Annotated in this window: 56 protein-coding genes (1 of these 56 running past the window's edge); 30 read left to right on the top strand and 26 right to left on the bottom strand. The window is 41.5% G+C overall.

The window, feature by feature from the left end:
• Both PHR02_RS02225 and PHR02_RS02220 read left to right on the top strand, forming a co-directional pair.
• Positions 1–1095 carry the 3' portion of a sulfate adenylyltransferase gene (locus tag PHR02_RS02225; RefSeq protein WP_299988309.1) on the top strand. Its footprint begins 96 nt before the window's first position, so only the last 1095 of its 1191 coding nucleotides appear in the window; the start codon falls outside the window, past its left edge; the stop codon is at positions 1093–1095.
• 8 nt (positions 1096–1103) lie between these two features.
• On the top strand, positions 1104–1613 hold the full coding sequence (locus tag PHR02_RS02220; protein WP_299988307.1) for a phosphatidylglycerophosphatase A: 510 nt from the start codon (positions 1104–1106) through the stop codon (positions 1611–1613).
• Here the strand turns inward: PHR02_RS02220 and PHR02_RS02215 are convergent.
• The 10 genes from PHR02_RS02215 to PHR02_RS02170 form a co-directional block, all read right to left on the bottom strand.
• A complete protein-coding gene (locus tag PHR02_RS02215; protein ID WP_299988304.1) occupies positions 1610–2104 on the bottom strand; it encodes a hypothetical protein in 495 nt (164 codons plus the stop codon). The two genes, PHR02_RS02220 and PHR02_RS02215, sit on opposite strands and share 4 nt — an antisense overlap.
• 1 nt (position 2105) lies before the next feature.
• Positions 2106–2543, bottom strand: a complete 438-nt coding sequence (locus PHR02_RS02210; RefSeq protein ID WP_299988301.1) for a hypothetical protein — start codon at positions 2541–2543, stop codon at positions 2106–2108.
• Positions 2540–3637 carry a 4Fe-4S binding protein gene (locus tag PHR02_RS02205; RefSeq protein ID WP_299988299.1) on the bottom strand — a complete coding sequence of 366 codons (1098 nt, stop codon included), beginning with the start codon at positions 3635–3637 and terminating at the stop codon, positions 2540–2542. Before PHR02_RS02205 ends, PHR02_RS02210 begins: the two co-directional genes overlap by 4 nt.
• Positions 3634–4251, bottom strand: coding sequence for a molecular chaperone TorD family protein (locus tag PHR02_RS02200; protein WP_299988297.1), 618 nt, complete (start codon positions 4249–4251; stop codon positions 3634–3636). The genes PHR02_RS02205 and PHR02_RS02200 overlap by 4 nt, the downstream gene beginning before the upstream one ends.
• A gap of 92 nt (positions 4252–4343) precedes the next feature.
• Positions 4344–7733: a molybdopterin-dependent oxidoreductase gene (locus tag PHR02_RS02195; RefSeq protein WP_299988355.1), complete on the bottom strand. Its 3390-nt coding sequence runs from the start codon at positions 7731–7733 to the stop codon at positions 4344–4346.
• 15 nt (positions 7734–7748) lie between these two features.
• A complete protein-coding gene (nrfD, locus tag PHR02_RS02190; RefSeq protein ID WP_299988294.1) occupies positions 7749–8648 on the bottom strand; it encodes an NrfD/PsrC family molybdoenzyme membrane anchor subunit in 900 nt (299 codons plus the stop codon).
• Positions 8648–9283, bottom strand: coding sequence for a 4Fe-4S dicluster domain-containing protein (locus PHR02_RS02185; protein ID WP_299988291.1), 636 nt, complete (start codon positions 9281–9283; stop codon positions 8648–8650). The genes nrfD and PHR02_RS02185 overlap by 1 nt, the downstream gene beginning before the upstream one ends.
• A 229-nt stretch (positions 9284–9512) precedes the next feature.
• A complete protein-coding gene (gene hisD / locus PHR02_RS02180; RefSeq protein ID WP_299988287.1) occupies positions 9513–10805 on the bottom strand; it encodes a histidinol dehydrogenase in 1293 nt (430 codons plus the stop codon).
• 11 nt (positions 10806–10816) lie between these two features.
• On the bottom strand, positions 10817–11236 hold the full coding sequence (locus tag PHR02_RS02175) for a thioredoxin family protein (protein ID WP_299988284.1): 420 nt from the start codon (positions 11234–11236) through the stop codon (positions 10817–10819).
• 1 nt (position 11237) lies between these two features.
• Positions 11238–11744 (bottom strand): shikimate kinase, encoded by a 507-nt coding sequence (locus PHR02_RS02170; protein ID WP_299988281.1) that lies wholly within the window; start codon positions 11742–11744, stop codon positions 11238–11240.
• A gap of 62 nt (positions 11745–11806) precedes the next feature.
• Here PHR02_RS02170 and PHR02_RS02165 point away from each other — a divergent pair, with 62 nt between their 5' ends.
• Positions 11807–12115 (top strand): cupin domain-containing protein, encoded by a 309-nt coding sequence (locus PHR02_RS02165; protein ID WP_299988279.1) that lies wholly within the window; start codon positions 11807–11809, stop codon positions 12113–12115.
• Here the strand turns inward: PHR02_RS02165 and PHR02_RS02160 are convergent.
• Positions 12105–13691, bottom strand: a complete 1587-nt coding sequence (locus PHR02_RS02160; protein WP_299988275.1) for a methyl-accepting chemotaxis protein — start codon at positions 13689–13691, stop codon at positions 12105–12107. The two genes, PHR02_RS02165 and PHR02_RS02160, sit on opposite strands and share 11 nt — an antisense overlap.
• A 30-nt stretch (positions 13692–13721) precedes the next feature.
• On the bottom strand, positions 13722–14915 hold the full coding sequence (locus PHR02_RS02155; RefSeq protein WP_299988352.1) for a M23 family metallopeptidase: 1194 nt from the start codon (positions 14913–14915) through the stop codon (positions 13722–13724).
• Between the two features lie 259 nt (positions 14916–15174).
• Between PHR02_RS02155 and fbaA the strand changes: the two genes are divergently transcribed.
• The gene (gene fbaA, locus PHR02_RS02150; RefSeq protein WP_299988273.1) at positions 15175–16257 is read left to right on the top strand and encodes a class II fructose-bisphosphate aldolase; all 1083 of its coding nucleotides are present in this window, start codon (positions 15175–15177) and stop codon (positions 16255–16257) included.
• Between the two features lie 9 nt (positions 16258–16266).
• Here the strand turns inward: fbaA and PHR02_RS02145 are convergent, their stop codons facing one another.
• Both PHR02_RS02145 and PHR02_RS02140 read right to left on the bottom strand, forming a co-directional pair.
• The gene (locus PHR02_RS02145; RefSeq protein WP_299988269.1) at positions 16267–17367 is read right to left on the bottom strand and encodes a methyl-accepting chemotaxis protein; all 1101 of its coding nucleotides are present in this window, start codon (positions 17365–17367) and stop codon (positions 16267–16269) included.
• Positions 17368–17381: 14 nt separating this feature from the next.
• The gene (locus tag PHR02_RS02140; RefSeq protein ID WP_299988267.1) at positions 17382–17768 is read right to left on the bottom strand and encodes a PAS domain-containing protein; all 387 of its coding nucleotides are present in this window, start codon (positions 17766–17768) and stop codon (positions 17382–17384) included.
• 342 nt (positions 17769–18110) lie between these two features.
• Here PHR02_RS02140 and PHR02_RS02135 point away from each other — a divergent pair, with 342 nt between their 5' ends.
• The 3 genes from PHR02_RS02135 to PHR02_RS02125 all read left to right on the top strand — a co-directional run bounded on the left by PHR02_RS02135 (position 18111) and on the right by PHR02_RS02125 (position 24762).
• Positions 18111–18809: a response regulator transcription factor gene (locus PHR02_RS02135; protein ID WP_299988264.1), complete on the top strand. Its 699-nt coding sequence runs from the start codon at positions 18111–18113 to the stop codon at positions 18807–18809.
• 38 nt (positions 18810–18847) lie between these two features.
• Positions 18848–21316: a PAS domain S-box protein gene (locus PHR02_RS02130; protein WP_299988261.1), complete on the top strand. Its 2469-nt coding sequence runs from the start codon at positions 18848–18850 to the stop codon at positions 21314–21316.
• A 242-nt stretch (positions 21317–21558) separates the two neighbouring features.
• Positions 21559–24762, top strand: coding sequence for an EAL domain-containing protein (locus tag PHR02_RS02125; protein WP_299988258.1), 3204 nt, complete (start codon positions 21559–21561; stop codon positions 24760–24762).
• A 48-nt stretch (positions 24763–24810) separates the two neighbouring features.
• On the opposite strand, the gene PHR02_RS02120 is transcribed toward PHR02_RS02125, so the two are convergent.
• From PHR02_RS02120 to PHR02_RS02110, 3 genes are all read right to left on the bottom strand, one after another.
• Positions 24811–25653 (bottom strand): peptidylprolyl isomerase, encoded by an 843-nt coding sequence (locus PHR02_RS02120; protein ID WP_299988254.1) that lies wholly within the window; start codon positions 25651–25653, stop codon positions 24811–24813.
• Between the two features lie 92 nt (positions 25654–25745).
• Entirely contained in the window at positions 25746–27662 is a 1917-nt protein-coding gene (locus PHR02_RS02115) for a response regulator (RefSeq protein WP_299988252.1), read from the bottom strand.
• A gap of 9 nt (positions 27663–27671) precedes the next feature.
• Positions 27672–29618, bottom strand: coding sequence for a response regulator (locus PHR02_RS02110; protein WP_299988249.1), 1947 nt, complete (start codon positions 29616–29618; stop codon positions 27672–27674).
• A 111-nt stretch (positions 29619–29729) separates the two neighbouring features.
• Between PHR02_RS02110 and nth the strand changes: the two genes are divergently transcribed.
• Together nth and PHR02_RS02100 are read left to right on the top strand one after the other, a co-directional pair.
• Positions 29730–30377, top strand: a complete 648-nt coding sequence (gene nth / locus PHR02_RS02105) for an endonuclease III (RefSeq protein ID WP_299988246.1) — start codon at positions 29730–29732, stop codon at positions 30375–30377.
• Between the two features lie 14 nt (positions 30378–30391).
• Positions 30392–30607 carry a hypothetical protein gene (locus tag PHR02_RS02100; RefSeq protein ID WP_299988243.1) on the top strand — a complete coding sequence of 72 codons (216 nt, stop codon included), beginning with the start codon at positions 30392–30394 and terminating at the stop codon, positions 30605–30607.
• Positions 30608–30610: 3 nt separating this feature from the next.
• Here PHR02_RS02100 and cmoA read toward each other — a convergent pair whose 3' ends face one another.
• Positions 30611–31327 (bottom strand): carboxy-S-adenosyl-L-methionine synthase CmoA, encoded by a 717-nt coding sequence (gene cmoA, locus PHR02_RS02095; protein ID WP_299988241.1) that lies wholly within the window; start codon positions 31325–31327, stop codon positions 30611–30613.
• 123 nt (positions 31328–31450) lie between these two features.
• On the bottom strand, positions 31451–32947 hold the full coding sequence (gene pyk / locus PHR02_RS02090; protein ID WP_299988239.1) for a pyruvate kinase: 1497 nt from the start codon (positions 32945–32947) through the stop codon (positions 31451–31453).
• 140 nt (positions 32948–33087) lie between these two features.
• On the opposite strand from pyk, the gene PHR02_RS02085 reads away from it, so the two are divergent.
• From PHR02_RS02085 to PHR02_RS02030, 12 genes are all read left to right on the top strand, one after another.
• Positions 33088–33741 (top strand): hypothetical protein, encoded by a 654-nt coding sequence (locus tag PHR02_RS02085; RefSeq protein ID WP_299988237.1) that lies wholly within the window; start codon positions 33088–33090, stop codon positions 33739–33741.
• A gap of 136 nt (positions 33742–33877) precedes the next feature.
• Positions 33878–34540, top strand: a complete 663-nt coding sequence (locus PHR02_RS02080; protein WP_299988234.1) for a hypothetical protein — start codon at positions 33878–33880, stop codon at positions 34538–34540.
• Positions 34541–34855: 315 nt separating this feature from the next.
• Positions 34856–35095 carry a helix-turn-helix transcriptional regulator gene (locus PHR02_RS02075; protein ID WP_299988349.1) on the top strand — a complete coding sequence of 80 codons (240 nt, stop codon included), beginning with the start codon at positions 34856–34858 and terminating at the stop codon, positions 35093–35095.
• Between the two features lie 357 nt (positions 35096–35452).
• Entirely contained in the window at positions 35453–35737 is a 285-nt protein-coding gene (locus PHR02_RS02070) for an HU family DNA-binding protein (protein ID WP_299988231.1), read from the top strand.
• Positions 35738–35882: 145 nt separating this feature from the next.
• Complete coding sequence (locus PHR02_RS02065) at positions 35883–37334, top strand: hypothetical protein (protein ID WP_299988228.1); 1452 nt, start codon at positions 35883–35885, stop codon at positions 37332–37334.
• A complete protein-coding gene (gene msrB, locus PHR02_RS02060) occupies positions 37312–37716 on the top strand; it encodes a peptide-methionine (R)-S-oxide reductase MsrB (protein ID WP_299988225.1) in 405 nt (134 codons plus the stop codon). The genes PHR02_RS02065 and msrB overlap by 23 nt, the downstream gene beginning before the upstream one ends.
• Positions 37716–38249, top strand: a complete 534-nt coding sequence (locus PHR02_RS02055) for a peptidylprolyl isomerase (protein ID WP_299988222.1) — start codon at positions 37716–37718, stop codon at positions 38247–38249. The genes msrB and PHR02_RS02055 overlap by 1 nt, the downstream gene beginning before the upstream one ends.
• 111 nt (positions 38250–38360) lie before the next feature.
• Positions 38361–39842, top strand: a complete 1482-nt coding sequence (locus tag PHR02_RS02050) for an inorganic phosphate transporter (protein WP_299988219.1) — start codon at positions 38361–38363, stop codon at positions 39840–39842.
• 298 nt (positions 39843–40140) lie between these two features.
• The gene (locus PHR02_RS02045; RefSeq protein ID WP_299988216.1) at positions 40141–41160 is read left to right on the top strand and encodes an ATP-binding protein; all 1020 of its coding nucleotides are present in this window, start codon (positions 40141–40143) and stop codon (positions 41158–41160) included.
• Positions 41157–41861 carry a response regulator transcription factor gene (locus PHR02_RS02040; RefSeq protein ID WP_299988214.1) on the top strand — a complete coding sequence of 235 codons (705 nt, stop codon included), beginning with the start codon at positions 41157–41159 and terminating at the stop codon, positions 41859–41861. The genes PHR02_RS02045 and PHR02_RS02040 overlap by 4 nt, the downstream gene beginning before the upstream one ends.
• Before the next feature lie 18 nt (positions 41862–41879).
• On the top strand, positions 41880–43187 hold the full coding sequence (locus PHR02_RS02035; protein ID WP_299988212.1) for a TrkH family potassium uptake protein: 1308 nt from the start codon (positions 41880–41882) through the stop codon (positions 43185–43187).
• Entirely contained in the window at positions 43184–43837 is a 654-nt protein-coding gene (locus PHR02_RS02030) for a TrkA family potassium uptake protein (RefSeq protein ID WP_299988209.1), read from the top strand. The genes PHR02_RS02035 and PHR02_RS02030 overlap by 4 nt, the downstream gene beginning before the upstream one ends.
• Before the next feature lie 3 nt (positions 43838–43840).
• On the opposite strand, the gene PHR02_RS02025 is transcribed toward PHR02_RS02030, so the two are convergent.
• Genes PHR02_RS02025 through PHR02_RS02000 form a run of 6 tightly spaced genes read right to left on the bottom strand, consistent with a single transcriptional unit; the run spans position 43841 to position 48971 of the window.
• Entirely contained in the window at positions 43841–45001 is a 1161-nt protein-coding gene (locus PHR02_RS02025; RefSeq protein WP_299988206.1) for a cation:proton antiporter, read from the bottom strand.
• 1 nt (position 45002) lies between these two features.
• A complete protein-coding gene (folP, locus tag PHR02_RS02020; RefSeq protein ID WP_299988203.1) occupies positions 45003–46142 on the bottom strand; it encodes a dihydropteroate synthase in 1140 nt (379 codons plus the stop codon).
• Positions 46132–46755 carry a DNA polymerase III subunit delta' gene (locus PHR02_RS02015; protein WP_299988200.1) on the bottom strand — a complete coding sequence of 208 codons (624 nt, stop codon included), beginning with the start codon at positions 46753–46755 and terminating at the stop codon, positions 46132–46134. The genes folP and PHR02_RS02015 overlap by 11 nt, the downstream gene beginning before the upstream one ends.
• A complete protein-coding gene (locus PHR02_RS02010; protein ID WP_299988197.1) occupies positions 46742–47290 on the bottom strand; it encodes a HobA family DNA replication regulator in 549 nt (182 codons plus the stop codon). The genes PHR02_RS02015 and PHR02_RS02010 overlap by 14 nt, the downstream gene beginning before the upstream one ends.
• The gene (locus PHR02_RS02005) at positions 47290–48501 is read right to left on the bottom strand and encodes an aspartate kinase (RefSeq protein WP_299988195.1); all 1212 of its coding nucleotides are present in this window, start codon (positions 48499–48501) and stop codon (positions 47290–47292) included. The genes PHR02_RS02010 and PHR02_RS02005 overlap by 1 nt, the downstream gene beginning before the upstream one ends.
• Positions 48501–48971, bottom strand: a complete 471-nt coding sequence (locus PHR02_RS02000; RefSeq protein ID WP_299988193.1) for an RNA pyrophosphohydrolase — start codon at positions 48969–48971, stop codon at positions 48501–48503. The genes PHR02_RS02005 and PHR02_RS02000 overlap by 1 nt, the downstream gene beginning before the upstream one ends.
• Before the next feature lie 190 nt (positions 48972–49161).
• Here PHR02_RS02000 and hemW point away from each other — a divergent pair, with 190 nt between their 5' ends.
• Genes hemW through PHR02_RS01970 form a run of 6 tightly spaced genes read left to right on the top strand, consistent with a single transcriptional unit; the run spans position 49162 to position 54085 of the window.
• Positions 49162–50223, top strand: coding sequence for a radical SAM family heme chaperone HemW (hemW, locus tag PHR02_RS01995; RefSeq protein ID WP_299988191.1), 1062 nt, complete (start codon positions 49162–49164; stop codon positions 50221–50223).
• Between the two features lie 55 nt (positions 50224–50278).
• Positions 50279–50686, top strand: coding sequence for a Sec-independent protein translocase protein TatB (gene tatB, locus PHR02_RS01990; protein ID WP_299988188.1), 408 nt, complete (start codon positions 50279–50281; stop codon positions 50684–50686).
• Positions 50686–51468, top strand: a complete 783-nt coding sequence (gene tatC, locus PHR02_RS01985) for a twin-arginine translocase subunit TatC (RefSeq protein WP_299988185.1) — start codon at positions 50686–50688, stop codon at positions 51466–51468. The genes tatB and tatC overlap by 1 nt, the downstream gene beginning before the upstream one ends.
• On the top strand, positions 51461–52489 hold the full coding sequence (gene queA / locus PHR02_RS01980; RefSeq protein ID WP_299988182.1) for a tRNA preQ1(34) S-adenosylmethionine ribosyltransferase-isomerase QueA: 1029 nt from the start codon (positions 51461–51463) through the stop codon (positions 52487–52489). Before tatC ends, queA begins: the two co-directional genes overlap by 8 nt.
• Positions 52490–52540: 51 nt before the next feature.
• Positions 52541–53761, top strand: a complete 1221-nt coding sequence (locus PHR02_RS01975; RefSeq protein WP_299988179.1) for a molybdopterin-dependent oxidoreductase — start codon at positions 52541–52543, stop codon at positions 53759–53761.
• Between the two features lie 9 nt (positions 53762–53770).
• Positions 53771–54085, top strand: a complete 315-nt coding sequence (locus PHR02_RS01970) for a sulfite:cytochrome C oxidoreductase subunit B (RefSeq protein WP_299988176.1) — start codon at positions 53771–53773, stop codon at positions 54083–54085.
• Between the two features lie 7 nt (positions 54086–54092).
• Here the strand turns inward: PHR02_RS01970 and PHR02_RS01965 are convergent, their stop codons facing one another.
• Positions 54093–54707: a DNA-processing protein DprA gene (locus PHR02_RS01965; protein ID WP_299988173.1), complete on the bottom strand. Its 615-nt coding sequence runs from the start codon at positions 54705–54707 to the stop codon at positions 54093–54095.
• Positions 54708–54902: 195 nt separating this feature from the next.
• On the opposite strand from PHR02_RS01965, the gene PHR02_RS01960 reads away from it, so the two are divergent.
• The 3 genes from PHR02_RS01960 to PHR02_RS01950 all read left to right on the top strand — a co-directional run.
• Entirely contained in the window at positions 54903–55550 is a 648-nt protein-coding gene (locus tag PHR02_RS01960; protein ID WP_299988170.1) for a TnsA endonuclease N-terminal domain-containing protein, read from the top strand.
• A complete protein-coding gene (locus PHR02_RS01955) occupies positions 55538–57406 on the top strand; it encodes a Mu transposase C-terminal domain-containing protein (RefSeq protein WP_299988167.1) in 1869 nt (622 codons plus the stop codon). The genes PHR02_RS01960 and PHR02_RS01955 overlap by 13 nt, the downstream gene beginning before the upstream one ends.
• A partial coding sequence (locus tag PHR02_RS01950; protein ID WP_299988164.1) for a TniB family NTP-binding protein occupies positions 57403–57671 on the top strand: 269 nt, incomplete at its 3' end. The genes PHR02_RS01955 and PHR02_RS01950, both read left to right, overlap by 4 nt.

Genomic DNA, 57671 nt, shown 5'->3' with positions numbered 1-57671 from the left:
GCACTCATGAATGAAAAGCAAAGCAAAGAAGTTCTTAGCAGTGGCATGTTTATGGGAAAAACCTTCCCTTTTCCCCTCATTCTTTCCCCCAATGGAAAAGTAAATGAAACTATTCTTACGACCGCATATAAAGGGGAAATCCTTGATCTGATTTGCGACAATATCCTCGTTGGTGAACTGTGTGTGGATGAAGTTTACCCCATCGATCCACGTGAACGCTTGCATCAAATTTACGGTACAGAAGACCTTTCTCACCCGGGGGTAAATGCGACCCATAAACGACTCGGAAAATATGCTATCTGCGGTGATTATTCGATTAATTTAAGCAGTGTGCAATCCATACAATCGATGATTAAAGAAGCCAAAGAACAAATTGGGGCAACGCATGTAACCGCTTTGTTTATGGCGGCAAATCCACTTCATCGTGCCCATGAACGCCTTATTCGTCAAAGCTTAGAACGTACCGATTTAATCATTATTTTCCTCCTAAAACCCTACAATAATGCGGATCTCAAATACGATCTCCGCTACCAAACGCTGGAATTTTTTGTGGAGAACTATCTCCCTCAAAATCGTGTTGTCATCGTCCCTTTGGAGAGCAGCTATATTTTTGCCGGAAGTAATGAAGTCATCCTCGATGCTATCGTTGCCAAAAACTATGGGTGTAATCGTCTCATGATCGGCCAAAATCATGCCGGAATCGGGATGTATTACGACCACAATGCCAATAAATCGATTATCGATAGACTTGTCGGGATTGATATCGAAGTGGGGATTTCGAGTGAATACGTTTACTGTAATCAGTGTAAAACATTAGTGAGTATACAAACCTGTCCACACGGACACCATCACCACATCTCGTACCATTCCGAATCAATTTTAGAACTGATGCAACAAGGACTTCTTCCTCCAGCAGTGTTGGTACGTAAAGAGATATCATCTATGATTGTCGCGTCACTTTACCCGAACCGATTTAAAAATCTCGCGAAGCTCTATTATGACATCATGCCCGTCAACGGTCTCCTCGAAGAGCACACCGAAAAAGATTTTTACGTCGAACTTATGCGCTTATACCAAACTACCTCTTTAACGTAAGGCTCTTTATGAATTGGTTTTTTCTTACCGTCGGATACAGCGGACTTTCTCCCAAAGCACCCGGAACAATGGGAACCCTTGCATCCCTCCCATTAGGAGTGGCAATCCTCTTATATCTCGGTCCCCAAACCCTCTTCTTGGCTGCATTACTCATCACCCTCATCGCGATTAAAAGTATCAATGCCTATGAAGCTTCCTCTGGAAATCATGATGATCAGAGGATTGTTATCGATGAACTCGTCGGATTATGGTTCGCCCTCTCTATCGCTCCGGGGATCGGATTTGACATGGCGACACTGATGCAGTGGAATAACGGTATCGCGTTCCAAATAGTTCTTAGCTTTATCTTTTTTCGCATTTATGATATCAAAAAACCCTCAATTATCGGCCGAATCGATCGTGAAGCCAAAGGGGGATTGGGTGTGATGGGAGATGACATCATCGCCGGATTCGCCGCAGGTATCACTTCCGCAATACTCTGGCAGTTAGTTTTAAAATCAGGATTGCTTTCTATTTAAATCATCATCGGCTCATCAGTGGGTTCGATCTCTTCGAAATCCTCTACAATCTGATCAAGCATTTTTTGTGTCTTTTTAATTTTAGCGATATTCTCATCAAAGAGTGTTTTTGAGGCTGGAAACGCTTCAGAGAGCTCTTGATAGATCAAAATACGACCGCCGAAATGACGATTAAACTCATCAAACGCCGAGCGTAAATACCCTTTTGATGTCGTGTGACGAAAGAGTGCTTTGATCATTTTTTTACGCTCTTTGATCGGAATCGACTCATCGACTGCCTCGGCAACGCGCTTGATATCAAGGCGTGAAAAATAGACTCCGCTATGATAAGGGGCTAAGAGCTTATCGGAGAGTTCATCCACAAAACTCGGGACTGGTTCATCATCAGGATTATTCTCTTCTGTTGATGTATCACAGCTTCCGCTATCACATTTTCCCCGCACAAATTCATCAAATTCAGCCTTTAAATCGCTAAAATCGTTTGCTTTCATTTTATTCTCCTGTAGTTAAATCATAAAAATAGTGACACTGTGAGCGCATCGCGACATCATCCACAAAATCGTCTCGATCGGCATAGCGTTCTAATGCTCTCGGCATGATCAAATCACCGATCAATTTCCCCTCACGTATCATAATAGAGTCGCAATAGCCCCCCTCTAAAGCCTCACTAGAGGCTTCATCGACCAATGATAGTGCCTCTTCTTGGTACTCACTCCCTATTAGGGCACCGTTCAGTTTAGAACTGCGCATTTGGGATATTGTAAAGGTAACATCATCGCTACGTATATTCATCGGAATCATCATTGCGTCAATCCCGGTCTCTTTATAAAGCTTATTCAGAGTAACTGAGAAGCGACTGCTATGTGCATTTTCGGCAATATACCCATAAAGTTTCGTCATTACTGTAATTGAGTTATCGTTGTTCATCATTTATTCAATCCCCACAATTCTAAAGCTTCTTCCTCTTCGAGTTGACAACGACGGCAAATTTTTTCACCGCCTACTGAGCTAAAAAGAGCATCACACTCATCGCATCGACGCACCAAAAAGGTGATGAGATTTTGCACCTTTGGTTCAAACCACTCGGTGAGATTATACGAGGTTGAGACACTGATCGCATCACTTTCACAGACGTCATGGCACAAATGGCATTTGACACATAAAAACGGGTCAAAATCGATTCGAGAGTTGCGCATATCCGACGTTAGTGCCGCCGTAGGGCAAACACGATAACACATCTGACAGGCGGTGCATTTAGCCTCATCCATGATTTTCTGAGAGGTAAAAGAGATCATGGCTCCATCAACGACATGAAACTGCGATGGTTTATCTACCCGCTTCAATGCCGTAAAAAAGAGTTTTCGACGATCCGTAATCTTTTTCGTCCGTAGCTCTTGGGTATGAGAACTCTCTATCCTCATTTCGACAAATTCATCGGTCGTGCTTTGTACCTCTTTGTCAAAATCATGTTTGGCTTTCGCCATCCCACGCAGATGAAACGTTTTGAAAAAATCTCTCCGATCTTTATGCTCATCTACCTCGCTACTACGATAGCCGATATCTTCAGAGACAACGCGGCTCTCTACCTCTATCGCTTCGAGGAGATAATTTGCACTCTGGATTCTCTCCTCCATCACTTCTAGCACTTTGGTACCGATGTCACAACCACTGCAATGACCTATATCAAGAAGCAACCCTTTTTTAAGGCTGCACAATGATATCAAATGCTCACATGAAAGAGCAGCGATACAAGGGAGATTTTTTTGGCACGATACCAGATTCCCCTCTTCCGAGGCGAAGCTAAAGAAAAACTCCGTCGGATTAAAATCATCCAATACCAGCGCTTCACTCGGACATACGCTAACACACCCTGAACATCCGACACAGAGAGATTGGTTGATCGAGGGGAGGCGTCCGCCTAATGCAATGGCATTTGTAGGACAAACATCTGCACATAGCGAGCAGAGTGAGTTTACACTCAAGGCGCGGACGCATCGTGCGGGTGATAGCTCTAGTAGACTCACGCAGCTACCAGAGCACTCAATGTTTCGTTATCAGAGAGGATAAATTCCAATGCCATCTCAGCCGTATCATAATACAGAGGTGTACGGGATTCGTATTTCATGTTGATCAGATACATTGGTGCCCATTTCAACAAATGGGAGTTTAAAAAGTTATACTGAACATTGATCAATTCTTGTACTGCTTCATGATCGGCTTGTTCGAATGCTTTTACCTGTGCTTCACACAAATGGTGCATAAACTCCATTTCGATACCGATATGATCCGAAGAGACAACACGTGCTACTTCATAATCAACGAGAAAATCATACGCGCTATAGATGTCGGTAACGGGGTTAGCACCACCTGTCTCGATCATTTGGTCACTTCGTGTATAAAAAGTCTCATACGGGACCAAATGGAGCAAAGAGAGGTTCGTAAAATCAGGATTCAAATACTCTTCTAAAAGCTGTTGCGCTTCGATATTTTTACGAGGTTCCCAATCACGCCAATGGGGCATAAATTCTAAAACTGTTTCGTCATTTCGTAAAATTTCCAAACGCTCCACATCCAACTCTTGGAGTAATATTCGTGATAACAACGCGTATAAATTACTGCGTGCGATAATTTCATCCATAAAAATGACCTTTAATAAAGTAAACGTGATTGTAGCTTATACCGCTGAAAAGCGCATAAGAGGTGGAGATTATAAGGGGTGGATATCAAGCCTTACGACTTGATACTGACCTCATAAACCGATGGATCGAGATTGACCCATGGGCGTTTGATGTGGCGAGGACGACGAAGGGTTGAATTTGCATCCAATCCGCGAGTCAATGTATCTCTCCATGCTTGATAGACTTTAAAGTTATTATCGTAGTTTACGAAAATATCCCCGATTTTATCACCCGCCTGAGCCGGCTCTAGTAGAACTTTATGGTGCCAGCAGTGCATACCTGAAACCGGGTCTGGATGTGGAGCTGCAACGGCATTTTGCCATGAACCGCTCAAACCATCCCACCAGATATTGCCCGAATCTCGGTTGTAATCGGCAAAACGTTCTGTATGGAAGGGTTTGATCCCCTCAACATATTTGAGTTTACCTACTTTGCCATCCATTTGGATCTCAGCGACCGGAACACCGAAGCTATTAAGCCCCGTAGTCCCCTCATAATTATCGATAATGCTTTGTCCACCTGCTTTACCGACATTCGCCGGAGATTCAGCAAGGAACTCTTTGTTGTTCAAATCACGAGGAGCTACACCCGGTGCCACTTTTCCATCGCTAACGCCATTTGGAATCGTAACCGCATTGGTAAGTTTCCAGCGTCCGCCGTGGTGTGAACACGCGAGTGTACCCGGAAGAACACCCTCAGTAGGAACCGCCATTGCAACGAAATGTCCACCCTCTAACCCTGAAACGGTATCGACGATACGGACACGGATTGCATCACCGCGTTTGAATCCGAGACGCTGTGCATCTTTAGTCGAAATCCAGATTGGGTCATGGTTTTGGCTAATCTCCATAAGATGTTTCGAGTTTGCTGAACGGGTATGAATGTTATACGGCAAACGGAATACCGTATTGAGCGCAAATGAGTTCTCTTCCGTCATATATTTGTGGTTGACATGAGAAACCAAGTGAACGTACTCATTTTTCTCCTCATCATTACGCGGATAGAACGGCATAGCGTACTCTCTCCACTTCCAATCGGTCGCCCATTGAGTATAGAACTCTAATTTTTTGGTTAGAGTTGCAAATCCTTCCATTTTCTTACCGTCGATTTCGATACCGATTTTTTTCTCTTTGCCGTTGTGATCTTGTGCAGAGATAACACCGCCTGCACCGACACTCATTGTGTGTGCTGCAAATTTATGACCGTGTGAAACTACTTCACCGTCTTCAAATTTAAGTTCACGTTCTTGTGCGTTGAAGATTTTATCCTCTTCCATCCACACACCGTAATCACGGAGATACGAGTAAACCGGGAACTCTTCGTTCATATAACGTGGATCATTGGTTGCCGTCTCTTTGAGTTTTGGCAAGTTATCCCCGAACGCCGCATCGTACCACTCAGCGATGGTAACAGTTTTGCCCGGATGGCGCTTGGATTCCCACATTTTTCGGACACCGAGAGAACCGTCTGGATCGATATAATCGGTACACAATTGGAACCAGAACTCATTCTCTTCCCATACTTCACCAAGGCCTGCTTTAATGTGCGCTTCAAGAGTTGCACGAGCCGGATTTTTCGGTTTCCAACCCGATTTTTCCAATGCTACACGCAGTACCGGTTGACGGAAACTTGTCCATCGTGCCGGCATCGTTGCTTCAGAGTGTTGGTCATGACGCTCACCCGCAAGTCCGACAGGGAGAACATAGTCCATGTACCAGTTTGTCTCCGACCATACCGGCGAGAGATTCATGGTAAGTTCCATTTTTGACTCATCTTTGAGTACTTCGATCCAACGGAATCCGTCCGGATTAATCCACACCGGATTGTACATACGAGGAATCCATACCGCAAGTTTACTTGGTACTGTTAAGCCGCGATCATTCCATTTTTTCTGCCACGCCGTATCACTCAAAAGATGGGGGAGAAGATATGAAAGTTCATACGTTGACAACGGCCATTCCGGTGGCCATGTAAGCTCATTATAAGCTTGAACTTTCGGTACATCGGCACCGGAAATCCCTTGACCTACGGTAGAGCTACCCCCTTTACCGGAAACGGAAATAACGTGCCAGTGGTGGAAGAAGGTTCCTCCCTCAGTTCCGATAGCTCCGCGAAGACCGATACAGAAATAGGCCGCACGTCCACCCATCCATGCACCACGGTTACCCGCAGCCGCTGCACGCCAGATATACGTAGAGATCGCATCGCCAGCCCAAATAAACATCTCATAGAGTTTTTCAAGTTTATACGCCGGAACATGGGTCTCTTTTACCGCATAATCAAGGGTATAGGGAGCATACATGTCTTTGAGCAATTCCATATAACTTTCAAAACTGCGATCTGCTGGAAGCTTGGTGATTTGACCTTTTTCAAGCATAAAGTTAAGATGCTCAGAATCGTTCATCAACGTTTCCCAGTTGAACCATTTTTTGACAAACTTTTTGTCGGTCATATTTTCATTGAGAATACGGTTTGCCAAATAGAGATAAATTGCCGCTTCCGTCCCAGGCCATGCCGCAATCCACAAATCCGACATCCCCGCAGAGTTTGACATACGAGGGTCCATAACAACAAGTCTGGCACCTTTTTTACGGGCATCCGCAATAAAACTAGCCGATTGTTGAAAGTAGTGACCCGCGTCCGCTGCATGAGAAGAGTTCAAGAAAATTAATTTCGCATTTGCCCAGTCTGGACTGGTTCGGTCATCATTTGCTGTCCAAATCGTCGGAGTACGACCATTGGAAGAACAGATGTTGGTATGGGAGTTGTACGAGTCAAGACCTAATGTTTCCCAAATTTGTGGAACAAATCCATTCTCATTCGGGCGACCGACATGGTACATCACCGATTTTTTAGAGAGTAGATCCCCTTTTCGGATAGTATCGGCCATTTTTTTACCGATAGTGCTCATCGCCTCATCCCACGTTGTACGGATCCATTTTCCCTCACCACGCTTAGAGCCCGGTGCACGTTTCAATGGAAACGGGATACGATCCGGATCGTACATTTGCGATTGAACCGCGTACCCTTTGGCACAGTTACGACCGCGTGAGCCGGGGTGAAGCGGGTTACCCATATATTTTTTAACGGTAAAGGTCTTTTTGTCAATCCATGCCGTAAGTCCGCATGCCGCTTCACAGTTTGAACACGCTGTCGGAACAATCATAAAATCGTTGACGTAGATACCGTCTGGATTATTTTCACTTTGAACACCGTGACGATCGATACCGCCACGTTTCCAGTCTACCCCGCTAAGTTCTTGGAAGTGATTCCATTGATCTTGTGGAGGATAGAACGAAAGAGTATCCGGTGTATTGGTAAATTTGCTCTCTTTTACCGATTCAGCCGCCGCATCAACGGTAAAAACCCCTTTAGCGATTGCGGCACCCGCTACGGTGAGTGCGGTCCCTTTTAAAAATGTTCTTCTACTTTCTAAATACATCATAGTTAATCCTCTTTAGCTCATTGGTAACAATTGTGGAATAACGAGCCAAACGTGTTTGCTCACCCACAAGCCGATCAATGCTGATACCGCAGCAATTTTCAGCAAATAATACGATTGATTTTTGAGGCTTAGACATACTAAAGCCATTGGAACCAAGAATGCCATCACTTGACCGATCCAGAACATAACGGTGTATTCGCCGCCTTTGATGTAATGGAGAACCGCTGCAACCTCTTCAGCTTTCATAGGACCAAAAATGATCTCTGCCATATAAAGGATAAATGCCGCCGCAGCGCTAAGTCCCAAAACAATCGCCAAATCTTTTTTCACTGCGTCAGAGAATTTATTTCCGCCGAGGAGAATCATCGTAGCCGATCCCGCTAAAAGTGCCGCTAATATCATTTGCGCCGATTCTGTCGGCATTTGCCACAACTCACGCGCTGTTGATTGTGCCATAAGTCCCGCAGTATACAACGTTACCGGAATAGCTAAAAGTACGGTCCATCCGAGGAGCTTATCATACATCGCTTCATCTTTTTTCATATAGATGGAGTACGCCATTGCAAGGAGCAATCCTACGAAACCTGTTGCCATCCATGCACCGATCGTAATCGCCGATGTCAAATGTGGATAGAAGAAAATATGCCAGAAGCGGAACATTTGGTGCAAATCGATGACCGTAAAGAACAAGAAAATATGGATAAATACGATCGAAATCGCCACTACGGGAAAACGGATAAATCCGGTTTGCTCAGGGTGTTTTTTAAGCAAATAAAATCCGAGGAAAATAATCCCCGTACCGATACTTTTTGCCCACATGTTCATGGTAATAATCCAACCCCAAACGATTCCCGGAAGAGCAACGTCAAGAGTTACAACCGCGTTTGTTGCCGCTATTGTTTCGTGTACCATTAGTGCCCTCCTATAGGGAGATGTTTAAGATTATTGAAGAGATTGTGCCCCTCGCCTCTGAACGATGCTAGCGGGTTCAACGTTACGTTACCGCCACCGACGTAATAATGGTGAGGGAATGTACCTTTTTCCGGTTTACGCACTTGTACGTTCCCTTGATGAGATTGAATGTATTTACTGATGTTTGACATCGGATCATCCAAATCACCGAAAATATTCGCCTCTACCGGACACGCTACAACACATGATGGCATCATTGAACTGGCAACACGGTGTGCACAATAGGTACATTTATCAGCTGTTTGGGTTTGAGGATCGATGTAGATCGCACCGTATGGGCACGCCAGAACACACCCTGCACATCCGATACAGCGCTCTTTATCGATATTAACGATGCCATTTTCAAGATAGTGCAACGCACTAACCGGGCAAATACGTTCACACGGTGCATTGGCACAATGATTACAGCGAAGCGGTGTAAATGTCCGCTTGGTCTCTGGGAATGTTCCCACATCAACATATTTGACACGTAGACGCCATGTACTTAGTGGAACTTCGTTTTCCACCTTACATGCGATCTCACAGCCCTTACACCCCATACATAGGCGAAGGTCTACCAAGAAACCCAATTGCATATATTCTCCTTATTCCTAACTCACGTTGCTGCCATTCATGTCATAAGATACATGAATAATCTTTATTTGATGCCGTGATTACAGGCATTTGACGGCATTTCTGCTGGGTTGATAGTAGCTAAATAAGCTTTAACCGAAACTAAAAGCAAACCCGTTTTTGCTATAACTTTTTGATATGTAACCGTTTGGAAATGTTTCCCGCAAAGGGGAATGATAGAATGAGAAAGGTTTATTTATCTAATCTGCAGCGAACCGATGCTTCATGGGCACCAAGCCCTTCGGTATGGGCTATAAGTGCACACGCTTCACCAATCTCATTGATCGCTTGGCGTGAAAAAGAGATAATAGAGGATTTTTTCATAAAGTTCTCAACCCCAAGCGGTGAATAGAACTTCGCTGTCCCTCCGGTAGGGAGGGTGTGATTCGGTCCTGCAACGTAATCACCGATCGCTTCGGGAGTGTAGTGACCCAAGAATATCGCCCCTGCATGTTTGATCGAAGGGAGAAGTGCAAAAGGGTTGTCGGTCGCTACTTCGAGATGTTCAGGGGCGATCTCGTTCATCAGAGCTACCGCCTCTTCCATCGTCTCGGTTACGATAATCGCAGCACGCTCTTCAATCGATTTGCGGGCGATCTCTTCACGCGGAAGTTTTTTGAGCCAATTTTCAATCTCGACCGCACACGCATCCGCAAATTTTTGAGACGGTGTGATCAAAATAGAGCTTGCCATCTCATCGTGTTCCGCCTGAGAAAGCAAATCAATAGCAATATGTACAGGATTCGCCGAATCATCTGCGAGCACACCAATCTCACTCGGTCCTGCTATCATGTCGATATTAACCTCTCCGAATACCATTTTTTTAGCCGTTGCGACGAAAATATTTCCCGGTCCTGTGATAACATCCACTTTTGGGATCGTTTCTGTGCCATACGCCATCGCCGCAATCGCGCTCGCTCCTCCGACTTTAAACACTTCAGTTACACCGCACAAATGACACGCCGCCAGTAACAGTTCATTCGGCTCATTATCAGGAGTAGGTGTAGTAACCACAATGTGTTCGACCCCTGCGACTTGAGCGGGGATCACATTCATAAGCAAAGAACTAGGATAGGCCGCTTTTCCTCCGGGGATATAAAGACCCGCACGATCCACCGGAGTCACTTTTTGCCCTAAAATCGTTCCGTTTGCCTCGGTATCAAACCAGCTTTTCGGAAGCTGTTTTTCGTGATAAACGCGGATGCGGTCATACGCCAAATGCAATGATGCTTTGAGTGTCGGTTCGAGTGCATCATACGCACGTTTCATATCCGCCGTATCAATACGCAATTCTGCACCGGATGAGGGGTTCCATCGATCGAATTTCGAGATATGCCGTATCAATGCGGCATCATCATCAGCACGAATCTCATCGATAAGCCCTTTAACAATGGTGGATACATGTTCCATATCCATTTTTCCACGCCCTAAAAGCTCACTGAAAACAGATTTAAAATTGGGTTCATTGGTATGAATTAGGGTCATTAACTATCCTTTTACTTACTCGTTGTACTTTTTTTGAATTCTTGCTTAACGGTATCGAGTGCACCTACAAATTGCTCACTCTCAACAGCTCCCATGATAGGTTCATACATCGGTTCACCATCCGATTTTAAAAACCATGTTCCCGGTGTTCCTGGAACATTTAAATGGCGCGGAAAAATGGGATTTTCATCTATGTATACGATTGCACTGATAAAATCGGAATTGAGTTTTTGAACAACTTTTGGATTTTTCAACGTCGTACTTTCGAACTGAACACAAAAACGACAATGATGATTAGAAACAACAAACATCACCGGTTTCTTGAGCGCTTTTGCTTTAGTGATTGCGGTAGAATAATCTTTTTCCCACTTAATCTCAGCACTTAACACGATGCTTACACACATCAGTAGCATTAAAACTATTTTTTTCATCTCATTTCACCTTTTTTAAAATCTCTTTGGCGATGTCAGGAATATCTTTATTACTCACATCAATAACAATGTCCGCCACTTTCTTATACATAGCAGAGCGTTCATCATACAGTTTGATCGCTTTATCGATATCTTGAAACAAAGGGCGTTTGCGTAATTTTTTTGCAGCATCAGGATGAGCTAAAATGCGATTATGTATCGTCTCAAACGGAGCTGAAAGATAAATAACCGTACCGATTTTTTTCAAATTCGGTACTTTAAAAAAACCGCCTCCGGTAGAGATTAATGTTCCTCTGACCTCTTTTTGGAGCCACTGAGCAACTTTGCGTTCTAACTCACGAAAATACTCTTCGCCCTCTTCGGCAAAGATTTTTTTGATGCGGCGGTTTTCCATACTCTCGATGATATCATCTGTATCCAGAGCAACCAAATTGGATTGTTTCACAATCTCACGTGCTACCGAGCCTTTACCGACCCCCATAAAACCGATTAAGACAACGTTTTTCATAAATTCTCTGATGTTGGTTTATAATGGTGACATCATATCACGCGTTAACTTAGGAGACTTTCTTGATCACTCTAAACAACCTTTATCGCACTGAAACTCCAGTTTCCAACAGTGAAATCTTTACCCCTCTTTTTCAAAACAAAACACTCAAAATAGAATCAATCCGCTCATGGCTCAAAGCACCCGGAGAAATCTACGATCAGCAAGAAGATGAATGGGTAGTATTGTTAATCGGAGAAGCCTCGCTCGAAGTTAATGAGCAGAGGCTGACTCTGTCTGCAGGAGATTATTGTTTTATCCCTGCTCACACCAAGCATCAGGTTTTATCAACCTCTAGTGATGCCCTTTGGCTCGGAGTTTTTAGCTCTTGAATTCGTTAATACGAGCTGAAAGTGAGTTAGCAACTTCGAGCAATTGTTTTGAGTCACTTTCAATCTGTTCAACACTGTGACGATTTGATTCTGAGACATCATTAATCTGGGAAATTTTATCAATAATCCATTCGATATGACCCACCACTTCAACCGAGTCATTGTATGATCTCTCTGCTACCAAGACGGAGCGTTCCATCTCAGATGAGGTTGCCGATATTTTCTCTTCGACTTCGTTAGAGATAACGGTTAGATCATTCATGTTACGGGCATTTTCACCCATTCTATCACTCACATCATTAATCGCCTGAACGATAGTTCCGACACTGATTTCGATCTCAGTTAAACTTTTTTGGGTCCGTTCTGCCAGTTTTCGTACCTCATCGGCGACTACCGCAAACCCTCGTCCGTGTTCACCTGCACGCGCTGCTTCAATCGCTGCATTGAGCGCTAATAGGTTGGTTTGATCGGCAATATCTTTAATAACACCTAATACGCTTTTCACTTGATCTGCATCGTGACGGAGAGATACCAACTGCGAAGACATCTCATGTTCGTTTTCAATGTACCCTTCTACCTCGCCGACAAGACGGTACAAGGCATCTTTTGCCGTAACTAGCTCACCGTTTGCATTAGCAACATTACGTTGTGTCTGTTCTGATACCGAAATCGCTCCGGAAAGAATCTCTTTAATCGAATGACTTTTTTGTGTTGTTGCTTCGACGATGAGACGTTCTTGTTCTACTCCAGCTGAAATTGCACGCGTCGCATCGGTAATGGTCATCGCTATGGTCGAGTTTTGTTTTCCTAAATCTTTAACTTCATTGACCGTCTCTTGAACCATGGAGACAAAATTATTAACAGCCAATGCAGCTTGTGAGAACTCATCTTTTTTTGATACTTCAAGACGCTTGGTCAAATCTTTATCACCGCTTACCAGTGCACGGATTCTATTTCTAAGCCCCTCAAGCGGAATAAGCACTTCTCTTCCAAAAAAGATATTAAGTACACTGACAAAAACGACGACGACAACACTCAATGCAATCAACAAAATCGTTTCTGTTTTACTGATCTCATCGTCATTTTTTTCTAACGAAATCACTAAATCCATAACACCTAAAATATCTCCTGTTTGCACATTACCATGACAAGAAAGACATCGTTCCTCAGCAATGAGCGGTTGCAATAAACGTATTGTGTGCGTTCCATTAGTATTTTCAATCACTTTAGGCATTTTATTTTTAAAAATTTCACGAATCAGCGGTTCTTCGGTAAATTTGGATTCAGGTGAGAGCAAATCGATTACCGCTTGTGATTTTTCTACTTTTAACGCTTCAATGCCATCTATTTTTTGCGCATTGGCTATCGCTTCGGCGACAACTGCCGGATCACCCGCCAACATACTTCCTGAGAGGGTTTGAAAAATGGATTGGCTCAACATATTAAGAGAACGTTTTGCCGTCTCATTCGAAAAATCATGAAAATTGGTCGTTAGGTACCAATATATTGTCCCTAAACCTAAAAAGCTAAAGAGCAATGTTGTAAAAATAATTTTTGATTTAACCGTATCAAACATCTATATACTCCGTCGTTATAATCTGTGGATTTATTGTACCGTATATCGGTCACCTTTGCGAGGATTTGTGACAATTCCTTGCAGCGTTTCCATTTTAATCGGCAAATTCATCGGTCGGCGCATTGAAATCGGATCGACTTTACTCACACTAAAATGTAAATGGGGGCCACTGCTATACCCTGTATTACCCGAATAGCCGATAAGATCACCTTTTAGAACCTTTTGTCCAATCACCGCAATCGCACCGCCTTGTTTCAAATGGTAATAATTTCCCATCGTCCCATCACTGTGTTCAAGAATAACATAGTTGGCATATTTACGATATTCGGGACTCCCCCCTCCGACATTATTAGATCCTTCTGAGCCTACGACGATCCCCTCACGCGCTGCATATATCGGTGTACCGACAGGAATCGGAAAATCAACCGCATAGGCGGACAATCCTTTATGCGAGGTATCTCCATAATATCCTTGAGAAACACGTACATTAGCCCCTCTGAGAAAAGGGAGACGATAGAGGTAGTCATCTTGGTGCTTTGCAAATGCCGACCCTCTTACCCACCCATAAGACGATCGATAATCAACACCCGATACTGACGACATTCGAGAAAGTTCTAACACTCTCTTTTTGCTTCTTCCCGGAACTTCAATAAATAAAGGAAGTCGGCTCGAAGCCTTTAAATTACTCAATGATTCAAAATCGATACTCATTGTCACGGTATAAGGATTTAGATTTTCGGCTTCAAACTCAAATCCTCCGGCTCCGTTACGCTCAGCACTTAGGATGACGCTGTTACGTGAACCAATTTGTGCCATTTTTTTAACTGCAGAAACTTCGGAGCGTTTCAAAATGCGTAAATGCTCTTCATAGGCTTGTTCTTGTTCAATCGCCACCTGAATACTTTTTTGCTCTAATACTTGTTCGTCACATAACACTTCAATACTTTTTATCGATTGATGAGGATAATTTTCGCGATAAAAAGCAATTACCTCTGCACGGACACGGGGATGATGCAGAGGATCGAGTTGAACTGAAATCAAATCTTCAAAGCTTTTTTTATCGCTTTTGGCTATCGCCGTATTTAAAGATTTACGATACAGTGTATCTATTGATTCTTTCGTTTGCGAGAGAAGTCGTAACTCTTTAAGGTAACTACTCAATAATTCTTTATCGACCTCTTTTCCACTGTTTAGCTCTTTTCCGACGCTTAACGTTCCTTCCACACTATTCAAAAAACTTTTCAATAAAACTTGATTTGAAGCCATAGCCTGCGTGCGGCTTAACCTTTCAACGGGAATAATACTTTTTTGCAGTGGTTCCGCTAATGTCCCAAATAATAAGGGGGTCGACGTAGCTAAAAGTGAGTGTGTAAGAAAAAAAAGGAAGAAACCTAAACGCCTCAACATCAACTCCGTTTTTTTTTAATTCTATCATTATTGCTCTAAGAGTATAATATCGTCAATTTTAACTGTGGGGTAAAGAATGTCCAAACGTATTTTAGAAGAGATGAAACCCGGTGTCATATTTGGTGATGATGTTCAAAAACTATTTGAGATTGCCAAAGCGGAAGGTTTTGCATTGCCAGCCGTCAATGTTGTCGGAACAGATTCTATCAATGCTGTCCTTGAAGCTGCTAAATTGGTTAATTCTCCCGTAATTATTCAGTTTTCAAACGGTGGTGCCAGCTACTATGCAGGTAAAGGGTTAAGCAACGAAAATGAAAAAGCCGCCATTGCCGGAGCAATCAGTGGAGCGATTCATACCCACATGATGGCAGAAGCCTACGGTCTCCCTGTTATTTTGCATACTGACCATGCGGCGCGCCACCTTCTTCCATGGATTGATGCTCTGCTTGATGCAGGTGAAAAACATTTTGCACAGCACGGTAAACCCCTCTTTAGTTCGCACATGCTCGACCTCTCAGAAGAGTCGTTGGAAGAAAACGTGGCAACCTGCGTTGAGTACATGAAGCGTATGGACAAAATAGGGATGACACTTGAAATCGAACTTGGTGTCACAGGAGGAGAAGAAGACGGTGTGGATAATACCAATATCGATAACGCGCTACTCTATACACAGCCTGAAGATGTAGCTTACGCGTATGAAAGATTGAGTGCAGTGAGTAAAAACTTTACCATTGCCGCATCCTTTGGAAATGTTCATGGTGTTTACAAACCTGGCAACGTTGTCCTCACTCCGATTATTCTCGATAATTCTCAAAAATACATCAAAGAGAAATTTGCTACCGTCTCCGACAAACCGGTCAACTTTGTTTTCCACGGCGGTTCAGGTTCAACTCTCGAAGAGATCCGTGAAGCAATCAGCTATGGTGTTATCAAAATGAATATCGACACTGATACACAATGGGCAACATGGGAAGGGGTAAAAGATTACTATGAAAAATACAAAGATTACCTACAAGGACAAATCGGAAATCCAGAGGGTGAAGAGAAACCAAATAAAAAATACTACGATCCACGCAAATGGCTCCAAGCCGGACAAAAAACATTGGTGAATCGAGTAAAAGTAGCGTTCAATGATCTAAACGCGATCGATAGAAACTAACGCTGGGGATTAATGCATACTATCCATGGCACTCATCAGCTCATGCATTTGTGTGTCGAGATTTGTAACATAGTGAGTTAATAAGTTCATCTCTTTCATATTTTTGTTGAGTATGTCACTATTGTCACTAATCGCTTGGATAAGTACATTGATGGTGGCGGAACTCTCGGCTAAACTTTTTTGTGTTCTCTCGGCGAGCTTACGTACTTCATCAGCAACGACCGCAAATCCCCTACCGTGTTCACCTGCACGTGCTGCTTCGATCGCGGCGTTGAGTGCGAGGAGATTAGTTTGTTCGGCAATATCACCGATGGTGACTAAAATCTCTTTTGTTTCTCGTGCGTTCCCGACCAAAGTTAGTAAATTATCCGCGAGATGATGCTCTTCATCAGCAACATTTTGAATCTTGTAAACCGTCGATTCGATCATTTTGTTGAGTTCGACGAATTTGGTATCACGCATCACTTTAAACTCTTGCGTTTTATTATTTAACCTCTGAGTCGATTCGTTACTTTGCTGTTGCATTGCGTATAAGGCATTTCCGAGTTCATTGACCTCTTCGAGTAGAACTCCCATTTTTCCCTCTACTGCAATATTGGCTCGTGTTTCGTAATTACCGTTTGTAAGCTCTTTTAACACACTCATCATATCATCGATGCTCGATTCGATTGAATCAAGCATCGTATTCATCGTCTTTTTTAATAAATGGATATGGGGAGTTTTGGAATTCGTTATAACACGATTATCATAATATCCCCGCTTTACCTTATCCGCGAGCAACACCATCTCTCCCGCAACTTTTGTGTCAGTTATTAACGCACTCTCATGTGTTTGTATGATGGTGTTTAATTGTCCATCAGTACTGTATTTATCTGCATCAGTGAGGGGGACTTTAGTCCGTTTGTTCTCGATCAGCTCTCTAAACGCATCTAAGCGATTTCTAATATAGGTTTCATCTTGCGGTATTTTACGGTTAATCATCCATAGACTTGTTACTGTGAGCAGTACTGTAATCGCCATCCCCCCTAATGTACTATTTGTCATACTCCAAAAGATTAGTGCAAAAATAGACAATAATATTAACACGGCTGATTCTGTATATCGTTTCATAAATTACCTTTTGATTAATACATTGTTTGATAGAGTTCTGAAGCATTGTTGATCTCTTCCCTGCTCGGTCTTCTCCGGCACGAGATGTATGTTAGTTCATTATTGTTACCACTGCGTATCGCATATACCATCGCAAACACCCAATAGAAATCACCATTTTTAGTGCGGTTTTTCACATATCCGCTCCATGTTTCACCCCGTTTGATGGTTTCCCATAAATCTTTAAATGCAGTTTTTGGCATATCGGGATGACGTACTATACTATGCGGTTGAGCGATAAGTTCGTCTAGAGAATAACCGGCAACTTTACAAAAATCATCGTTCGCAAAAAGTATTATCCCTTGTTCATCAGTCTCAGATACTAAAAAGTCACTTTCGTGCAGTAGATATTCTTGGTTCATGTTTATCTTTCGTAAATTATTGGGCGCATCATACTGTTTTCATAGACTCGATAAGGTCATAATATACTATAGATATATGACTAATATATGACTTTTTATATGGGTTTTAGCTCTGATACATTTAGCGGGAACGATGGAAAAATAAGCTTTATACTTTAAAACGTATACTTTGTGCTGTGATATATTCAATAATAAATATTTTTGATAATGCTTCATAACATAAACACCGATAGACGTGACCATTTTATGACTGTTTTGATGGTAAAATATGACTATATTATGGAACGAAAAAAAACAATACAATATATTAAGTGTACTAAGCGCAAAACAAGGATGATATTAATGATACAGAATATGTTCATACTCAAAGAAAAAAGTGTCCTTTTCGCTGAAGATGATACGATAAGCCGAATCCAAATGACAGAAATCTTAGAGATGATCTTTGGAACAGTATATACAGCTTCTGATGGTGACGAGGCTTATAGCATATACGAAGACGAAACACCCGATATTCTCATTAGCGATATCAAAATGCCTAAACAAGATGGTTTGAGTCTAATCCGAAGAATTCGTCAAAATGACTACACTATCCCGATTATTTTACTCACCAGTTTTGCCGAACAGGAGTTGCTTTACAGTGCCGCAAATCTATCCATTGATGGATATTTGGTCAAACCGGTAGAACTTGAAAAATTAACCTCTACCATATGCACAGCAATTCAAAGGACACATAAAACAGGTGGATTAATTGTTCTTGGTAAAAATCTCTATTATAACTCTGCAACACAAGAGCTTTACAAGCGTGGTAAAATCGTTCCGCTAGGGGTTAAAGAACAAGAGTTTCTCTCGCTTCTGATGAAAAATCGTTATAAAACTGTCACCAAAGATGAAATAGGCAAATCTCTCTGGCCACTCGATTCTATCTGTGAATCTGCCATTAAAAATATCGTTTTACGTCTTCGTAAAAAACTGGGGATTGATATTATTATCTCTGTTCGAGGAATTGGGTATCGTCTCGATACACGTGAAAGTGCACGCTAAAAATGGTGCTTTATACTTTATTGGCGATTACCTCTTGTATGAGTATTTTTCTTGCGTACAAAGTAAAATCCCTGCAAAAAGAGCGTGATGCTCTCCTCAATGAAACCAAAGAAGAGGCTAAAATCCTCTTTCTAAAATCGCGCTACACTTCGATGGGGGAGACGGTAGGGGATATCGCCCATCAGTGGAAACAGCCGCTTAATGCCATCAGTGCAATTCAAAACTCTATCAAAGCCTCCCTCATTTTTCAAGGTGAAATCTCCAAAGAGAAACTTTTAAACTCGGTTGAAACCAGCTTTAAACTGCTACAGCATTTGGCTGAAACCATCGATACGTTTTACAGCTTTTTGTCACAGCGAAATAATGCGACTATGCGTTTCTCCATTGCCGATGAGTTGGACAAAGTTCGCAAAATCACCGAATATTCGTTTGAAAATAGCAATATTACCCTGAATTTTGATTTGGAGATCAATCCGACGATTCATGGAAATGCTAACGAGTTTACCCACTCGATGCTCAACCTCATCCTCAACGCCAAAGATGCGTTTGACAATTCTTCGATCGAAACTCCCACCATTACCGTCCATGTAAGTGAGAAAAATCAAACCTGTATACTCACCGTCTCCGATAATGCCGGAGGTATCCGTCTAAAACCGATCGATATGGTTTTTGATCTGCACATTACGACCAAAGAATCGGGTTCGGGTCTGGGACTTTTTATGACCAAAAAAATCATAGAGCAGCGATTCGGCGGAAAAATATCGGTTAACAATAAAAATGGGGGAGCCTGTTTTACCATCGAGATACCCTATTCCGAATACGGAGATCATTATAGTGATATTGTAACTCTCGATGAAAAGCTCTCTTTGAATCGGATCAATCAGCTCTCCCGAAAAGTTATCGAACTTGAAGAGATTGAAAAAGCTCTCAAAAAATGGGCCGATATCTTTAAAATGGCACATTGGGGGATCGCAATGCATGTTGGAACAAGTAATACGTTTGAACTTACCAATGCCGCATTTCATAATTTATACGGGTATACAAAGCAAGAACTTAGTCACATCAGCGTTCCTGACCTTTTTAGCACCGATTCTCTCAAAATATTCCCAATCATTCAAAAAGAGGCTTTTGACAAAGGATATATAGCTTTTGAAGCGGTACACAAACGTAAAGACGGTACGACGTTTCCCGTCTCGGTAGAGCTCATTGTAATCAAAGACGATGAGGGGGACATACTCTATCATATCGCAAATGTTTGGGATTTAACCGAGAAAAAAGTGGCCGAAGAACGGCTACAGCTGAAAAAATTCGCCCTCGAACATATCGCCGAAGCCGTATTTATGACGGATGAAGAGGGGATGATGACGTTCGTTAACACCTCAGCATGCAATAAACTTGGTTATACGCGTGAAGAGCTGCTCACCATGGGGGTCTCAGATATCGATCCTGATTGGTCACAAGAGCGATACAAAGAGTCATTAGAGCATCTCAAAAGAGAGAAATCCCTTTTGATTGAAACCCGACACCGCCATAAAGATGGGTCGATCTTCCCAGCAGAGGTTAATGCCAATTTTTTCATATATAAAGGGCACAGCTATAGCCTCAACATTTCCCGTAACATCACCGAACGTAAAAAAGCTGAAGAAGCAATCCGAAATCTCAATCTATCACTTGAAAAACGGGTAAATGAACGTACGGAAGAACTCCAAAATGCACTTGAGTTTATCGAAGGTATTATCGGAGCCATCCCTGATCTGCTGTTCGAAATTGCACCCGATGGGACCTACGTCGGTATATGGGCACAGGATGAAGCAATGCTGGCAGCCCAAAAAGAGATACTTCTTGGAAAAAAATTCCAAGAAATACTTCCGCCGGACGTCGTCATCATCTCATTTCAAGCGATGAGGGAGGTGGATGAAAAAGGATTCTCTCTAGGCAAAACCTACAGTCTCAATCTTTCTGAGGGGAAACGGTGGTTTGAACTCTCCGTATCCAAGAAAAAAACAAGCGGTAACTACATTGCCCTCTCCCGTGATATCACCGAGCGCAAAAAAATCGAAGAGCAACTAACGCAAAGCGAAAAAAGTCTCAATGAGGCGCAAAAAATTGCTAAAATTGGCAGTTGGGAATTAGAACTTCCAAGTCAAAAACTGACATGGTCGAATGAGACATATCGGATATTTGAGATTGACCCAGAACAAAAAGGTGAGTTGCATACAATATTTTATGATTCTGTCCATCCTGATGATAGGGAAATCGTGAATAAAGTATTTGAGGAATCGCTAAAAACAAAACTGCCATTCGAAATCATCCATAGGATAGTGATCGACGGTCGCATCAAATATGTTTTAGAGAGTTGTGAAACTCAATATGATGCGGATGGAAATCCTGTGTTGTCTATCGGTACAGTACAAGACATTACTGAACGAAGACAAAAAGAAGAAATGATCAAAGAACTTAATGCTACGCTTGAACAAAAAGTTAAGGAGCGGACATTACAACTTTAACAAGCTTTGGAATGGAGCGAATAAGTTTATTAGTGTCATAGTTATTTCTCATGTTATCTACTTTTCCTCTGTATTTAACTCTCCTTTTGTCTACACCTTTTTTTAGCACATTTCGGTCTCAATTATTGCAAAAATACGTGACTGATATGTGACCTAAATGTTGTTAATATAAGATAGAGTTTAGTATGAGGAACGGTTTGTATGGTTGAAGAATTTATCATTAACTCAAATATAGGTTCTGCATGTCTGTAATGGAACCGCATACCGAAAAATTAAAATACATTTTCGATAATGCCAGAGTCGGTATCGCGATCTGTAACGCTGAAGATAATAAACTTGAGATGGTTAATCCTGCTTTTGCCGCCATTCATGGTTATGAGCCTCATGAGCTGATCGGAGCCTCTCCTGGGGAAGTGTTTGCCCCCGAATGTATGATCCGTCTTGAAGCGCATGAACAATCACTATCCTGCGCTATCAACGATGTTTCGTTCGAAACTACCCACATCCGAAAAGATGGATCCCCCGTCCCCGTCTCGGTTCATATCACCGTCATCACAGATGAAAACGGGGTTATCAAACAACGGATTGCTAATATCATCGATATTTCCAATCGTAAACACATAGAGTCTGCATTAGCATCACGAGAGAGGGAATTTCGCTCTTTAGCCGATTCATCTCCTGGTATGATGGGGAGCTTCTATCTCCGCCCCGATGGTTCTACCTGTATGCCGTATGTTTCGCCGAACATTGTTGATTTATTCGGATTAACCCCAGAGAATGTAGCAAACGACACCAGCGCGCTTGCTAAACTTCACCATCCTGATGATAATGATCGGATATTCGAAACCATTGCCGAATCGGCTAGAACGATGAGCGTTTGGCACGAAGAGTTTCGTATCATCCATCCAACCAAGGGAGAGCGATGGATGGAGAGCAATACGATGCCGCAATCCCATCCACAAGGTGGTATCATTTGGTACGGATATATTCACGACATCACAGAACGAAAACAAGCAGAACAACGATTACAGCAAGCGATGGAATTTAACGAAGAGATTATCAATACGATCCCTGATTTGCTCTTCGAATTAGACTCAGAGGGAACCTACCTCAACATTTGGGCGCAGGATGAGAAACTCCTTGCAGAGCAAAAAGCGCTTCTGATCGGCAAAAATATCCGTGATATATTACCCACTGATACAGTAGAAATCTGCTATAAAACCATCCGAGAAGTGGATGTTATGGGTCACTCTCTAGGAAACATGATATATATCGACTTGCCTGAGGGGAGAAAATACTTCGAACTCTCCGCCTCTATAAGAAAATCTAGTGGTACCTATATCATCCTTTCGCGTGATATTAGTGAGCGTAAACGAATGGAATCCAAATTAGCATCACGAGAGCAGGAGTTTCGTTCTTTGGCTGAAAATTCTCCCGATCATATTATCCGCTATGATCGTGATTTACGGATTCTATACCTTAATCCAAAGCTTGAATCATTTCTTGGCATCTCTTCTGAACATCTAATTGGGGAAAAAATTACAGAAGCCTTTAAAAATGATCATTATGTCGAATTGGCAAAAACGATACAAGAAGTTTTGGTCGACGGTAATCCAAAAACTTTTGATATGATCTTTCCTCCTACAAATGATAGAGGTGAAGTGTTTCATCACATGCGCATCATACCCGAAAAAGACGCGTCAGGTCACATTAGGAGTATGCTTTTGATCGGCTTCGATATCACCGATCGAAAAAAAATGGAATCTGAAATTAAAAAACAAAAAGATTTCCAAAATACCCTATTACTCAGTATCGCTGAAGCAGGACTCGGGATACATGTCATCGAAGATGGAAAATATGTCTATACAAATGATATAGAAAAAGCAAAACAATACGGCTATGATGAAACGATTATGGATGTTAAACCTAATTTTCTAGAGACGATCCATCCTGATGATCGAGCAAAAGCACTCGATATGTACACACGTCGCATTCGAGGAGAAGATGTTCCCAGCACCTACGAATTAGGGGTTATTCAAACGGACGGAACGAGAAGAGAACACAGTGTTTCGGTGATTGTCATCCCTAATACCGATCCTATCCAAACTATTGTGGTGACACAGGATATTACCGAGCGTAAAGAGAACGAACAAAAAATCTACCATATGGCGCACCACGATGCTCTTACAGGGTTGCCAAACCGTACCCTTGCTAAAATAAGAGCTGAGCAGATAATGGCTCAATCCAAACGTTACGGAACTAAAGTAGCTTTTCTCTTCATCGATTTAGATGGGTTCAAAGAGATTAACGATACATTGGGGCATTCTGTAGGAGATATGATGCTCAAAACCATAGCATCACGTCTAAAAAAATTTATTCGTGAAAGCGATAATATTAGTCGTCAGGGGGGAGATGAGTTTTTATTGATCCTATCAGACGTTCAAGCAAACAATGATATCGCTTTGATAGCTAAAAAGATTTTAATAAAGTTAGAAAAACCGTTTGTGATCAATTCCAATACCTTATCCGTATCAGGCTCTATAGGGATAGCTACTTACCCAGATCACGGTGATACATTTGAAACATTGTTCCAAAGTGCCGATACCGCAATGTACAAAGCCAAAGAGTCAGGGAAAAATAGCTATCATTTTTATACCCAACAAATGACTCATCACATGATAGGACAATTTAAAATCCAGAGTGACCTCAAAGCAGCATTGGAAAAAGATGAATTAATCCTCCACTATCAACCTCAAATCGATTTAGCAACAAACGCCATTACGGGGGTTGAAGCTCTAATACGGTGGCGCCATCCGATGTTGGGGATGATGCCTCCAATGAGTTTTATTCCTATTGCTGAGAGCAGTGGATTGATCGTCCAAATCGGTCAATGGGTCATCGAAGAATCATGTCGACAAGTTGCCCTTTGGCATACAAAAGGGATAGAGATTGGCGTCGCGGTCAACATCTCTGCCATGCAGTTCAAACGGGGAAATCTCGAAGAGATAGTGAAAAATGCTATCCGCTCTTCTCAAATCAATCCGGATCGTCTCGAACTCGAACTCACCGAGTCGATCATCATGCACGATGCTGACAACACCCTCCAGTCAGTTCGTAATCTAAAAGCACTGGGAGTACAGCTCTCAATCGATGATTTCGGCACTGGATATTCGAGCCTATCCTACCTCAAACGGTTCGCAGTCGATAAACTAAAAATTGATCAATCGTTTGTCCGCGACATCCTCCAAGATCGTGATGATGCGGCAATCGTTAAAACCATCATTCAAATGGCGAAAAATCTTAACCTAAAAACCATCGCCGAGGGGGTTGAAAATGCTCAAGTGCTTTCTGTGATCGAGACCTATGGATGCGATGAAGTGCAAGGGTACCATTTCGCTAAACCGATGGAAGCATCAGCTTTTGAAAGCTTTTACAAATCATTTTAATGCACGATTTAGACTCCCGCACATAGACGGGAATGAGTAAAGAGATAATTATTTAGTGTAAGTGATTTTTGCTTTTTCACGAAGTGAAGACATTTTTTTCTCCATCGTTGCTTTAAACTTATCCATTTTTAAACGCTGTTCGATAAAGTTTTTTACTTCTTCAAAACTCAACTTTTTCGCTACTTTTTTATCTTCAACATAAATAACATGATATCCGAACTGGCTTTGAACAGGAGCTGTAGAGATAGTCCCTTCTTTCATCGCGAATGCTGCGTCATTGAATGACGGTACCATCTGTCCACGTGGGAAATAACCTAAATCTCCACCTTTAGCTGCACTTGGTCCGGTTGATTTTGATTTTGCCTGAGTAATAAACTCATTTTTTAGTTTCTCACCGCTTAGTGCTTTCATACTTCGGATAACCGCTTGCGCTTCAGCCTCTGTTTTCACCAAAATATGGCGTGCACGGATTTTCTCTTTATCAACAAATTCATCAGGATTAGCATCGAAATAAGATTTAACTTCTCTAGCGTCTACTTTGATTGCTTCAAACTGCTCTTGCTCCCATACTTTGGCTGCAAGTTGAATTTTGAGACGATCCACAAGTTTTTCAAGTTCTTGTTTATACTCTTTTGATTCAAGCACACCGGTTCGTTTTGCATCATCGAAAACGAGTTCTTGTGCAATCATCCCCTCTATAATGCGTTGACGTAATTCATTTTGTTTATCAGCGGGCAATGAGTCAAAACGACCTTGTGTCCCTTCCATTAATACTTTATTGACCTCTTCAGAGGTAATTTCATCTCCATTGACTGTTACTAAAACAGTCGCTGATGCACATTGTGCACTCAACAATACTCCCAAAATCCAAGCGCTGTAATATCGCTTCATTGCTATCCTTGTATGTTCCCTTTTTTTACCAAGGGATTTGATTTCGGCATTATAATACATTTGCAAGTATAGTACGCAAAAAATAATCAATATTAAACGATGTTACTTTGTCGTTTCTGCTGTGCAATTTTTAAATATCGATCGATTGTCTGTAACAGGAAATGTTTATCGATAGGTTTTGCCAAATGGGCATCCAAACCAGCGGCAACAATCCGTTCGCGATCGCCGATCAATGCATGTGCCGTCAAGGCAATCACAGGGACGAAACCTCTGTTATCACGCTTGTCAATCTCTTTAATCAATCGATTTGCCATCAATCCGTCCATAACCGGCATATCAATATCCATCAAAACCAAATCAAAATGATCTTTCAAATACACATCAACTGCTTTTTGACCATTATCTACCGCGACAACGCGGAAATGTTCTTGTAGTAAAATCGTCTCAAGCAGTTTTAGATTAATAAGATTATCTTCAGCCACTAAGATTTTAATATTTTCTGCACGTGGGATACTTTGTGCTTCTAAAGAGTTCGAAACATACTCTTTTGGCATCGTTTTCCAGATAACAGCCAAGGTTTTATGAAGCGAACTTGGTAAAATCGGCAACGTTACAATCGACGAGACGGTGTCGATAATAGAATCGGCTTTTTCCCCATAATCGAGTTTCATTAGTGGTACTATCCCCAAATTTGGATACGTAGACTTAATGGCATCGATTTGGGCTTTTGGAATATGCGGTAGGTCGATAAACAGAATATCACTCTCAGATAATGTCGTATTAATGAAATCGTGTACGCTTTTCGTCTCAACATGAAAAAGTTCAAGATATTTATAAAGTAAAGCACCTTGAGGAGAAAGTTGATGTTCCGGAGCATAAATCGCCGCACGGGTCCCTTCGACAAAATCAAAGATTCCCTCTTCATTGATCTGATGCATGACACGGAAAGAAAAACGTGACCCTTTACCATTTTCTGATGCAAGCATTAAATGAGAATCCATCATATCTACGTATTTATGACTTAAACTCAAACCGATTCCCAGTCCATCTTTACCGCGTCGCTGATTATCCCAAGCTGAAGCAAACGGACGGAGAAGCGTTTTGATTTTTTCCTGCTCAATACCACACCCCGTATCACTCACGGCATATTCGACTTCGACGAAATTCCCTTCTTCTTGAACGATAAGAATCTCAACAAGAACACGCCCGCCCTCTTCGGTAAATTTAACACCGTTTTGGATCAGATTACGCATAATAGCAAGAAGTTTATCTTGATCACCAATCATCGTTTTTGGCAAATGCGGATCAATTAAGAACATCAGCCCAATCTCTTTGGAAAGTGCTAAATCACAAAATTGCTGCGAAAAATTCTCAAATACTTCTAAAGGATTAAACAAAGTAGGATTCGTATGGACACTTCCGCTTTCAACCTGCATCAGTTCTAAAAGATTTTCAATATTACGCATCATGGATTGGGCGCTTCGACTGCTCATCTGCACGTATTCTTGTTGCCATGAACTCAAAGGAGAGCTTTTAAGCAAATCACTAAATCCGATAATCGCATTCATCGGAGTACGGAATTCATGGGAAATATTGGTTAAAAATTTATTTTTGAACTGATCAAAATAACGTTCAGCCGCGCGCGCACGTTCAATGATCGACACATCTCGGAATACCACACCAACAACAGGATAAGCTTCTAATACAAACACTTCCGATTTCACCGAAACATCATAATTTGTATCTTCAGTATGGATTTTCCCGCGATAATCCCCTGATTTTGAAAGAAGGTAGGAGATATCTACCCCCTGCGGAAAAAACCAATCGTTCAAAGGGGGGATATCATCCAAGTGTTCAACGTGCAAAAGCTCCATTAGCAGCTCATTGCATCCAATGAACGTTCCGGCTAAATCGGTGTAAACCATCGGATCAGAATGTAAATGGGCACAAGAGGTGAGTAAGCCGATTAAAGAAGGGTAATCATTTTCAAAACTTTCTCTGTAAATCATTATTATTCCTTATACTTTTACATGTAAGTATTTGTGAAGAACATACTCCAATTTTTCACGCGTAAGTGGTTTTGATAGATAATCATCCAAACCACGTCCTAAGATATACTCCCGATCACCTTCCATCGCCAAAGCCGTCAACGCGATAATCGGCATACGTCCTACACGAGTAGGTCCCTCTTCTGCTTTGATCTCCTGCGTTGCTAAGATTCCATCTTTAATCGGCATATCGATATCCATAAAGACAATGTCAAATGTTTTCTCTCGGCATGTTTCTACCGCTTCATCCCCATTCGAAACTGCAATAACATTGATCCCATATTCTTTAAGTAAAAGCTTGATCAAACGTTGATTGATGAGATTATCCTCAACAACCAATGCACTTATTCCCCGTTGAATTTGAGGAATCGTTATCGGTATCTCTTTTACAATACCAAATACCTCAATCAAATGCTCCAATAAAGAAGTAGGTAAAAGCGGTTTAGACAAAGAGAGATCAACGACATGGAGCATTTTTGCTTGCAGTCGTTCATGTTCTTCCAGTAATAGAACCGTTTTGCACTCCCGCTTTAATCGTGCGAGGTTTATCGCCCAATCGCTTTTTTCTTGTGACCCGATCAAATAAACCACTTCGGTATCGTTAAAAATAGTCTCATCGATCACTTGTGCTTTGGTAACACTGACTCCAAAACTACGTAAATAGTTGGTCAAATGGTTGGCATCATCTAGCTTTTTCTCATCTACAAGCACTACTTTAACATTATGGGCATTAATCATCTGCATTGCATGATCAGATGAACCCTCCAATGTCAATGCGAAACTAAAAGAAGAACCTTTCCCTTCATCACTGGTAATTTTAAGTTCTCCACCCATTAATGAAATCAAACCGTGAGAAAGACTGAGCCCAACCCCCAAACGGTTATCCGCATGATCACCGGAAACAAAAGGTCTGGTGATATAGCTCAATTCTGATTTGCTAATCCCTTTTCCTGTATCTTTGACGCTAAACCCTATATTACATGTTCCAGTCGTATTGCGTTTCAAAAGTTTTACTTCAATCGTTATTCGTCCGCCCGAATGGGTAAATTTAAGAGCATTGCTAAAAAGATTATTGATCACTTGCTTAATTTTACGAATATCACCAGTAATATATGTAGGGAGTTTCGGATCAATAAAACATAAAATCCCTACCCCTTTATCAATTCCCATAGAGGCTGAACTGCGAGCTAACTCTTCCATTTCGGCAACAATATTAAATTCGCTTTTACTGATGCTTAATCGACCGTTTTGCATTTGAGCTAAATCCAGAAGATTTTCAATATTAGACATTAGATTACGTGCAGAACCTTGGACAGAATGGATGTATTCTAGCTGTGTATCATTTGGAGATGTTTTGGAGAGGAGTTCGATAAAGCCCAAGATACCATTCATCGGGGTGCGAAATTCATGTCCGATGTTGGCTAAAAATTTACTTTTTAGCTGTTCGACTTTAACCACTTCTGCTTTAAGATCTACCAAATTGCTTTGATCTGCAAGTCGAAGCAGATATAAATCGGTACCCCCCTCTTGTATCAGAGTAGAAGTAGCTGACATTGCATGCATTTTCCCCGAAGGGTCGATAATCCCCAACCCATACCCGCTTGTACAATGGGTGCGAATATAATCAAGCCAACTTTTATCAAATTCAGTAAATACCTCTTCATCTTCATGATCAAAGAGTTCCCGAATGCTTTCATAATTGTTTCGAAGCTGTTCGATATTTTGGATAGGTACTAAATTGAAAAATGCTTTATTTGCCCCTATCCATCCGTTCTCTTTGGTAAAAAAAAGGAGCGGATCCGTATCGGTATCCAAGACTTTATAAAAAAGGTCTTTATTGATCGTTTGTTCACCCTCTTGGGCAAAACGATTTTTATCTTTACTGAAAAATTTTTGAAGTGCACCGAGTAATCCCAAAACCATCTCCTCTATTTTAATTGAAAGTGTTTATTGTAACACAAAATTCTCACTCACCAACTATTTTTCAACACACATGTTACAATACGCATCAAAAAATGGATTTTAGGGATGAAAAAAGCAACCAAAAAAGAGATTGACGCGATTAAATCATCTCTTGTGGAGCGATACTCCGAGGCGGTAACGGAACTCAGCTACACTAATGCTTATGAGTTGGTTATTGCGGTAGCCCTCTCTGCTCAGTGTACTGACAAACGGGTTAATCTCATCACTCCCGCCTTATTTGAATCCTATCCAACTCCTGAAGATCTTGCAAATGCGGATATCCAAGAGGTCAAAAAACTAATTCAAAGCTGTTCATTTTTCAATAATAAAGCAATCAACCTTATTAGCATGGCAAAGCGGGTGGTTAATGTGTACGGCGGAAAAATCCCTCTGGATGAAAAAGAGCTGGTAACCCTAGCAGGTGTGGGTCAAAAAACCGCACACGTTGTCTTAATCGAATACACACAAGCAAACCTCATGGCGGTTGATACTCACGTCTTTCGGGTCTCACACCGATTAGGATTGAGTAGTGATGTGAGCGCGATTGCTACCGAAGAGACTTTGGTCAAAAAATTTAAAACCAATCTTCATCAGCTCCATCAAGGTTTGGTTTTATTCGGGCGCTATATCTGTACCGCCAAGAATCCAAAATGTGATAGCGAATGTTTTTTACAGGAATTTTGTAAGAGTAAGGATGGGTTTAAACCCAGATGAGATACAATAACTTTATGAAAATACATACTTTATTTTTTTTGTTGCCTCTCTTTTTAAGCGGATGCTTTAACGACCGAGGGGTAAGTCTAAAGTATTACAACAATTGTGAAGAGTATTACGATGCACAAGGGTACTATCATAAACAATGCGATAAAAATATCGTTGAGTACCAAGAGGTCATTGATGTCCTCAAACCCTCCCAAGATCCTAGTATCGGAAGTGTCCGCTAATATTTATTTGATAGCGATAAACGTGGCGAAATTAGCCCAACGAAAAAGTACTTCACAAGTTTTAAACCCATTGTTTTTGGCCATTTGTATGTTTTCGTTCATCGTATAGGGGATAAGAACATTTTCAAGGGCTTCGCGTTTTTGGACAATCTCGTATTCGCTGTATCCTTGTACCTTTTTAAAATCATAGTAACAATCAATCAACTCTTTGTTTAGTTTCGGATCTTCACTCACCACTTTTTCACTGAAAATAAAGACCCCACCCTCATTTAAAGTATCTCCGATCGTTCTTACAAGGGTGTCACGGAGCATCGGACGAATAAACTGTAAGGTATAGTTACTGATAATTACTTGGGCTCGCTCATAAGTGAATTTCAAAATATCTCCCTCATGTAATTCGATCTGTGAACCGTATACTTCAATTTTTTTACGGGCATGTTCTATCATTGCCGAGGAATTATCAATTCCGATTAATCGGGTTCCTGTATTTTTTCCTACCGAGCGCTCAATTTCAAGCAGTAAAGAAGCGGTGGAGCACCCTAAGTCATAGACGATTCCTCCATCATTTAGGGCGTTCATCGCAAATCGGCGCGTAAGGGTCTGTGACTCTTTATAAAAGGGGACAGAACGCAGAAGCATATCATCAAAGACAGCAGCAACTTCAGCATCAAATTCAAACTGTTTTGAAATGGGTTTGGTAAATACGGTATCGGTTTTCATAAGGGTAATTGTAGCGTAAAGGTGAGCGGTTTTGAGGGGCAAAAGATGTGACGAAACAAACGTTTAGGCCCCTCGGCGGATAAAAGCAATTTTTAGTCCATGATTTGCACACGGTTGTAAAATTTAAAACAAGGTAGCAATCGCGTTTTCGTCACTTTTTTTAGTTTTACTTGGATAAGACTTTGTCTCTCCGAAAAAAGTGATCTCATTTTCGCGTAAAATCCGGATGATATTGGTCGTGCCAGGGGTGCCGATCGGATATCCTGCCGTAAAGATATAAGTTTGGCTTTTATCAATTATTTCCCGCTTCAAACCACTTTTGATAATGTCACTTAACATCTCTTCAATACGACCTTTTTTAATGAGATAAGCAGGCACTACACCCCACACAATTGTTAGCAATCGTGCAATTCTTTCTTCGTGCGTCGCAGCATATATCGTCATACGTGGGCGGTATCGAGAGAGTTTTTTGGCCGAAGAACCTGATGTTGTCATCGCAATAATCCCCTCCGCACTCAATGAATCGCCCAATCGAACAGCTGATTCATTCACCACGTCCATCGCATCATTATAGGCAAAATCAAACTTACCGAACGGATAGATCTCTTCGATCGCTTGAATCGTATTTACCATCGTTTCAACACTAAGGACAGGATTGTGACCAATGGCACTCTCCTCAGAAAGCATTACCGCATCCGTCCCATCCAAAACCGCATTCGCGACATCACTGATCTCTGCACGTGTCGCCATATCTTTTTCCGTCATCGATAATAACATCTGCGTTGCAGTAATGACCGGTTTTGAGTGTTCATTCGCTTTCTCAATCAACATTTTTTGAATGGTCGGAACACGATAATAGGGAACCTCAATCCCCAAATCTCCCCGTGCAACCATGATCCCATCCGAATGGCGCAAAATTTCGTCGATGTTCTCCACAGCATCAAATTTTTCAATTTTTGCGAAAAGCTGAACATCTCCGTTACATGAGCGAATCACCTCACGCGCATTTATCATATCTTGGCCATTTTGGACAAAAGAGATCGCCATAAAATCAACTTTGTTAGCGATTCCCCATGCCATATCCACTTTGTCTTTTTCAGTCAAAATGTTGATGCCGAGTCGTGTATTTGGAAAATTAATCCCTTTATTGGAGGAGAGCTTTCCTTTATTTTCGATCACTGCTTGGAGATACTCTTCGTTTACAGCCACAATACGGGCACGAATAAGCCCATCATACAAATAGACGAAATCGCCACTCTTTAACATCCGCAAAATAGTACTTTCAGTGATCGAAATACGATAATGATTTGCGGAAATTTGCTCTCCAATCTCACTTTCATAGTAAAAATCGAGTCTATCCCCACTTTCAAAGTAAAAATCTTCTTTGAGCTTACCGACACGAATTTTCGGTCCGCTAATATCTTGCATCACCCCTACGATTAATCCGGTTTCACGCATTGCGGTACGGATATTTGAGAGAACTTCTGCATGGTATTCATGATTCCCATGCGAAAAATTGAGCCGAAAAACATTAACACCTGCTTTAATCAAAGCACTAAGGGTTTCTACTTTATCAGAAGCGGGACCGACAGTCGCTAATATTTTCGTTCTTTTTTGCATGCTCAAGGGCCTAATACTATAGATTTCGGGAATACTAACACATTTTCGAAACATTTTCGAAAACTCACTCGTGAATATTTAGGCTCTCTCAGCCAAATTAGATTACAATGATTATATTACAAAACCATCTGGATTAACTTATGAGCGCACGAGCTATTGATACTGACATTGTCCTTATTGACATTATTGACTTCTCTCGACTATCGATGGATGAACAGTTAGAGCTAATCTCGTATCTCTCTCTCACCTACAAAAAAATGATTCAAAAAATGCTCACATCTTCCGACATTCCTATGGCGAAAATGCTTCAGGGCATTATCCCTACCGGAGATGGGTTTTACTGTATTTTACATCCAAGCCTCAAAGGATTTGGCCCTATTTTAGGGCTCTCTTTGATCCATTTTTCTGATTTTATCGCTAATGAGTACCCTTATTTTAAAGGGATTAGAGTTGCTGTACATACGGGAAAAGTACATCGTTTTGAAGATATTTTAGGACATGAAAATTTCGTCGGCGATGGACTCAATGAATGTGCCCGCTACATAGAGATTAAAAACCTCATTATCAGTACCGTCATTATTTCAGATCGTGCTTATACAACACTCCAAGAGTTTTTAATGCACCACAATGATTTCCGCCTTCTCCTCGAAAAATGTGACTTTCGCCACAGCTCTCTTCATACTTTCCAAGACAAACACAACATTACCCGTAACGGTTATCTTATTTGGATGCGACATGGAGGGATTATCCCCCCTCCAAAAATTAGCTTTTCACCCCCTCCAAAAAAACGATAATTCTCTGCAATGATTTTTTTGGTAAGATAACACAATCAGTTATGCGAGAAGCTTTAGGGGGTTGTAGGGACATTTGTCCCTGCCACTTTTAGGGCTTTGCCCGGAAAGTGCTTAACATCATAAAAAAGGAGGATGTGTGCGTTTTACAATCGATGAATATGCAAAGACATTTAAAATGTCAAAAGAGATGATCCAAAATAAACTACGAACCAAACGTCTCAACTATATTATTGAGGGGGGGATAACCTATATTATTGTTCCTCGAAGTTCACTGGATGAAGAAAAACGTCTCGAAATTTCCCAAAGTACTAAACCTACTCCGCCTCCAGCACCAGCACCTCAAAAAACAACCGTGGGGATGATTATTGCTCTCTACCAAAAAGAGAATCAACAACTTAAACTCAAAATCAAAGAACTTGAAGCCAAAGTAGATCGCTTAGTTAATGACAAAGAGCAAATGCTCATTGCTGAACGCGAACGGATCGAAGAGATCTACACCTCAAAAGATGAACAGCTCAAAAATCTTTTAGACGTTATTAATACCAAACTGCTACTTTCACAAAACAACGCAATCCACGATGTAGACATCAGTACCCCAACGGCAGTATCGCCTACGCTTCCGACAGGAGTCATTGAGCTAAAACGGTACCTTAAATTTATCGGCATGGGTTCCGAAGCGCGCAAAATGGTAAAACGCCGATTTGAACTTTCCTATGGATCAGATATCCGTGTCATACAAAAAGAGGGAGAGTTTTACGTCGACCTCTCAAAATACGATTACACCGATTTTCTCTCTTAATATCACTTAAAAGGGCTTGGCCCTCTTCTAAATTCTTCTACTAATTTTTGCTTCGCTTTAACCACTCACTTATCTCAGTACCACAATCTCTCATGCTCATACCACATTTATTCTACAAATTTCTAAATTAAGATGCAACTTATATACGGTATTCTGTATATTTCATACTGTTTATTTGATTTTAAAACTGGTATAACAAATGCTTTATAAATTATTATGTTACTTTAATACATATATACGAAGTTTTAGTAATTTATTACGAATACTTTATACGGTTTAATGTTTATTTTAAGAAAAGGATATTACAATGGAGCGATGGAAATGAGTGATCTCTTTAATCTTCTTCACAATGCCGTTGAGGCGGGACACAACGGTAAGAAGATATCTCAAAAAGAGATGGCTGGAGAACTTGGTATTTCCATGCGAACGTATCAAGACTGGAGACTGGGGAACGCAAAACCTCAAGCTGCAAAAGCAGTCATCGATATGTTGGGTATGTTAGAAGATGATGAAATCATTCGGGTCGTCCGAAAAATAAATAAACTAAAAGGGTAGAGGATGAGCAGCAGTTTAAGTGAACAAGAACGTATCGGATTGGAAGATGTTTTTTTATCCATATCATCTTCGGGAAATTTCACACAAAAATGGTCTGTTTGGAGTAAAAATCTTTCACGTCATTTAGATACTAAAATCTTAAACACGTCTCTCTTATTACCCCGTAGTACAAAAAATTGGCTCAAAATAAGCCTAAAAAACCACAAAATCACCAAACTATTCAATAAAATACAAAAAAGAAGAAAAATTTAAGCTAAGAGATATTAAAGTATTCGCGGCTAAAACACTTTTCCTATTAACACCTCGTGTACATGGGGAGTTTGAGTGTTATTCGCATATCTAAATCAAGGGCAATAAATGAATAAAGCGCAATTCGTAGAGTTGGTTCAAAAAAGTGGTAGTTACAAAACAAAAGTTGAAGCTGAAACAGCTATTAAAGCTTTCACAGAAGCGGTAACTGCTGCTCTTGTTGCGAAAGAAGAAGTTTCATTGGTAGGATTCGGAAGTTTTGCAGCTTCTCTTCAAAAAGGGAAAAGCGGTAAAGTTCCAGGAACAACCAAAACTTACAGCACTGCTGATAAAATGGTTCCAAAATTCAAACCAGGCAAAAGTCTTAAAGATTCTGTTGCTGCTGGAAAATAATTCCTTCTCATGTCAGGGGGAATTATCCCCCTCTCTTCTCTCATTTCTTCCTATATTTACATTGTAACATTGAAAATTGGTTATAATCGTTATTGCAAACCATACTCTCAACAATCAACTAAAATTATGTTAAAAGGTTTTTTCGGTGTTCTTTTCTTTTTTAACACGCTTTTTTTCATCAAAACCTAAAGAACCAATCATCAATGTATCTGAAGATAATATCCCTTTAAAAATTTTTGTCATTAAAGAGGGAGGGAAATTTTTTCATCAATTTAAACTCTACCATCACCATAGTATTACCCCAATCGATACCCTTATTTTTCTCCCTCACTATGGTATCTTTTTTGGAGAAACTCTCGAGTGGAAAGCCTCTGACCTTGAGAATGCAACCGTAGAACGCTCTTCACGACAAAGTAAACGACCGGCTGAAACGCATTTAGAAGGGGTAGAAGCAAAAATACGCTCCAAACTCGAAGATGTCCTTTCTTTTAACTTTACCCCTGTACAACGTTTTATTTGGATGAAAAATCTCTCGGAAATTGAATTTGATGCTCTCGATTCTTCTTTTCATACGTTACTCCCGAAAGAGCGTATTCTTTTTGGAAACGATACCGTCGATATCATCAAAAGCAAACTCCACACAGTCGGTGAATATCAATCAGTTCCTCTCTCTAGTATTCAAATTATCGGTGCTTTAGCCTCTCATACATTTCTTTTACCAACTCCAAACTACCCAATCGGCTCACTTCTCTCTCCGCAGCAAAATCATTTTTTAGCCATAACGCTTCATGGCAGTACTACCTTGTATGGGGATTATGGAAGTGGAAAAAGTACCCTCTTAATCCGAAAAGCAATGCTAATGCTTTTAACCAATAATGAAGAGAAAGTCGTTATTCTAGCTCCTACCCTTTTAGCATCCGAATTATTACGTGATGCGTTTGTCTCTTTGATGTACTATGGGGCACTGAGCATCGATTTAAATCGAATTATTTTTACTCACATTCGAGAAGAAATTGATAACCTTAAATCCTATCAAGATGCGACGGCAATTTTTTGTGATGATAGTTATCGCATGGATAGCGGATTTATTGAAAAACTCAAAGCTAAGATGCCTACGAAAACACTTCTCTTCACTTCCATAGATGAAAACTTAGATTCACAAACCAACGTCCATTTAACCTATGGATATCGCAGCAGACCTTCATTATCAACAGTAGAATGTACCGATAAAGAAATTCTTCCTACTCTCCTCTGTGAACTTCGAAAGTATACTTCTGATGGGGGGAAAGGGGTAATTCTTGTCGTTGCAGATGCAAACTTTATCCCCTTATATAAAGACCCTATTGATGAATATTTAGCTCTCAATGCGCGTAAGTTAACCCTTGATTTTAGTCTGCAATCTCAAGACATGGATGATCTTATCATTACAAGTATCGAGTGCTTAAGCGGTATATCGTGTTCGCATCTATTGCTGCTAACTTCAGACCCTTCTGAAAATTACAACTATGCGCTAAGCCGTGCATCAGAAACAGCGACTATAATCTCCTATTCTAAACTAAAAACGGAGGTCTGTAATGCCGAAAATCATCAAGAGTGATGAAGAGTGGAAAACACTACTTTCTCCTGAAGCCTATTCTGTTGCTCGTCACCATGGTACGGAACGAGCATTTAGTGGAGAATACGCCGATTTTAAAGGAGATGGAATCTACACCTGTGTGTGCTGTGGCACCCCTTTGTTCGATTCTTCCGCTAAATTTGATTCAGGTACTGGATGGCCAAGTTATGATCAGCCTATTTCCCCTGATGCCCTCAAAGAAAATCGTGATATAAGCCACGGAATGATTCGTGTTGAAATAGTATGCGATACCTGTGATGCTCATCTAGGACACGTCTTTCCAGATGGCCCAAAAACTACTGGTTTACGCTATTGTATCAACTCTGTTTGTCTTAAATTCAACCCACGTTCACAGGAGTGCTAATGCGCCTTATTCTTGCCTTATTACTAACGTCAATCCTCAGTTTAGCTGCAGAACATCCACGTGTTTCTTTGGAAACGACACAAGGTACTATTACCCTTGAGCTATATGAAAATGTTGCCCCACTGGCCGTTGAAAACTTTACGACTCATGTCAAAAACGGCTATTACAACGGTTTGACATTCCATCGTATCATCAAAAACTTTATGGTACAAGGCGGGGATCCAACCGGAACCGGTGCCGGCGGTGAATCTATCTGGAAAAAACCGTTCAAAGATGAATTTAAATCGGGTGTTGTCTTTGATAAAGCAGGTATTTTAGCAATGGCTAATGCGGGGCCTCGCACTAATGGCAGTCAGTTTTTTATTACGACTGCACCGACTCCGTGGCTTAACGGGTACCATACCATCTTCGGTCGTGTTGTTTCAGGGAATGATGTATTGTCAAAACTTAATAATGTTCAAACCAACGGACAACGCAGTGGTGACAAACCGCTTCAAACTCAAAAAATTATTAAAGCAACGCTTCTCCCATAAATGTTTTGCCCTTTAGCGGCAAAACTCTCCATTTCTAGTTTGTAATCAATTTGTAATGTTTTCGTAGCTGTTATGTAATATAATTACAGTTATATTACACTTGGAGCTTTCATGTTCTCACGCGACAATCTTTTTTTTGGCGGTATTTTCGTTCTTATGACCACATTTTTTTTGGTCTGGGGATTTAACTATCTCGAAAACAACTATACTCTTTTTGTTTTAGCTACCCTTTTTGGGGTCTTTATGGCATTCAATATCGGCGGTAACGATGTTGCTAACTCCTTTGGCACGAGTGTAGGGGCTAAAACACTTACTGTTAAACAAGCTCTAATGATTGCCGCTATTTTCGAACTCGGCGGTGCGATGCTCGCCGGTGCGGAAGTTACGAATACGATCCGAAAAGGGATTGTCGATGTTTCGGCAATGGATTTTGATCCAATGCTCCTTGTTTTCGTTATGATGGGGTCCCTCCTCTCTGCAGGGACATGGCTTCTGTATGCAACCTTTAAAGGCTACCCTGTCTCTACAACCCATTCAATCGTTGGAGGGGTTTTAGGTGGATCTGTCGCACTTGGATATGTAACAATGGAAGTAGGTGAATCAGTTTTTGCCCTCGTTCACTGGGATCAAATTGTCAAGATTGCTATCAGTTGGGTGGTTTCTCCTGTACTCGGAGGAATGGCCTCGTATGGAATTTATTGGTATTTGAAAAAGAATATCCTCGATTATAACGACAACGTACAAGCCCATATTGATGACATCAAAACCCAAATCACAACGTTAAAATCAGCGCACGATGAAACCACGGCAACTGCTGAAGAGAAAGCACAGCATGAAGATCAGGTACATGAGCTAAACCGTCTCAAGAAAAAACAAAATGCTTTTTATGCCCTACGTACGCATGCCCCGATCGTTGCAGCATTCGGAACTGCGATGATTGCCGGGATGTTGTTGTTTAAAGGGCTTAAAAATGCTGATCTGGGTTTGAATGATGTACAAATCTATATGCTGCTTGCCGTCATGTCAACCCTCATGTACGGTGTTGTGTATGCGATTATCAAAGTAATGCACAAAGATACACCTCACAAAGCAACAATGCGTGTTTTTAGCATGCTTCAAGTCCTCACCGCGTCATCTTTCGCGTTTAGTCATGGGGCTAATGACATCGCAAATGCTATCGGGCCATTTGCAGCTATTATCGATATTTTGGCAACAGGACAAATCAATACCGAGTCACCCGTCCCTTTCATTGCTATGGCAACATTCGGTGTCGCGTTGGTAGCAGGACTCTGGTTTATCGGAAAAGAAGTTATCGATACTGTCGGAAGTCGTATCACTGAAATTTTCCCGGTCACCGGGTTTGCCGCAGAGTTGGGTGCGACACTCGTTATCCTCCTCGCAACCGTCATGGGGATTCCGGTATCCTCCACCCATATCCTCGTCGGTGCTGTAATCGGTATCGGTATGCTCAACCGAGATGCAAACTGGAAACTGATGAAACCTATCGCTATGGCATGGATTATCACCCTCCCCGCAGCAGCAGGTATGGCAGCACTTTTCTTCTTTATTCTCAAAATGATGTTCGGCTACTGAGCCGAACCACTTTTTTGATCCCTTTTTGATACACTCTACACTAAAATTTCATTTCCATAAATAACTGCTTTGCCAAATCGTAACAAGATCACCCTATGCAAAGTCATTTATTTATGGAATCTCTCTCCTAGTCAATCTTGATACCTCATTGATACCATACACTCTATAATTTCCTTACAAAAAATCAAGGAACATCCATGCACTTTTTGGATAATATTTGGCTAGTTATTACAGAGTTTGTTATCTTATTCGGATTGGTGATTACCGTGTTAGTAAAATTGGCTTCAACACTTAATAAATGATTTTCTTGCGCCCTTATCGACACTATTTCTTACCTTTTTTTATACAAGTGTTTATTACACTCATCGGTACAAGATTCACTGAATCTATCGGTTTGATCAATATTGCAATTCTTCATCTTATCCCTGTATTGGTCATCGCATTACGCGGTGATATGGTTGCTACTATGATTATCACCACGATCTCTGTCATCCTTTTCGATTTGCTCTACATCCCTCCTAAATACAGTTTCAATGTCCATAATCTCATATACGCATGGAGTTTTATCCTTTTTTACGTTGTCGGCTATATCATTACGTTTCAATCCCGAAGGCTCCATTCCACTGCAATCAAAGATGTATTGCTCAGTACCCTTTCGCATGATCTTAAAACACCGCTCTCCTCGATCATAGGAAATATTTCCCTCCTTCACAAAAGAGAGAAGCTGAATGAATCAGATCATAACCGTATTGTTGTCCAAATCAAACAATCAAGCCAACAAATGAATCGCTTGATTCTCAACCTCCTCGACAGTGCACGACTCCAAAATACCCAAACGTTATTACAGCCCCAATGGTGTGATTGGGAAGATTTAGTGGGTATTGCTCTCCAAGAGTTTGATCAAGATCATCAACTCATTGCCTCTTCTATCGATCCTGAGCTTCCTCTCTTTTGGGGAGATACCGCTTTACTGGTGCGGCTTTTGGTCAATCTCCTCGATAATGGAATAAAATATTCCAATGACGACACCTTGATCTCGCTCACGATCCAAAGCCTCAACGATTCGATTCAGATTAGCGTCTTTAATCAAAGCCCTCCCATCAAAAAAGCCGATCTCAAAAATATGTTTGAAAAATTCTACCGTTTAGAGAACACTGCCGATATGGGGGGAAGTGGTATTGGACTATCGATCTGTAAAAAGATAGTTACCGCACATCAAGGAGTCATTACTGCGTATAACGGCAATGGAGGAGTCTTTTTAGAGGTGATATTACCGACGATCAAACACCCTGATATTCGTCCAAAAGAGTTATTATGAAAGAACTCGTCCTCATCATTGAAGATGACAAAGCGCTTCATAAAATGCTCTCGTTTGCTTTGGAACAAGAGGGATACAAATCACTCATTGCTGAAGATCTAAAAAGTGCTCACCGCCATTTTCAAGTACATAAGCCCGATATTATTCTCCTCGATTTAGGATTGCCAGATGGCGATGGCAAAAGCTTTATCAAAATGGTACGCCATGAAGTGACAACACCGATTATTATCCTCTCAGCCCGTAATGATGAAAAAGAGATTGTCACTTCACTCGATATGGGTGCCGATGATTATGTCACGAAACCTTTCTCAATGCATGAATTATTTGCTCGGATGCGGAGCGCTTATCGCCGCGCATCAGGTTTGAATTCATCATCACCTATTCTGACATGCGGTTCATTATCGATCGACACACAACTCCATAGTGCCTACAAACATACGCAGCTTCTAAAACTCACCCCAACCGAATTCAATCTTCTCAAATACTGTATGCTCCATCCCAATCAAGTGTTAGTCCATGCACGTTTACTCAAAGAAGTTTGGGGGGTCGGATATCAACAAGAGATGCAGTATCTTCGAACGTTTATTAACTCTTTACGAAAAAAAATCGAAGATGACCCTACCCGCCCCCACTACATCATGACAGAGATGGGGATTGGCTACCGTTTTTTTTGTGAAAATTCATCTTACCCAAAGGAGTAAACCATACATACCAATGAAATGAAACTAATCCTATTCAGCTTTATAGGGCTAATCGGATTCGGAACGTTACTACTACTTATGCCTTTTGCCCATTACGGAGAGCTTCGATTTATCGATGCACTTTTTACCTCTACTTCTGCAGTGTGCGTAACCGGATTGATTGTAAAAGATACCCCTGTTGATTTTACCCCTATGGGGCAAGTGATTATTATGCTCCTCATCCAAATCGGGGGATTAGGATACATGACAGCGGTTACCTTCTTAGCCGTTATGCGCCGTCAAAAAATCGGTCATCGCGATCGACTGATCCTCCAAGAATCCCTCAATTATCCAGGTATGGACGGGCTTGTACGATTTTTAAAAATTGTCTTTGGCTCGATTTTCATTATTGAAGTGATCGGTATGATTGTCTTAACCCTCCGTTTTTGGGTCGATATGCCGATAGAAAAAGCGGCTTGGTATGGGATTTTTCATGCCATTTCAGCGTTTAACAATGCCGGATTTTCTCTCTTTAGTGATAACATGATGGGATACTCAAAAGATTGGGTGATCAATCTGACGATCCCTATCTTGATCATTTTAGGGGGGGTGGGTTATCTTGTCCTCACCGAACTCTATCACTACCGTAAAAAAGAGATTTTACGCCTCTCTACTCATACCAAAATCGTATTGATTATGACGATAATACTTATCGTGTTAGGGATGGGGTTACTCCTCTCTTTGGAATGGAATAATGCCTTAAAATCATTTTCTTGGGATGAAAAACTCCTTGCCGCATGGTTTGCTTCAGTTAACTACCGTACAGCAGGTTTTAACACCATAGACCTCTCAACCCTGAGCGATGCCAACCTCTTTTTTTCTACCTTTTTTATGATGATTGGTGGGGCACCGGGCGGAACAGCCGGAGGGATCAAAATCACAGCCGTGGCATTAGCCCTTATCGGCGTATGGTATACGCTGCGAGGTGATACCCATGCCCATATATTTCGCCGTTCAATTTCTCAGTACCAAATCAACAAAGCCTATGCGATTATTTTCATCGCATCAATCTATGTCGTTTTTTCTACCGTGCTCCTCAGTGAAGTCGAGCGATTACCGTTTTTAAGAACTCTGTTTGAAGCATGCTCAGCATTCGGTACAGTCGGTTTATCCACAGGTAATGGAGGAACCCTTAGCTACAGTGCTTTGTTTAGTGACTGGGGTAAAGCAAATATCATTCTTTTAATGTTTATGGGACGTATCGGGGTGTTCGCATTTACCCTCGTTATCGTCGGTAAAGCGGTACAAAGCCGTATCAAATATGCAGAAGCAAAGGTTGTATTATGAATCAAAATTATGCCGTACTCGGTTTAGGAAAATTCGGATTTCACGTTGCCAAAGGGTTGGCTCAACAAGGACTTAGTGTCATTGCCATCGATCAAGACGAGGATCAAGTCAGAGAAATTAATGAATTTGTTCAAGATGCGATTATTCTTGATTCTACTGATATGCGTGCATTACGTGAAGCCGGTATAGCCAATGTTGATGTCGCCGTCGTCAGTATCGGTGAAAATATCGAAGCGAGTATACTCACCGTTATGGCACTTAAAGAGTTAGGGGTAGAGACCGTAATCGCTAAAGCGATTACCACCGTACATGGTCAAATTCTTTCAAAACTCGGAGCGGCTAAAGTGATCTATCCAGAGATGGAATCAGCTAAAAAAATCGTTAAAAAAATGGTCGCCAACATGCATTATGAAACGATCGATCTCTCTATCACGATGAAAATTGCCAAACTCACGGTACCTTCATTTTGGATCGGAACATCGATCTTATCCCCAATGTTTGAAAATGATTACGAAGTCAAACCGATCGCCTATAAGCACCAAGGAATCTGGTATACCTCGTTTGAAAAAGACGATATTCTCGAAAAAGGGGATATTTTAGTCGTTCTAGGAAACAGTTCTCATATCGAAGCGCTTAGTAAAAAAATCTAACCCTTAGGTCGTCTCACCTTTTTTAAAAAAGGTGTAGAGGATTTTGATCAGAATCATCAAAAAGATCCCGCTCCCCATACTCGCAACAATAAATGCATAATATTCATCATGGGTAATCGCATTTGCTTGATATCCCAATGTTGCAATCGCTACTAAAAACGTAAGTGGCATCGAATCGCTAAGGGAAAATAACACCGTATTTTTAAGCCCTAAATATCCTCCATACGCGACTAAAGAGCTGATAAGCCGAATTCCAATAATTGCCGTTGCAATAAAAAGTGCAAGCTCAAGAATTTTAGGATCTACAAATGCCTCCAATGAAAGTGTTGAGCCAACATGGATAAAAAAGATCGGTACCAAAAATCCGAATCCGAACGAAGATAGCTTCTCAGGAAGCTCGGTTTTGTGTTTAAAATAGGTGGCAATAAACATACCTGCCAAAAATGCTCCCAAAACCACATCAATTTTAAGATAAAGCATCACAGCTACCATAATAAACATCAATGCCATAGAAAAACGGACATCTTGATCTTTACTATCTTCATGGGGCATGATAAGGGTTTTTAGGGTTGGATACCACCAAAATAAAATACGTATTCCACGGAAAAAGAGGACAAATCCGATTAAAAAGGTAAATAATCCTCCCAAAACAAAAGCAAACTCACGGTTAAAACCATATTCCAATCCTCCGCTTAGAATGGTAAGTGCCATGATACTCACCAATTCGCCGATAATTCCAATATTAAGAGCCAGTGCCAACCATGGTTCATTTTTACCATACTCTTTGACAAGGGCCATCAACATCCCTAGTGAGAAAATTGGGAAAGCAACCAGATAAACGGCGCTAAGATCGAGATAATAAAAGAGTGCCAACGAACATCCGTACAACATCGCAAAATATATCACGGTACGTCGCAGAAGAGACGATTTTTCAAAACCGAATGCTTTGAGATTTACCTCCATCCCTGCTAAAAACATCAGGTATAAGAATCCTACTTTGGCAATAATTTTAAACAGTTCATTTTCAACCAATAGGCCAAAATATCCGGCTAAACTCCCTAACAATATCTCCACAACAACCACAGGCATACGGCTAACACGAGACAAAAATGGAGAGAGCATGACGAGTAAAGAGAGGGTAATAATAACAATAGTATTGCTCATCTCATCCCCTCAATGCTTGCCACAGTTTTATCGCTTGAACATGTTCTTTCACATCATGAACACGAAGAATCGATGCCCCCGCCTCAAGTGCTTTAAGATGGATAGCGATACTCCCACCCAAACGGTCGTCCGAAGATGAAAAGGAGACTTTATCGATCAACGATTTACGGCTTGCCCCGACCAGAAGCGGTTTACCCAAGCGCAAAAAATGGCTTTGATGGGTAATGAGCGCAAGATTATCTTCAAGCCGTTTTCCAAATCCGATTCCGCAATCGAGCATTGTCTCTTTGATCCCAAAAGAAGAGGCTTTAGCAAGACGCTCTTTGAAAAAGTTTTCAACTTCACTCAGGATATTTTCATAAGTAGGATTTTCCTGCATCGTTTGAGGGGACCCCCTCATGTGCATAATCACAGCCGTTGCACCGTAACTGCCACAGAGTCGTGCTACCTCATCATTCTCTAATCCGGTAATATCGTTAATGACCCGAAACCCTCGTTCTAGCGCATACTCAATGACAAGTGGGGCGTAACTGTCCAAGCTAAACGTTGCTTTTTCATAAAGGCGCTGTTCATACAATGCATCGATGATAGGGCGTACGCGCATAAGCTCTTCTTCCGCACTTACCGCTACGGAGCCCGGACGGCTCGATACACCGCCTAGATCGATGATATCAGCCCCTTCCATAATCATTGTCTCAATCCGTTCTATCGCAGCAGAGCCTTGAAACCTGCTCCCATGATAAAAACTATCATCATTCGCGTTTAGAATCCCCATAATAGAGATCTCTTCATTGTATTTTAGATGGCAAAAACTCTCCAGTTCTAATGAGAGCTGTTTCAAACCAAATGGCTGTGCTTTCTCTTTTTTGACCAATTCTTGCAGTTGTCGCTCTGTTGCAATCAACAATGTATCCACACGCGGCGTCGTTGCGGTTACCGTCCCTCTAGGAACTGCTAAATCTGCACCGATACTGAGAGCATCTTGTTTGAGAATATTAGCAGCACCCACGTGCAAATCACGAATACGGATCAGATGGACTAAGCCTTTGTCTTCTAAAATGGATACCCCGCCACCATCGACGCCTAACTGTTTTAGTTCACGGTGCAAATCAATAGTGTTGGAGAGTTTTTCAACGACCACGTTTGACCTCTTTGAGGAAATTCATCAATACCATGACCAATACACTTTGTAAACGGCTATTGAGCTCAATCAGACGCAGAGCCTTCTCGAATCCTTCGAGCTGTGCTGTAGTAAGCGACAATTTTTCGACATGAATTGCCTGATGCATCAGCTGCTCGATCAACCCTTTAGCTTCATGTTTTTTGAGCCGATCATGTTGTTTAACAAAGGTAAATAACCCTGAGAGATCAAGATTTTTAAGGGCTATAGGTAAAGATTCATAAAGACGTTCATGGTGTTCTTGCTTTAGGCTGAGCCGCGAACGTACAGTGGGGAGGAAAGTGCTTTTGTTTGGAGCGAGGAGGATAAAAACAATGTTCCGAGGAGGTTCTTCGAGTATTTTTAGAAGAGCATTTTGTGCCGGTATGGTAAAACTTTTGGCACCCAAAATCAACGTTTTAGTATTTTCTTCACTTCGATAGGCTTCGCTAATAACCTCTTTGGCGTCTTCGATTTTAAAATCATCCCGCATAAAGGTGACGCAACGCAGAGGATGCCGGGATTCTTCGATTTCACGCGCACGCTCTTCCATCTCGGCGGTGATGAGAATACCGCCTCGCTCATTCTCGAACATTGATCTCCCCAAATAATACCGCACTGAGTGTTTTGTCGAAAAGTCGGTAAAGTTGTAGCAATTTGATGTCGATAAGTTCATCATGAGAGCGCAAGACTAACGCATTTTGAAATCGTTCGTCCATAATCCATAACAAAGAGTTCGTATTACGTTTGGCGATATCGGCACGACGATCATCACCGCGACCGATATACCAAAAGAAGTATTCACCTTTAAAAGTGATATCGAGCATATCGCTCAACATATCAATCGATTCTCCGCCACTAATAGAATCATAATGAGGATAAAGGGCATCAATACAAACGATCGGAATCATAGGACGATCTTGCGTCCGCTTGTTTAGTGAAGCAGTTATGTAATGGGAAAACCATTGTCGATCATTATCGGTAACAAGGACAATACTTTTCCCTCCCATCATTTGATCCATGGCGTTAGCAAGTGCAGGAGTCCATTCAAAACGCTGCTCTTCGAACCAGCTCATCGATGCTCCGACAGAGCGGATTGATTCTAATGTCCACTGATCAAATTTGCGCACTACTTGTCCAACGCGTAAGCACTGTGCAATGATCTAACCGCTAACTCTGCGTATTTTTCATCAACGACCATCGATACTTTAATCTCTGAGGTAGAGATCATCATGATATTGATATTTTCACGTGCCATGGTTTGGAACGCTTTTGCTGCGACACCGGTATGCGATTTCATCCCGACACCGACGATAGAGACTTTACAAATGTTTTCATCGTATGATGCTTCGGATATCTCATCTTCGGCGATAAACGTTTCCACCACTTTTTTTGCATCCAATAATTCTGTTTTAGGAACCGTAAAATCAAGATTGGTTTTGCCATCATGCCCTGAAGTTTGGATAATCATATCGATATTGACACTATTGTCAGCCAAACGGGTAAAGATGTCCGAAGCGATTCCAGGACGATCGATCACGCCGCTCAAAGATACACGTGCTTGGTTTTTATCGAGTGCGATACCGCTGACAAGTGGTTTTTCCATAATATTCTCTTCCTTTGTAATAAGTGTCCCCTCCGCGTCGCTAAAGCTGGATCGGGTTACGAGGTTAACGTTTAGTTTTTTGGCAAGCTCTACTGAGCGGTTTTGCAGTACTTTAGCACCGAGAGATGCGAGTTCGAGCATTTCATCATAGCTGATTTTATCCATCTTTTTAGCACGTGGTTCAATTCGCGGATCGGTAGTATAAATACCGTCAACATCGGTATAAATTTCACATAAATCAGCTTTCAAAGCCCCTGCGAGAGCTACAGCAGAGAGATCCGATCCTCCACGACCTAGCGTGGTCACTTGACCGCTCTCACTCACCCCTTGAAATCCGGCAACAACAACGACTTTACCGCTTGCGAGCTCTGAGTGCATTGTGGATGGATCAATACTCTCAATCCGTGCTTTCGTATGGATACTATCGGTCACGATCCCTGCTCGACGCCCGCTCATCGAGGTGGCACTGTGCCCCATTGCATTGAGGGCAATGGAAAGCAAGGCAGCCGTTACCCGCTCACCAGAGCTCAGAAGCATGTCCACTTCACTACGCTCAGGGGTAGCGGTATAATGTTCCGCATACGCAATGAGTTTGTTTGTTTCACCGCTCATTGCCGAAACAACTACGACGACTTGATGTCCCTCTTTAAGTGTTTGAGAGACACGATTAGCAACATTTTGGATTCGCTCCAAATCGCCGACACTGGTTCCGCCAAATTTTTGGACAATTAGCATTACAGATACCCCTTGGTTCTAAAATGAGAAATAACACGTTCATAAACCGGTTTTTTGAAATGGGCGATATTACTTAACAACTCATCAATCTTGACAAATCGATACGCTTTGAATTCAGGATGTTTGGTAGCCAAATCGATTTTAGCCCCTTGTTTCAGGCGTACTAAGAAATAGCGCTGTTTTTGTCCCGCATACGGAGCCATTTTAGCAGCAACATGGGATGGGAAATCGTAGGCGATCCACTCAGGATACTCAGCGATAATCTCTACTTTTTTAGTACCGATCTCTTCCTCAAGCTCTCGAAAAAGTGCCTGCTCTGCCGATTCTCCCTCATCAATTCCCCCTTGAGGAAACTGCCACACCCCCTCCAAATCACTCCGCTCGGCGATAAAAATATCTTTGATCTCAGGATACTCATGAGAAACAATAATCGCCGCCACATTCGGTCGGTAGAACTTTTTTTCGGTCATTCACCATCTTTTAGTCTATTTTTAAAGGGGTATTGTAAGCTATTGCTCATTAAAAAAAGTATAATTGTTTATTCAATTAAGGTCATGCGTTAAATAGACACTTCACTTTTATATATAACATCGTTCTCGTGATTCTTTATCTCCAAAAACAGCATACCAAGATCATATATACACAATGATATAATCCCTTATGCTTTTATACATTCACATCCCTTTTTGCGATAGCAAATGCTCTTACTGTGCTTTTAACTCTTATGTCGATAAATTTTCATATCGCGAAGCGTATATGAATTCTCTTCTCACTCAGCTCAAATCTGAGCTTCTCCGTTTCAATGTCAGTACTTCCAATCCCATTGAGAGTGTTTTTATCGGAGGAGGAACTCCTTCTACGATAGAACCTTCTCTATATAGACCTTTATTAGAGATGATTGACCCTTATTTGGTCAAAAATTGTGAAATTAGCTCCGAAGCCAATCCGAACAGTGCAACTCGGACATGGCTAGAAGGGATGTTTGAATTAGGGGTGAATCGTCTCAGCTTCGGGGTTCAAAGTTTTAATAATGAAAAACTCAAAACCCTTGGACGTGCTCACCATACGCAACACGCCCTCGAAGCGATCCGTACTGCTTCAGCAATTGGATATAAACACCTCAGTATCGATTTAATCTATGGGGTACGCGGCGATACGAAAGAGTTGCTTAAAGCCGATATTGCTCAAGCGTTTCTCCTCCCCATCGACCACATCAGTCTTTATGCCCTCACCATCGAAGAAGAGACCGCTTTTGAAAAAACTCCTGAAATTGCACAAGAAGAGTTAGAACTTACCCGCTGGCTCTTTCGCGAAATTTCTGCCAAAGGATATGAGCAGTACGAAATCTCAAATTTCGGCAAATATCGCTCACGCCATAATATCGGGTATTGGGAGCATAAGCCCTATATAGGTTTGGGTTCAGGTGCGGTCGGTTTTTTAGATCATCACCGCTATTATCCTAGTACCAGCGTTGAGCACTACGTTCAAAATCCGTGTGAAATCACCACAGAAACAATTGATAAAGATGCCCTAATGAGTGAAAAACTTTTTTTAGGCTTTCGTAGTTGTGTCGGGGTTGATGATACCCTACTCACTAATAAACAAAAAATTCATGCAAACATGCTTACGAGCGAGGGAATTCTTGCTCATCATGATGGACGCTATTTCAACAGTGATTTTTTACTTGCCGATGAAATTGCGCTAAGGGTAGAAGGGTTTTAAACTTTCTTTGGGTAAAATCCCCAATACTATAAAATATATACATTAGGCAGTTATTATGTTTGGAATGGGTATCGGCGAAATACTTCTTATCGTTATTATCGCAATATTATTTTTAGGGCCGGATAAACTTCCCTCTACAATGGTGGATATCGCTAAGTTTTTCCGCAGTGTTAAAGGAACGGTCAGCAGTGCCAAAGCAACGCTTGAAGAAGAGATGAAATTCTCTGAGATGAAAGAGAGTGCTCTCAATTACAAAAAAGAGCTCACCGACGCGAGTGCCGAACTAGAGAGAATGACGAATGTTACTGAAATTGGTAGCGAACTTACAGGTATCAAAAATGATTTTAATCTCGATACCGATTCAAAACCTACCCCTTCTGCACCGAAAGAACCTGAAGTGATCACTTTTGCCCCTAAAGCCAAACAACAACCAAAACTAGAATTTGAAGACGAGAAAGCCTAATGTTTGAAGATTTAAAGCCCCATTTAGCCGAATTACGCAAACGGCTCGGTATCAGTGTAGCCGCAGTTATCATCATGTTTTTTGTGATGTTCAACTTTCACGAAGCCCTTTTAGCTTGGGTCACTGCACCACTGGCTGAAGCGATCGCTTCTGTGGCTAAAGTCTCTACCAAAGCAGCCGAGGGGATGATCACTACGACCCAACTTGGGGGAACTTTTTTCGTAGCGATGAAAGTCTCCTTCTTTGCCGGATTACTCGTGGCACTTCCTATCATTCTAATGCAATTTTGGCTTTTTATCGCTCCAGGTCTTTATGCCAATGAGAAAAAAATGCTCATCCCGTTTGTCGTGGGCGGAACCGTTATGTTCGCGATGGGTGCTGCATTTGCTTATTATGTGGTTACCCCCTTTGGTTTTAGCTACCTAATCGCCTTTGGAAGTGCCTCTTTCGTTCCAATGATTAATATTGAGGATTATGTTGAGTTTTTCACCAAAATTATGTTCGGTTTTGGGCTCTCTTTTGAACTCCCAGTTATCTGTTATTTTCTTGCGCTTATGGGACTTATTGATGATAAAGCGATGATCGGATTTTTCCGCTATGCCATCGTTTTGATCTTTATCATCGCGGCGATCTTAACACCTCCTGACGTTATTACCCAAATTTTGATGGCAATGCCACTCATTCTCCTCTATGGAATTTCTATTCTTATCGTACGTGCTGTCAATCCTGCACCAAAAGAAGAGGCCTACATAGCTGAAGACGAAGAAGAGACGATTGGTTAATCTCGACCCTCTTCAAACGACCAGTTACCACTATGAGCTCCCAGCAGAGCTTATAGCAACCCATCCGATCCATCCCAGAGATCATGCTCGCCTCCTGGTCTACAATCGTACAGACAGATCCATTACTCACACCCGTTTCGATGCGCTCGAATCGTTTCTCCCTAAAAACTGCGGAATCATCTTCAACGATACAAAAGTGATCAAAGCTAGGATTTACGGGAAAAAAGAGAGTGGCGGAGCGATAGAGCTTCTGATCAATCGTCCACATGATGCCCACGCCATCAATGTTTACATCAAAGGGCGAGTCAAAGAGGGGACATTATTGCACTTTGACGAAGAGTTAAGTGCCCGTGTCATCAAACTACACGATGATGGTTCACGTGAAGTTAATTTTTACCACCGTGATTCACTCATCCGATTTGAAGAGCTCCTCCCTATTTTGGAACGTGTCGGTCATATCCCCCTCCCCCCTTATCTAGGACGTGAAGATAACTCCGAAGATGAGCGGGAATACCAAAGTGTTTTCGCCCACTATGAGGGGGCAGTAGCAGCACCTACCGCATCGCTCCATTTTACCGATGAGCTATATGCAGCCGTTTGTTCCGCTCATCCTCATGCTTTTGTCACCCTCCATGTCGGATCAGGAACCTTTAAACCGGTCGAAGCAAAGATTATTACGGATCATCCGATGCACTCGGAATATTTTGATATTAGTCCATCGACACAAGTGCTCATTCACAGTGACATCCCCCTCCTCTCGATCGGAACAACTCCTACCCGCACGGTAGAGTATCATGTACGAACCCAGGAAACACAGGGTGAAGCCAACCTCTTTTTACACCCAAACAATCCCCCAAAACGGATTAATCATCTCCTCACCAACTTCCACCTTCCGCAATCAACGTTGCTGATGCTCGTCGCCTCGTTTGTCGGTCTGGAAGAGACCCACCGTATATACAAAGAAGCCATTGATGAAAAATACCGCTTTTTCTCTTATGGTGATGCTATGCTTATCCTCTAAATTACTCCACGTTATGTTACAATTAGATTACAATAACCGCAAGGCATTATCATGAGCAATATTAACCGCAGAAATTTTTTAGGTGCAGGCCTCCTGTTAGGTGCGTCTACCCTTTTAGGAAAAGAGACTCCGAAAAAAATTATCACCAGTTCAAGCGAATATGTTCCCCCTATGGTTGCATTTCCTGAAAAAAAGCCAATGAAAACGATCTCCGATCGCCCTCCGCTTCTCGAATCACCGCGTGATATTTTTACCCAAGCGATTACACCGAATGATCAGTTTTTCGTTCGATGGCACATGCCAGATATCCCAACGTATATCGATTTAAACGAATTCAGACTCGAAGTAAAAGGGTCTGTCGAAAAACCACTCTCCCTTAGTGTCGATGATCTCAAAAGCAAATTTGAGCCTGTAGAGATCACCTCAGTTCTCCAATGCGGAGGAAACAGCCGACGCTACTTTGCCGGTACAGGCCCAGCAACCCACGGTGTGCAATGGGGACATGGGGCGATGGGATGCGCCGTATGGAAAGGAGTACGTCTTAAAGACCTACTCAACCATGCAGGGGTTAAAGGGTCTGCAAAATGGGTCGGAGTCAATGGTTTAGAAAAACCAGCCATGGAAGCAACAGCAAAATTTTTCCGTGAAATGAATATCGATGAAGCACTTAGCGGTGAACTCATTGTTGCGTATGAGATGAATGGTGAAGATTTGCCGTATCTCAACGGTTTTCCGCTTCGCCTCGTAATACCGGGTCACTTCTCGGATAGCTGGGTTAAAATGCTCTCAGAAATTACCGTATTTGACGAATACCAAAAAAGCTTTTTTATGGATGTCGCCTACACTGTCCCTGACAATGACTGTGAATGTGTCATATCCGGAAGCGATTTCGAATACAAACGCAAACCGATCGCAGTTATGAAAGTCAAGTCGGTTATCGGTTACCCAACCCCAAATACCATTATCAAAAAAGGTTCACGTGTCAAAGTGACCGGAGTTGCATTTGATCAAGGCAAAGGGATTAAAGAGGTTATGATCTCCATCGATGGCGGAAAAAGCTGGAGTACTACTGAACTTCAAAAAGATTACGGTAAATACGCTTATCGTCAATGGACCTACCAATGGGAACCAAAGGCAAAAGGTGAATATACAATTATGGTTCGGGCCATCAACCGTATCGGTAATATTCAGCCACAAGTCAATGAAATCGGTTGGAATGCCGGTGGATACCAATACAACGCGGTTGACAGTGTCAACGTTAAAATCGTCTAAGGCTTTACTATGAAAAAATTATTCCTAATCACTCTCGCCTTGAGCGTATCACTATTCGCTCAAGTTTCGAAACCGATCGAAATGCCTTATGTCGATTATCCAATGGTAAAAGGGGATCATGATGAAGTTGCACAACAATACTGTCTCATCTGCCATTCATGGGGATACGTTCTAAATCAAGGGAAAAAAAGCCGTCCTTATTGGACGGGTACCGTTGCTAAAATGGTGAATGAGTTCAAAGCCCCTATCGCAAAAGAGGATCAACAAACTATTATTAACTATCTCGTAAAACACTACGGCTATGAAGTACAATCAGGACATTAACTCCTGATTAGACCACCTCAATTCTCCCATTTTTAACCTCTATCACACCACTGAGTTCTGCCTCAAAAATCTCTGCAGGAAATGCACCCATCGCCTCGTCATAGGTTGGATGATTACGACAAAATGCAATAAATGGTGTATCATTGATTGCATTACGCCCCTTTTGACTCATCAGTGCAATAAATAAATCGATATCATCAATCGCACTAGCTTTCCCTTCAGCCAGCAGTTGACGGGTAGCATTGCTCTCACGTAAACGATGAGGAAGTACATATATGGGTTTCTGCATTGCTAATGCAAATTCAACACTTCTCATGCTACCGCTGCCGATATCAGCCTCTGAGACGATTAATACGTCACCCAGAGCCACAACGATCTCATTGCGTACAACAAAACTCCACTCACGCGCTACAAAATCAGGTTCGAACTGACTCAGTGTGAGCCCTTTCATTTCGATATTTTCAATAAGCTTCTGATTCGAAGCAGGATAACGTACATCGATACCGCTAGGTAAAACGGCAATAGTATTCTCAGCCCCTGCTCCCTCATGGGCGATTTGATCAACCCCTGCAGCAGCACCGCTTACGACAACCATACCGGATAAAGAGAGTTTTTTTGTCATACGCAACAATTAATGAGAATAAATCTGCATGATTATACTCGTAAAACTACTTAAAAGTGCCTATTTAATGAGAAATCATAGGAAATATATCATGATAATAAATACAGCTATAAATGATAATATATTACTTAATACACTAATTAATAATAATTTATTACACTTGCTAATTTTTTACAAAAGTTGTAAGATTTTTTCATGGCAGTTAGAAAAATCAAAAAGAGCTATCGCTCTGTTACCGGATACTTTATGAGCCGCAAGAATAATCGACAGCTTGCATTCGAATCAACACTTGAGCATGACTTTTTTCTAACACTTGAATTCGATCCATCCGTGGTTTCATTTGAAGAACAACCTTTTAAACTTCGGTATGAGTTCGATGGAAGCAACCGTTTTTATACTCCGGACGCACTTGTTCATTATCATAACTCTTCGACAGTTTTTGAAGTCAAGTACAAAAATGAACTTGATGCTGATGAGGAATTACGGCAAAAACTTTCTTGTATCACCAATCAAATTGAGAGTGAAGGTAAATACAATTTTATGATTTACACTGATGCGACATTTGATCAGGTTTATTTGCAAAATCTAAAGTTCCTATACAAATTCGCATTTTTGAAAAATACAGAAAAGTTTGACGAACGCTTTATAAGTGTTTACGAAGATCTTTCTGGTCCTATATCTCTGATGGATTTTTTATATGCTATCGATACCGATAACTCAAATCATGGGAAAGTCATCCCCTACCTTTGGCACTTTCTTGCATTGAACCCAAACACAATAGACTTGACCCAGAAACTTTCAATGAATTCACTCCTTATTAAGGATATTACATGGCAAAAGTAGACTTCAGTTATGGTGCAACCGTTTATTGGGACGATGAAGAGTATAAAGTGGTGGGAGCCGATGGGCTCACTAAAGTCAATATCAAACATACAAAATATGGTAATGTTGCATCCATTTCTATTACTGAACTCTCTACGAAACCCCACAATGATTCACCTACTATCGATTTAAATGATCACACTGAGAACGAATGGAACACAGCTAAAAAAAGATTGGAAATTATCAAGCCTCTTGTAGGCATAAAGCGTAGCGAAGCAGATATTAAAAAAATAGCTGATGCTAATCACATTGGACAAGCCACCGTTTATCGTTGGCTATCAACTTTTGAATCCAACCCAACATTAAGTGCGCTAATACCGCAAACCAAAAAGCGCGGTCCTAAAGAAAAACGCCTTCACAAAGATACAAATGAGATCATTGACGATTTTCTTGAGAATTACTATCTCAAAAAACAAAAACATTCATTCAAACGAACTTATATGAAAATCAATCAAGCCTGTCTTCATAAAAACACTCCAGTGCCTAGTGAAAATACCGTCCGCAATCGGATTAAAGAGATTGATCCGATGTATATGCTCAAACGCCGAGAAAACTACAAAACTGCTCTATCGCAATACGGTGACTTTTCAGGAGAATTCAAAAACGGCAACTATCCTCTTGATGTCTATCAAATCGATCATACACCACTTGATATCATCCTTGTAGATGATCTTCGCCGACTTCCAATCGGCAGACCCTATCTCACACTGGCTATCGATGTCTACAGTCGGATGGTTGCTGGCTTTTTCCTCTCTTTCCAAGGACCTGGCTTTTTCAACGTTGGACAATGCCTCTATCAATGCTTTCTCCCAAAAGAACGCTATCTCAAAAAACTCCATATCGAAGGTGAATGGCCCATCTATGGAACTCCGCGCGTAATCCACGTGGATAATGGTGCTGAGCTAGTTGGGACCGAAGTTCAACGAGTCTGTGAAGAGTACGGTATTTCGATCGAAAAACGCCCCGTAGCGCGACCTCAATTTGGTGGACATGTAGAACGAATTTTCGGAACAATCAATAAGGAGATACATAACCTTCCTGGAGCTACCTTTTCCAATGTCAAAGAACGCGGTAGTTATGATTCAGAGAAGCAAGCTTCTCTAACTATCCAAGAACTCGAAAAATGGTTGACACAGTACATTGTAAACATCTATCATAAGACCTACCATAACGGAATCGAAACCACCCCATTGCAACGATACCAGTTCGGTATCGAGGAAGACGAGAATAATCCGCAAGTCGGTATTCTCCCCGCTATGATCGAAGATGACGAGCATATCCGCATATCGCTCCTTCCTACTTTTTATCGTACTGTCCAGCGCAATGGAATCACTTTAGAGGACATTACCTATTACGAAGATACGTTACGCCGTTTTGTGAATCGAAAAGATACCAATGATCAAAAACTCAAACTAAAAATAAAACGTGATCCTATGGATATCAGTCGTATACATGTTTATGACCCCAATCTAAATATCTATCTTGAAGTTCCATACCGTCGCATGAGTGCTCCGGCAATGAATATCTGGGAGCTACAAGCCATTAAACGATTTTTAGCCGATCAGCGTAAAACGAACTATGATGAAAACGATATCTTCAGAGCCTATCACAACCTCGAAGAGATCGAAAAAAATGCCAAACGAGCGACTAATAGCTTACGAAAACAGTCGCCGCCATCATCAGCCAAAAAGGCTTCTGCAATTCAAGAGGACACACCTACTAAAGATTCCAATAATCAGCCGGTTCGGAAAAGAAGCTTTGGAAAGATCGAGATTTTTGATGTCGTTGAATATAAAGCTGAGGGAAAAGATTCATGAATACATTATTAGCCAAAGAATATCAGTATCTCCTTGAAAGCTCGGATGAAGAGCGTATGGCTTTTATTTTTCAATACCGGTGGATTAATTACCCAAGAGCAAAACTAATGCTTGACAAGCTCGAAGAACTTTTTAAATACGGAAAAAACTTTCCTCGCATCACCAGTCTTCTTATTGTGGGTGAAGGAAACAATGGAAAAAGTTCGATCATTAGTCGATTTGCAGAACTGCATCCACCTTATGACTATAATATTGAACGTCCGGC

It is taken from the genome of Sulfuricurvum sp., assembly GCF_028688295.1.
Taxonomy (GTDB): domain Bacteria; phylum Campylobacterota; class Campylobacteria; order Campylobacterales; family Sulfurimonadaceae; genus Sulfuricurvum.
The sequence above is the reverse complement of the archived record's forward strand: the minus strand, read 5'-3'. Positions and strand labels throughout refer to the sequence as shown.

Excerpts from the sequence above, each read along its gene's own strand:
- PHR02_RS02120 (WP_299988254.1), bottom strand. The coding sequence starts at position 25,653 with ATGAAGCGATATTACAGCGCTTGGATTTTGGGAGTATTGTTGAGTGCA.
- PHR02_RS02140 (WP_299988267.1), bottom strand. The coding sequence starts at position 17,768 with ATGAACCAAGAATATCTACTGCACGAAAGTGACTTTTTAGTATCTGAG.
- PHR02_RS02160 (WP_299988275.1), bottom strand. The coding sequence starts at position 13,691 with ATGTTTGATACGGTTAAATCAAAAATTATTTTTACAACATTGCTCTTT.
- PHR02_RS02085 (WP_299988237.1), top strand. The coding sequence starts at position 33,088 with ATGAGCGCACGAGCTATTGATACTGACATTGTCCTTATTGACATTATT.
- PHR02_RS02000 (WP_299988193.1), bottom strand. The coding sequence starts at position 48,971 with ATGACCGAAAAAAAGTTCTACCGACCGAATGTGGCGGCGATTATTGTT.
- PHR02_RS02175 (WP_299988284.1), bottom strand. The coding sequence starts at position 11,236 with ATGAAAAAAATAGTTTTAATGCTACTGATGTGTGTAAGCATCGTGTTA.
- PHR02_RS02145 (WP_299988269.1), bottom strand. The coding sequence starts at position 17,367 with ATGAAACGATATACAGAATCAGCCGTGTTAATATTATTGTCTATTTTT.
- PHR02_RS02135 (WP_299988264.1), top strand. The coding sequence starts at position 18,111 with ATGATACAGAATATGTTCATACTCAAAGAAAAAAGTGTCCTTTTCGCT.
- PHR02_RS02115 (WP_299988252.1), bottom strand. The coding sequence starts at position 27,662 with ATGATTTACAGAGAAAGTTTTGAAAATGATTACCCTTCTTTAATCGGC.
- cmoA (WP_299988241.1), bottom strand. The coding sequence starts at position 31,327 with ATGAAAACCGATACCGTATTTACCAAACCCATTTCAAAACAGTTTGAA.
- PHR02_RS02035 (WP_299988212.1), top strand. The coding sequence starts at position 41,880 with ATGAAACTAATCCTATTCAGCTTTATAGGGCTAATCGGATTCGGAACG.
- PHR02_RS02045 (WP_299988216.1), top strand. The coding sequence starts at position 40,141 with ATGATTTTCTTGCGCCCTTATCGACACTATTTCTTACCTTTTTTTATA.
- PHR02_RS01955 (WP_299988167.1), top strand. The coding sequence starts at position 55,538 with ATGGCAAAAGTAGACTTCAGTTATGGTGCAACCGTTTATTGGGACGAT.
- PHR02_RS02050 (WP_299988219.1), top strand. The coding sequence starts at position 38,361 with ATGTTCTCACGCGACAATCTTTTTTTTGGCGGTATTTTCGTTCTTATG.
- fbaA (WP_299988273.1), top strand. The coding sequence starts at position 15,175 with ATGTCCAAACGTATTTTAGAAGAGATGAAACCCGGTGTCATATTTGGT.
- PHR02_RS02075 (WP_299988349.1), top strand. The coding sequence starts at position 34,856 with ATGGAAATGAGTGATCTCTTTAATCTTCTTCACAATGCCGTTGAGGCG.
- PHR02_RS02185 (WP_299988291.1), bottom strand. The coding sequence starts at position 9,283 with ATGCAATTGGGTTTCTTGGTAGACCTTCGCCTATGTATGGGGTGTAAG.
- PHR02_RS02005 (WP_299988195.1), bottom strand. The coding sequence starts at position 48,501 with ATGCTAATTGTCCAAAAATTTGGCGGAACCAGTGTCGGCGATTTGGAG.
- PHR02_RS02210 (WP_299988301.1), bottom strand. The coding sequence starts at position 2,543 with ATGATGAACAACGATAACTCAATTACAGTAATGACGAAACTTTATGGG.
- hisD (WP_299988287.1), bottom strand. The coding sequence starts at position 10,805 with ATGACCCTAATTCATACCAATGAACCCAATTTTAAATCTGTTTTCAGT.
- tatC (WP_299988185.1), top strand. The coding sequence starts at position 50,686 with ATGTTTGAAGATTTAAAGCCCCATTTAGCCGAATTACGCAAACGGCTC.
- nth (WP_299988246.1), top strand. The coding sequence starts at position 29,730 with ATGAAAAAAGCAACCAAAAAAGAGATTGACGCGATTAAATCATCTCTT.
- PHR02_RS02215 (WP_299988304.1), bottom strand. The coding sequence starts at position 2,104 with ATGAAAGCAAACGATTTTAGCGATTTAAAGGCTGAATTTGATGAATTT.
- nrfD (WP_299988294.1), bottom strand. The coding sequence starts at position 8,648 with ATGGTACACGAAACAATAGCGGCAACAAACGCGGTTGTAACTCTTGAC.
- pyk (WP_299988239.1), bottom strand. The coding sequence starts at position 32,947 with ATGCAAAAAAGAACGAAAATATTAGCGACTGTCGGTCCCGCTTCTGAT.
- PHR02_RS02025 (WP_299988206.1), bottom strand. The coding sequence starts at position 45,001 with ATGAGCAATACTATTGTTATTATTACCCTCTCTTTACTCGTCATGCTC.
- msrB (WP_299988225.1), top strand. The coding sequence starts at position 37,312 with ATGCCGAAAATCATCAAGAGTGATGAAGAGTGGAAAACACTACTTTCT.
- PHR02_RS02055 (WP_299988222.1), top strand. The coding sequence starts at position 37,716 with ATGCGCCTTATTCTTGCCTTATTACTAACGTCAATCCTCAGTTTAGCT.
- PHR02_RS02170 (WP_299988281.1), bottom strand. The coding sequence starts at position 11,744 with ATGAAAAACGTTGTCTTAATCGGTTTTATGGGGGTCGGTAAAGGCTCG.
- PHR02_RS02200 (WP_299988297.1), bottom strand. The coding sequence starts at position 4,251 with ATGGATGAAATTATCGCACGCAGTAATTTATACGCGTTGTTATCACGA.
- PHR02_RS02100 (WP_299988243.1), top strand. The coding sequence starts at position 30,392 with ATGAAAATACATACTTTATTTTTTTTGTTGCCTCTCTTTTTAAGCGGA.
- PHR02_RS01960 (WP_299988170.1), top strand. The coding sequence starts at position 54,903 with ATGGCAGTTAGAAAAATCAAAAAGAGCTATCGCTCTGTTACCGGATAC.
- PHR02_RS01965 (WP_299988173.1), bottom strand. The coding sequence starts at position 54,707 with ATGACAAAAAAACTCTCTTTATCCGGTATGGTTGTCGTAAGCGGTGCT.
- PHR02_RS01975 (WP_299988179.1), top strand. The coding sequence starts at position 52,541 with ATGAGCAATATTAACCGCAGAAATTTTTTAGGTGCAGGCCTCCTGTTA.
- PHR02_RS02195 (WP_299988355.1), bottom strand. The coding sequence starts at position 7,733 with ATGTATTTAGAAAGTAGAAGAACATTTTTAAAAGGGACCGCACTCACC.
- PHR02_RS02125 (WP_299988258.1), top strand. The coding sequence starts at position 21,559 with ATGTCTGTAATGGAACCGCATACCGAAAAATTAAAATACATTTTCGAT.
- PHR02_RS02070 (WP_299988231.1), top strand. The coding sequence starts at position 35,453 with ATGAATAAAGCGCAATTCGTAGAGTTGGTTCAAAAAAGTGGTAGTTAC.
- PHR02_RS02040 (WP_299988214.1), top strand. The coding sequence starts at position 41,157 with ATGAAAGAACTCGTCCTCATCATTGAAGATGACAAAGCGCTTCATAAA.
- PHR02_RS02130 (WP_299988261.1), top strand. The coding sequence starts at position 18,848 with ATGAGTATTTTTCTTGCGTACAAAGTAAAATCCCTGCAAAAAGAGCGT.
- PHR02_RS01970 (WP_299988176.1), top strand. The coding sequence starts at position 53,771 with ATGAAAAAATTATTCCTAATCACTCTCGCCTTGAGCGTATCACTATTC.
- hemW (WP_299988191.1), top strand. The coding sequence starts at position 49,162 with ATGCTTTTATACATTCACATCCCTTTTTGCGATAGCAAATGCTCTTAC.
- PHR02_RS02030 (WP_299988209.1), top strand. The coding sequence starts at position 43,184 with ATGAATCAAAATTATGCCGTACTCGGTTTAGGAAAATTCGGATTTCAC.
- PHR02_RS02220 (WP_299988307.1), top strand. The coding sequence starts at position 1,104 with ATGAATTGGTTTTTTCTTACCGTCGGATACAGCGGACTTTCTCCCAAA.
- tatB (WP_299988188.1), top strand. The coding sequence starts at position 50,279 with ATGTTTGGAATGGGTATCGGCGAAATACTTCTTATCGTTATTATCGCA.
- PHR02_RS02015 (WP_299988200.1), bottom strand. The coding sequence starts at position 46,755 with ATGTTCGAGAATGAGCGAGGCGGTATTCTCATCACCGCCGAGATGGAA.